57 protein-coding genes (2 of these 57 running past the window's edge) are annotated in these 55,415 nt (G+C 72.3%); 23 read left to right on the forward strand and 34 right to left on the reverse strand.

What is annotated here, in order from left to right:
* On the forward strand, positions 1-276 hold the 3' end of the coding sequence (locus JSX79_RS00300) for a hypothetical protein (RefSeq protein ID WP_229084597.1). 981 nt of this gene lie to the left of the window's left edge; the window shows 276 of its 1,257 coding nt (coding positions 982-1,257); the start codon falls outside the window, past its left edge; its stop codon occupies positions 274-276.
* A 146-nt stretch (positions 277-422) separates the two neighbouring features.
* On the opposite strand, the gene JSX79_RS00305 is transcribed toward JSX79_RS00300, so the two are convergent.
* On the reverse strand, positions 423-1,868 hold the full coding sequence (locus JSX79_RS00305) for a family 20 glycosylhydrolase (RefSeq protein WP_229084598.1): 1,446 nt from the start codon (positions 1,866-1,868) through the stop codon (positions 423-425).
* Positions 1,869-2,047: 179 nt separating this feature from the next.
* On the opposite strand from JSX79_RS00305, the gene JSX79_RS00310 reads away from it, so the two are divergent.
* The gene (locus JSX79_RS00310) at positions 2,048-2,599 is read left to right on the forward strand and encodes a hypothetical protein (protein ID WP_229084599.1); all 552 of its coding nucleotides are present in this window, start codon (positions 2,048-2,050) and stop codon (positions 2,597-2,599) included.
* Here JSX79_RS00310 and JSX79_RS00315 read toward each other — a convergent pair.
* The 3 genes from JSX79_RS00315 to JSX79_RS00325 form a co-directional block, all read right to left on the reverse strand.
* Positions 2,596-2,817: a hypothetical protein gene (locus JSX79_RS00315; protein WP_229084600.1), complete on the reverse strand. Its 222-nt coding sequence runs from the start codon at positions 2,815-2,817 to the stop codon at positions 2,596-2,598. The genes JSX79_RS00310 and JSX79_RS00315 overlap by 4 nt on opposite strands.
* Positions 2,810-2,977, reverse strand: coding sequence for a hypothetical protein (locus tag JSX79_RS00320; protein WP_229084601.1), 168 nt, complete (start codon positions 2,975-2,977; stop codon positions 2,810-2,812). The genes JSX79_RS00315 and JSX79_RS00320 overlap by 8 nt, the downstream gene beginning before the upstream one ends.
* A 66-nt stretch (positions 2,978-3,043) precedes the next feature.
* On the reverse strand, positions 3,044-4,246 hold the full coding sequence (locus tag JSX79_RS00325; RefSeq protein ID WP_229084602.1) for a LacI family DNA-binding transcriptional regulator: 1,203 nt from the start codon (positions 4,244-4,246) through the stop codon (positions 3,044-3,046).
* Positions 4,247-4,339: 93 nt separating this feature from the next.
* Between JSX79_RS00325 and JSX79_RS00330 the strand changes: the two genes are divergently transcribed.
* From JSX79_RS00330 to JSX79_RS00350, 5 genes are all read left to right on the forward strand, one after another.
* A complete protein-coding gene (locus JSX79_RS00330) occupies positions 4,340-5,665 on the forward strand; it encodes an MFS transporter (RefSeq protein WP_229084603.1) in 1,326 nt (441 codons plus the stop codon).
* Positions 5,666-5,674: 9 nt separating this feature from the next.
* Positions 5,675-6,370: an endonuclease NucS gene (gene nucS / locus JSX79_RS00335; RefSeq protein WP_070417381.1), complete on the forward strand. Its 696-nt coding sequence runs from the start codon at positions 5,675-5,677 to the stop codon at positions 6,368-6,370.
* 91 nt (positions 6,371-6,461) lie between these two features.
* On the forward strand, positions 6,462-7,124 hold the full coding sequence (locus JSX79_RS00340; protein ID WP_070417382.1) for an HAD hydrolase-like protein: 663 nt from the start codon (positions 6,462-6,464) through the stop codon (positions 7,122-7,124).
* Entirely contained in the window at positions 7,121-8,386 is a 1,266-nt protein-coding gene (locus tag JSX79_RS00345) for a CynX/NimT family MFS transporter (RefSeq protein ID WP_229084604.1), read from the forward strand. The genes JSX79_RS00340 and JSX79_RS00345 overlap by 4 nt, the downstream gene beginning before the upstream one ends.
* Positions 8,387-8,593: 207 nt before the next feature.
* Positions 8,594-10,828 carry a glycosyltransferase family 39 protein gene (locus JSX79_RS00350; RefSeq protein ID WP_229084605.1) on the forward strand — a complete coding sequence of 745 codons (2,235 nt, stop codon included), beginning with the start codon at positions 8,594-8,596 and terminating at the stop codon, positions 10,826-10,828.
* On the opposite strand, the gene JSX79_RS00355 is transcribed toward JSX79_RS00350, so the two are convergent.
* Together JSX79_RS00355 and JSX79_RS00360 are read right to left on the reverse strand one after the other, a co-directional pair.
* On the reverse strand, positions 10,779-11,612 hold the full coding sequence (locus tag JSX79_RS00355) for an SDR family oxidoreductase (protein ID WP_229084607.1): 834 nt from the start codon (positions 11,610-11,612) through the stop codon (positions 10,779-10,781). The two genes, JSX79_RS00350 and JSX79_RS00355, sit on opposite strands and share 50 nt — an antisense overlap.
* Positions 11,613-11,649: 37 nt before the next feature.
* The gene (locus JSX79_RS00360) at positions 11,650-12,276 is read right to left on the reverse strand and encodes a nucleoside/nucleotide kinase family protein (protein ID WP_229084928.1); all 627 of its coding nucleotides are present in this window, start codon (positions 12,274-12,276) and stop codon (positions 11,650-11,652) included.
* 69 nt (positions 12,277-12,345) lie between these two features.
* On the opposite strand from JSX79_RS00360, the gene JSX79_RS00365 reads away from it, so the two are divergent.
* From JSX79_RS00365 to JSX79_RS00375, 3 genes are all read left to right on the forward strand, one after another.
* Positions 12,346-12,714 (forward strand): VOC family protein, encoded by a 369-nt coding sequence (locus JSX79_RS00365; RefSeq protein ID WP_071294305.1) that lies wholly within the window; start codon positions 12,346-12,348, stop codon positions 12,712-12,714.
* Positions 12,715-12,802: 88 nt separating this feature from the next.
* Positions 12,803-12,982, forward strand: a complete 180-nt coding sequence (locus JSX79_RS00370) for a hypothetical protein (protein ID WP_070417386.1) — start codon at positions 12,803-12,805, stop codon at positions 12,980-12,982.
* Positions 12,979-13,689, forward strand: coding sequence for a hypothetical protein (locus JSX79_RS00375; protein ID WP_070417387.1), 711 nt, complete (start codon positions 12,979-12,981; stop codon positions 13,687-13,689). The genes JSX79_RS00370 and JSX79_RS00375 overlap by 4 nt, the downstream gene beginning before the upstream one ends.
* A 12-nt stretch (positions 13,690-13,701) precedes the next feature.
* Here JSX79_RS00375 and JSX79_RS00380 read toward each other — a convergent pair whose 3' ends face one another.
* On the reverse strand, positions 13,702-14,142 hold the full coding sequence (locus JSX79_RS00380) for an NUDIX hydrolase (protein WP_070417388.1): 441 nt from the start codon (positions 14,140-14,142) through the stop codon (positions 13,702-13,704).
* Between the two features lie 116 nt (positions 14,143-14,258).
* On the opposite strand from JSX79_RS00380, the gene JSX79_RS00385 reads away from it, so the two are divergent.
* A complete protein-coding gene (locus JSX79_RS00385; RefSeq protein ID WP_229084608.1) occupies positions 14,259-14,879 on the forward strand; it encodes a GNAT family N-acetyltransferase in 621 nt (206 codons plus the stop codon).
* 19 nt (positions 14,880-14,898) lie between these two features.
* On the opposite strand, the gene JSX79_RS00390 is transcribed toward JSX79_RS00385, so the two are convergent.
* The 4 genes from JSX79_RS00390 to JSX79_RS00405 all read right to left on the reverse strand — a co-directional run bounded on the left by JSX79_RS00390 (position 14,899) and on the right by JSX79_RS00405 (position 19,562).
* Positions 14,899-15,489: a TetR/AcrR family transcriptional regulator gene (locus tag JSX79_RS00390; protein ID WP_070417389.1), complete on the reverse strand. Its 591-nt coding sequence runs from the start codon at positions 15,487-15,489 to the stop codon at positions 14,899-14,901.
* A gap of 155 nt (positions 15,490-15,644) precedes the next feature.
* Positions 15,645-16,967, reverse strand: coding sequence for a carboxylesterase family protein (locus JSX79_RS00395; protein WP_229084610.1), 1,323 nt, complete (start codon positions 16,965-16,967; stop codon positions 15,645-15,647).
* Positions 16,968-17,053: 86 nt separating this feature from the next.
* Positions 17,054-18,262 carry an MFS transporter gene (locus JSX79_RS00400; RefSeq protein ID WP_070417391.1) on the reverse strand — a complete coding sequence of 403 codons (1,209 nt, stop codon included), beginning with the start codon at positions 18,260-18,262 and terminating at the stop codon, positions 17,054-17,056.
* A 4-nt stretch (positions 18,263-18,266) separates the two neighbouring features.
* A complete protein-coding gene (locus tag JSX79_RS00405) occupies positions 18,267-19,562 on the reverse strand; it encodes an MFS transporter (RefSeq protein ID WP_071294300.1) in 1,296 nt (431 codons plus the stop codon).
* A 257-nt stretch (positions 19,563-19,819) separates the two neighbouring features.
* Here JSX79_RS00405 and JSX79_RS00410 point away from each other — a divergent pair, with 257 nt between their 5' ends.
* Both JSX79_RS00410 and JSX79_RS00415 read left to right on the forward strand, forming a co-directional pair.
* Positions 19,820-20,620 carry a sugar phosphate isomerase/epimerase gene (locus JSX79_RS00410; RefSeq protein ID WP_229084611.1) on the forward strand — a complete coding sequence of 267 codons (801 nt, stop codon included), beginning with the start codon at positions 19,820-19,822 and terminating at the stop codon, positions 20,618-20,620.
* Positions 20,617-21,720, forward strand: coding sequence for a Gfo/Idh/MocA family protein (locus JSX79_RS00415; protein WP_071302235.1), 1,104 nt, complete (start codon positions 20,617-20,619; stop codon positions 21,718-21,720). The genes JSX79_RS00410 and JSX79_RS00415 overlap by 4 nt, the downstream gene beginning before the upstream one ends.
* Before the next feature lie 90 nt (positions 21,721-21,810).
* Here the strand turns inward: JSX79_RS00415 and JSX79_RS00420 are convergent, their stop codons facing one another.
* Positions 21,811-22,554: a hypothetical protein gene (locus tag JSX79_RS00420; protein WP_229084612.1), complete on the reverse strand. Its 744-nt coding sequence runs from the start codon at positions 22,552-22,554 to the stop codon at positions 21,811-21,813.
* A 64-nt stretch (positions 22,555-22,618) separates the two neighbouring features.
* Here JSX79_RS00420 and JSX79_RS00425 point away from each other — a divergent pair, with 64 nt between their 5' ends.
* Together JSX79_RS00425 and JSX79_RS00430 are read left to right on the forward strand one after the other, a co-directional pair.
* Entirely contained in the window at positions 22,619-23,173 is a 555-nt protein-coding gene (locus JSX79_RS00425; protein ID WP_229084613.1) for a TetR/AcrR family transcriptional regulator, read from the forward strand.
* A gap of 67 nt (positions 23,174-23,240) precedes the next feature.
* Positions 23,241-23,714, forward strand: a complete 474-nt coding sequence (locus JSX79_RS00430; RefSeq protein WP_229084614.1) for a hypothetical protein — start codon at positions 23,241-23,243, stop codon at positions 23,712-23,714.
* 29 nt (positions 23,715-23,743) lie between these two features.
* Here the strand turns inward: JSX79_RS00430 and JSX79_RS00435 are convergent, their stop codons facing one another.
* The 4 genes from JSX79_RS00435 to JSX79_RS00450 form a co-directional block, all read right to left on the reverse strand.
* On the reverse strand, positions 23,744-24,055 hold the full coding sequence (locus JSX79_RS00435) for a YciI-like protein (RefSeq protein ID WP_070417398.1): 312 nt from the start codon (positions 24,053-24,055) through the stop codon (positions 23,744-23,746).
* A 75-nt stretch (positions 24,056-24,130) separates the two neighbouring features.
* Entirely contained in the window at positions 24,131-24,739 is a 609-nt protein-coding gene (locus tag JSX79_RS00440) for a TetR/AcrR family transcriptional regulator (protein WP_071294276.1), read from the reverse strand.
* Between the two features lie 68 nt (positions 24,740-24,807).
* A complete protein-coding gene (locus tag JSX79_RS00445) occupies positions 24,808-25,365 on the reverse strand; it encodes a MarR family winged helix-turn-helix transcriptional regulator (RefSeq protein WP_070417400.1) in 558 nt (185 codons plus the stop codon).
* Positions 25,366-25,411: 46 nt separating this feature from the next.
* Positions 25,412-25,594: a hypothetical protein gene (locus JSX79_RS00450; protein WP_070417401.1), complete on the reverse strand. Its 183-nt coding sequence runs from the start codon at positions 25,592-25,594 to the stop codon at positions 25,412-25,414.
* Between the two features lie 277 nt (positions 25,595-25,871).
* Between JSX79_RS00450 and JSX79_RS00455 the strand changes: the two genes are divergently transcribed.
* The 5 genes from JSX79_RS00455 to JSX79_RS00475 all read left to right on the forward strand — a co-directional run bounded on the left by JSX79_RS00455 (position 25,872) and on the right by JSX79_RS00475 (position 29,677).
* Positions 25,872-26,303: an Hsp20/alpha crystallin family protein gene (locus JSX79_RS00455; protein WP_071294275.1), complete on the forward strand. Its 432-nt coding sequence runs from the start codon at positions 25,872-25,874 to the stop codon at positions 26,301-26,303.
* 11 nt (positions 26,304-26,314) lie between these two features.
* Positions 26,315-26,635 (forward strand): hypothetical protein, encoded by a 321-nt coding sequence (locus tag JSX79_RS00460; protein WP_229084615.1) that lies wholly within the window; start codon positions 26,315-26,317, stop codon positions 26,633-26,635.
* Positions 26,636-26,709: 74 nt separating this feature from the next.
* Positions 26,710-27,396, forward strand: coding sequence for an SDR family NAD(P)-dependent oxidoreductase (locus JSX79_RS00465; protein ID WP_229084617.1), 687 nt, complete (start codon positions 26,710-26,712; stop codon positions 27,394-27,396).
* A 320-nt stretch (positions 27,397-27,716) separates the two neighbouring features.
* On the forward strand, positions 27,717-29,009 hold the full coding sequence (locus JSX79_RS00470; RefSeq protein WP_229084618.1) for a histidine kinase: 1,293 nt from the start codon (positions 27,717-27,719) through the stop codon (positions 29,007-29,009).
* Positions 29,006-29,677 carry a response regulator transcription factor gene (locus JSX79_RS00475; protein ID WP_070417406.1) on the forward strand — a complete coding sequence of 224 codons (672 nt, stop codon included), beginning with the start codon at positions 29,006-29,008 and terminating at the stop codon, positions 29,675-29,677. The genes JSX79_RS00470 and JSX79_RS00475 overlap by 4 nt, the downstream gene beginning before the upstream one ends.
* A 15-nt stretch (positions 29,678-29,692) precedes the next feature.
* Here the strand turns inward: JSX79_RS00475 and JSX79_RS00480 are convergent, their stop codons facing one another.
* A complete protein-coding gene (locus JSX79_RS00480) occupies positions 29,693-30,424 on the reverse strand; it encodes a TetR/AcrR family transcriptional regulator (protein WP_229084620.1) in 732 nt (243 codons plus the stop codon).
* A gap of 79 nt (positions 30,425-30,503) precedes the next feature.
* Here JSX79_RS00480 and JSX79_RS00485 point away from each other — a divergent pair, with 79 nt between their 5' ends.
* On the forward strand, positions 30,504-31,346 hold the full coding sequence (locus tag JSX79_RS00485) for an NAD(P)H-binding protein (protein ID WP_229084622.1): 843 nt from the start codon (positions 30,504-30,506) through the stop codon (positions 31,344-31,346).
* On the opposite strand, the gene JSX79_RS00490 is transcribed toward JSX79_RS00485, so the two are convergent.
* From JSX79_RS00490 to JSX79_RS00545, 12 genes are all read right to left on the reverse strand, one after another.
* Positions 31,339-32,109: a triose-phosphate isomerase family protein gene (locus JSX79_RS00490; RefSeq protein ID WP_229084624.1), complete on the reverse strand. Its 771-nt coding sequence runs from the start codon at positions 32,107-32,109 to the stop codon at positions 31,339-31,341. The genes JSX79_RS00485 and JSX79_RS00490 overlap by 8 nt on opposite strands.
* Positions 32,106-33,812, reverse strand: a complete 1,707-nt coding sequence (locus JSX79_RS00495) for a dihydroxyacetone kinase family protein (protein ID WP_229084625.1) — start codon at positions 33,810-33,812, stop codon at positions 32,106-32,108. Before JSX79_RS00495 ends, JSX79_RS00490 begins: the two co-directional genes overlap by 4 nt.
* Complete coding sequence (locus tag JSX79_RS00500) at positions 33,809-35,191, reverse strand: MFS transporter (protein WP_229084627.1); 1,383 nt, start codon at positions 35,189-35,191, stop codon at positions 33,809-33,811. The genes JSX79_RS00495 and JSX79_RS00500 overlap by 4 nt, the downstream gene beginning before the upstream one ends.
* Positions 35,192-35,246: 55 nt before the next feature.
* Positions 35,247-36,014, reverse strand: a complete 768-nt coding sequence (locus tag JSX79_RS00505) for an SDR family NAD(P)-dependent oxidoreductase (RefSeq protein WP_229084629.1) — start codon at positions 36,012-36,014, stop codon at positions 35,247-35,249.
* Between the two features lie 11 nt (positions 36,015-36,025).
* The gene (locus tag JSX79_RS00510) at positions 36,026-36,979 is read right to left on the reverse strand and encodes a 3-hydroxyacyl-CoA dehydrogenase family protein (RefSeq protein WP_092385676.1); all 954 of its coding nucleotides are present in this window, start codon (positions 36,977-36,979) and stop codon (positions 36,026-36,028) included.
* A complete protein-coding gene (locus JSX79_RS00515) occupies positions 36,976-37,974 on the reverse strand; it encodes a sugar phosphate isomerase/epimerase (RefSeq protein WP_071294266.1) in 999 nt (332 codons plus the stop codon). The genes JSX79_RS00510 and JSX79_RS00515 overlap by 4 nt, the downstream gene beginning before the upstream one ends.
* A gap of 192 nt (positions 37,975-38,166) precedes the next feature.
* Positions 38,167-38,883 (reverse strand): GntR family transcriptional regulator, encoded by a 717-nt coding sequence (locus tag JSX79_RS00520; RefSeq protein ID WP_229084631.1) that lies wholly within the window; start codon positions 38,881-38,883, stop codon positions 38,167-38,169.
* A gap of 50 nt (positions 38,884-38,933) precedes the next feature.
* On the reverse strand, positions 38,934-39,935 hold the full coding sequence (locus JSX79_RS00525; RefSeq protein WP_229084633.1) for a matrixin family metalloprotease: 1,002 nt from the start codon (positions 39,933-39,935) through the stop codon (positions 38,934-38,936).
* A 126-nt stretch (positions 39,936-40,061) separates the two neighbouring features.
* Positions 40,062-40,976 (reverse strand): GNAT family N-acetyltransferase, encoded by a 915-nt coding sequence (locus tag JSX79_RS00530; RefSeq protein WP_229084635.1) that lies wholly within the window; start codon positions 40,974-40,976, stop codon positions 40,062-40,064.
* 102 nt (positions 40,977-41,078) lie between these two features.
* The gene (locus JSX79_RS00535; RefSeq protein ID WP_229084636.1) at positions 41,079-43,010 is read right to left on the reverse strand and encodes a prolyl oligopeptidase family serine peptidase; all 1,932 of its coding nucleotides are present in this window, start codon (positions 43,008-43,010) and stop codon (positions 41,079-41,081) included.
* Positions 43,007-44,791 carry an N-acetylglutaminylglutamine amidotransferase gene (locus tag JSX79_RS00540; RefSeq protein WP_229084637.1) on the reverse strand — a complete coding sequence of 595 codons (1,785 nt, stop codon included), beginning with the start codon at positions 44,789-44,791 and terminating at the stop codon, positions 43,007-43,009. Before JSX79_RS00540 ends, JSX79_RS00535 begins: the two co-directional genes overlap by 4 nt.
* Entirely contained in the window at positions 44,791-47,340 is a 2,550-nt protein-coding gene (locus tag JSX79_RS00545) for a carboxylate--amine ligase/circularly permuted type 2 ATP-grasp protein (protein ID WP_229084638.1), read from the reverse strand. The genes JSX79_RS00540 and JSX79_RS00545 overlap by 1 nt, the downstream gene beginning before the upstream one ends.
* Positions 47,341-47,467: 127 nt before the next feature.
* On the opposite strand from JSX79_RS00545, the gene JSX79_RS00550 reads away from it, so the two are divergent.
* Complete coding sequence (locus tag JSX79_RS00550; RefSeq protein ID WP_229084639.1) at positions 47,468-48,817, forward strand: alpha/beta hydrolase; 1,350 nt, start codon at positions 47,468-47,470, stop codon at positions 48,815-48,817.
* Positions 48,814-50,403 (forward strand): GMC family oxidoreductase, encoded by a 1,590-nt coding sequence (locus JSX79_RS00555; RefSeq protein ID WP_229084640.1) that lies wholly within the window; start codon positions 48,814-48,816, stop codon positions 50,401-50,403. Before JSX79_RS00550 ends, JSX79_RS00555 begins: the two co-directional genes overlap by 4 nt.
* Before the next feature lie 69 nt (positions 50,404-50,472).
* Here JSX79_RS00555 and JSX79_RS00560 read toward each other — a convergent pair whose 3' ends face one another.
* From JSX79_RS00560 to JSX79_RS00580, 5 genes are all read right to left on the reverse strand, one after another.
* A complete protein-coding gene (locus tag JSX79_RS00560) occupies positions 50,473-50,841 on the reverse strand; it encodes a hypothetical protein (RefSeq protein ID WP_229084642.1) in 369 nt (122 codons plus the stop codon).
* A 429-nt stretch (positions 50,842-51,270) separates the two neighbouring features.
* Positions 51,271-52,146: an ABC transporter permease gene (locus JSX79_RS00565; protein WP_229084644.1), complete on the reverse strand. Its 876-nt coding sequence runs from the start codon at positions 52,144-52,146 to the stop codon at positions 51,271-51,273.
* On the reverse strand, positions 52,143-53,075 hold the full coding sequence (locus JSX79_RS00570; RefSeq protein WP_217637333.1) for an ABC transporter permease: 933 nt from the start codon (positions 53,073-53,075) through the stop codon (positions 52,143-52,145). The genes JSX79_RS00565 and JSX79_RS00570 overlap by 4 nt, the downstream gene beginning before the upstream one ends.
* Positions 53,072-54,283, reverse strand: a complete 1,212-nt coding sequence (locus tag JSX79_RS00575; protein ID WP_229084650.1) for a PotD/PotF family extracellular solute-binding protein — start codon at positions 54,281-54,283, stop codon at positions 53,072-53,074. Before JSX79_RS00575 ends, JSX79_RS00570 begins: the two co-directional genes overlap by 4 nt.
* A protein-coding gene (locus JSX79_RS00580; RefSeq protein ID WP_229084651.1) for an ABC transporter ATP-binding protein crosses the window boundary here: on the reverse strand, positions 54,280-55,415 show its 3' portion. The gene runs 52 nt beyond the window's last position; only the last 1,136 of its 1,188 coding nucleotides appear in the window; the start codon falls outside the window, past its right edge — the gene reads right to left on this strand; its stop codon occupies positions 54,280-54,282. Before JSX79_RS00580 ends, JSX79_RS00575 begins: the two co-directional genes overlap by 4 nt.

Below are 55,415 nucleotides of genomic sequence, written 5' to 3' on the forward strand. Positions count from 1 at the left end.
GAAACGAGAGCAGGGCCGGGTGGGACGTCGTACATCGGCCAGGAGCTCGTCTTCCAGGTTGGTTCGGAGATCGTCAGAATGTTCCAGGGCGTCGAAGCCGACGTTGCAGACGGGCTGCGATCGGGCGACCCAAAGGCCGTGATGCAAGCACAACGCAATGGACGCCCGTCATCAGAAGACGTCGCAGACGCGCTCAAGAGCGGTATCGGGCGTGACGCTGCCTCGGCGGTCGCGACCACCTCCGAGGGTGCGGTGCTGCAGCTCAGCGTCGGCTGAGCAGTACGCGGCTGCGGCCGACAGATCGGATCAATGCGAGAAGAGCTGTCTACCCAGACTCCCGTGACAAACGTTCGCCGTCGCTGTTGCCGCCGATGGACGGAACCGATTCCTCACGACCTTGTCCTCATCGCCGGTGCGCGGGCCTACGAGCCGGCGGTCTCGATCATCGCGAGCACGTGTGGGGCGCTCCAGCGCAGGAGCGCGTCGGAGGGCGGTGCTTCGAGGTCCTCGCCCCAGATCGCGACGGCCGCCCCGGACATCGGACCCGCCAGACGTGCGCCCGAGTCCCCGTCCCAGGCCCGGAGCGACCAGTTCTCGCGGAGATCGGCGACGGTGTACTCACTGTCGGCCGCATCGAGGTCCGTCGGCACCTCGTACAGGTAGTACGAGTTGTAGTTCAGCAGGTCGATCCCGGCCGCGTACAGGTCGTTCGCACCCGCCCGTCGCTCGCGGCGCTCGCGGCGTTCCGTCGCGTCCTCAGTGTCGCCGTCGAAGCTCCAGTAGGTGACGTGGATACGCGGATCCAGTCGCCCGATCGCAGCCCGGTCGATCCCGTCGTTCCACGCCCACACCGCACGGTTGCCGACGGCGGCCGCCATCGTGTTCAACCACTGGACGCGTTCGTCGGCGGTGACGTCGTCGCCCCACTCGTCGCCGCCGATGTGGACGGTGCGGCTCGACGGGAAGGTCCGCGTGACCTCCTGCAGGAGTCGTGCGGCCAACGCGGAGCTCCCGGGCGCCGACGTGTCGAGTTCGCTCTCGCCCGAACGGATCCGGTCCACCCACTGCTTGCCGTGTCCGGCCTCGAGGAGGGCGAACGCCGCAGCCATGTGGCCGGGAGTGTCGATCTCGGGAACGATCGCGATGCCTCGCTGCGCGGCGTACCGGGAGATCTCTCGCGCTTGTGCCGCGCTGAGGAACGGCCGACCGGTGATCCGACTCGTGTAGACGCCGTCCCGGAGATCGGCGTTCGCGAGGGTCTGGCCGAGGACCTCGCTCTCGATGCCGACGTTCTGGTCGTCGGTGAGGTGGAGGTGCAGGAAGCGACCACCGTGATCCGCGAGGAGCGCGATGTACTGCTCGATCAGCGCCACCGGGTAGTAGGCACGAGCCACGTCGAGCATCACGCCGGTGTCGGGACGTGCCCGGGTCGCGCGGGCGGTGGTGACGGTCGTGGCCGAGGTGCCGCACTTCGACAGGGAGAACGCTCCCGTGCACGCGAGGACCGCGTACTTCCCGGCCGGCGCACGAGGAGGCGCGGTGTGCGTCGCGTGGATCGTCGCGCTCGCACCGGCAGCGAGTGACTGCACCGAGACGTGTCCGAGCGTGTACCGCTTGCTCCCAGCCGTCAGGGAGAGCCACGCGTCGGCCGCCGGCTTGCGGGCCACCGAGGTGTTCTTGACCGTCAGCGTCGTGCGCACCGTGGTGCGTGTCGACGTGGTGGTGCTGCTCGCGGTGACCTTGGTGACCACCAGCCGCGGAGCTCCGGACGCATCAGCAGTGCCCGCCGACCCGCCGATCGCGTCCGCTCCGATCACGACTGCCGCCGACATCGCGATCACCAGGCCGACGGCGATGCTGCGCTTCACGCGGGAACCCGCGGCTGCCGTCGTCCTCGCATCCGGATCGCGTCTCCCGAGCCCCACGGCACCCCACCCTCGAACCGCTCCGGCGCGGACGGTCCGAGCAGGATCGCACGATCGTACTGGACGCCGTCCCCTGCGACGAGGCAGGCCCCGCACGACGGGTCGCACCCTAGGGTGATCGGGTGTCTTCCCCCGCCGAGGCCCCCGGTCCCACGACCACGACTGAGACCGAGGCGACGGGCACACGCCGGACCCTGCTCGCCGTCCTCCCGTTGACGACGGCGTGGGCGGGAGCGGCAGCCGTCGTGGTCGTGCCGACCGCGAGCGTGGTGGTGGGTGCCGTCGTCGAGCGTTCCCCCGCCGCGTTGCCGTTCATCCTCATCATGACGCCGGCGATGATCGGCGGTGCGGCGGCGGTGTTCGTGTTCGGACTCGCAGCGGGCGCACTCGCCGGCCTACCCGACCGGTGGCTGGGTCGACGCCGTCCGAGCGTCACCGGCGACGTGGCCGCCGTGCTGATCCTGACACTGCTCGTGGCGGGGACGTCGGGTCTCGCCCAACTGCTCGTGCCGTACCTGTTCCCGTGGCCCGTGACGGCTCAGGTGATCGGTGTGGCAGCCGTGACGGCCGTGTCGACGCTGTTCGTCGTCGCGGCCCACCGCAGACGCGAACGTCGGCGGCACGACCTCCGACCGACTGCTGCAGCACCGCCGACGACCGAGGCGCGACGCTAGCGCGCTCGTCCCCGCCGGAGTGCGACCAGTCCGGCGATGCCCAGGACGAGGCCCACGACGCCGCACAGCATCCCTCCGAGGTACACCGCCGCGGCACCGAAGTTCACGCCCCCGCCGATCGGACTGAGGATCACCCAGACCGACCCGGCGGCCGTCGCGATGAAGCCGATCCCGAGGACGACGACCCCAGCCGTCACGAGTCTCCGGCCGTCAGTCACGGTCGGCTTCGCGGTCTGCACGCTTGGCAGCGCGTCGTGCTCGCGCCTCGGCGTCCTGTTGCTCCTGGAGCGGGCTCTTCTGCATCGATCCCCGCGCTGCGAGCACGATCATCACGACGACCAGCACGAGCACGACCGGGACCAGGAAGGTCAAGAACACGCAGCGCCCCCATCGGTCACGAGGCTCTCGGTCGAGCCTCGTGTGCAGCGTAGCCCGCGGGACACCTCAGTGCCGGCTCCCGTCCGCCGGCCCCTCCGCCCGCGGCGGCCCCGTCGTGTCACCGATGCGGAGCTCCGAGCGGAACGCCGCCGGCTGGGGCTCGGCCCCTTCGAGCATCGCCAGGGCAGCACGGGCCGCCGCCTGCCCCTTCTGCACGAACGGCTGCACGAGCGTGGTCAGCTGCCGGATGCGGGTGCGGTGGAACAGGCTGTCGTCCACGGTGATGCCGTCGAACCCGACGACGCTGACGTCCTCGGGCACACGGAGTCCGGCGTCGAGCGCGGCCGAGATCACCCCGACGGCGAGGACGTCGCTCTGCGCGATGACCGCGGTCGGCCGGGGCCCGTCGGGGGCGAAGAGCGCGGTGCCGGCGATCCGGCCTTCCTCGACCGAGCTGCCTGCAGCCTCGATCGCAACCGAGTCGGGGTAGACCCCACGGACCCCGCGCAGGCGTTCGAGGGACGTGAAGGCGATGCCAGCGGCCTCGCGCTCGGCGTCGATCGGCCCGCGGCGGTGCGCACCGTCGAGCGGCAGCGACACGATGGTGACGGCCTCGTGCCCGAGGTCGCGCAGGAATGCTGCCGCGCGGCGGGAGGCCTCGCGGTTGTCGAGCTGGATCGGCACCGCACCCTCGATGTCGTCCGCCTCGATCGCGACGACGGGGATCTGCCGGCGCCGGAGCACGGCGACCGCGGGGTCGATCCGCACGTTGCACCCGACGAGGACGACGGCGTCCATGGGGGCGTCGACGAGGGGGACGGCACCCTGTTCGTCGTCGAGGGGGCTGCGGACGAGCAGCAGCGAGGCACCGGCGGCACCGGCCACCTCGGCGATGCCGTCGAGCGTCAGGACGTTCACCGGGTCGCGGAAGGCATCGCTCAGCCGTTCGTCCATGACGACGCCGATGACGCCGGAGCGACCGCGGCGCAGGGAACGGGCACGCGGGTCCGGGCCGCCGTAGCCGAGCTCGGCGGCGGCGGCCAGCACGCGGGCCTTGGCGTCCTCGGAGACCGGGCCGCTGCCGCTGAACGCGAGCGAGGCCGTCGAGGGCGCGACCCCGGCAGCGCGGGCCACCGCGGTGAGGGTCGGACGTCGGGGGCGGACCGGGACGGGACCGGCCGGGACCGCACCGGCGCGCGGGGCATCGGCGGCGTCCTCGCGGTGGTGCTCCGTCCGCGACGCGCCGGGTCCTGTTGCCGGTTCGTCCATCGCCCGTTAGCGTAGCCGGAAACAGCGGTCGAATCGATTCGATCGAGCCGCGACACGCACGGCAGCACAGCAGCGAAGCACGATGGGACCACCATGACGACGACGTCCGCCCGCACCACACCCTCGACACGGGCCTGGATCACCGCGGTGTTCGTCGTGTTCACCCTGTCCGGCCTCGACATCGCGACCTGGCTCGGCCGGATCCCGAGCGTCCGCGACTCCCTCGGAGCGAGCACCTTCGAGATGGGCCTGCTCGTGCTCGGCATGGCGGTCGGCTCGATCGGCGGCCTGACCTTCGCCGGGCACATCGTCGCGAAGCTCGGGGCTCGCCGGGGCGTCCAGGTGGCCGCAGCGTGCCTGGCCCTCGGGATGGTCTTCGCCGGGCTGGCGGTGAGCCTGGGGTGGGGCTTCGCCGCCATCTGGATCGCGCTCATCGCCTTCGGGTTCGGCAACGGCCTGTGCGACGTGTCGATGAACGTGTCCGGCGCCGCGGCGGAGAAGGCCGGCGGCCGCACGATCATGCCGCTGTTCCACGCCGCGTTCAGCCTCGGCACGCTCGCCGGTGCCGGCCTCGGAGCCCTCGCCGAGGCGCTCGAGGTCCCGGTCGCGTGGCACTTCATCGTCCTCGTCGTCGTCACGAGTGCCGCGATGCTCGTCGCCGTCACGCGCTTCCAGGACGAGCACCGCTTCGAGGAGCACGTCGCCACCGACACCAGCCCGGTGCCGACGCCGGTCAGCCGCTGGCAGGTCTGGGCCCAGCCGTCGACCCTGCTCATCGGCGTGATCGTGCTCGGCATGGCCCTGGCCGAGGGCTCGGCGAACGACTGGCTGCCACTGGCCATGATCGACGGGCACGGCCTCGACAACGCCGCGGGCGCCGCCGTCCTCACGGTGTTCCTCGCCGCCATGACCGTCGGCCGGGTGGCCGGCAGTCCGCTCATCGACCGGTTCGGGCGGGTGCCGATCCTCCGCATCAGCGCCGCCGTCGCGGTCGTCGGCCTCGGCATGCTCATCTTCATCGACAACGTGCCGCTCGCGATCGTCGGCGTCGTGCTCTGGGGTCTCGGGGCGAGCCTCGGCTTCCCGATGGGCATGTCCGCCGCGGCCGACGACCCCCGGACCGCCGCCGCCCGGGTCAGCGCCGTGGCGACGATCGGGTACGTGGCGTTCCTCGCGGGACCGCCGCTCATCGGGTTCCTCGGCGAGCAGGTGGGGCTGCTCGGTGCGCTCCTGGTGGTCTTCGTGTTCATCATCGCGGCGGGACTCGCGTCGGGCGCTGCCCGTGAGCGCGGCGCCGCCGCCCGGCCGACCCGCCGTGGCGGCGACGTGGACGGCGGGGGCGAGCCGCGCCTCCAGGCCCAGCGCGCCGACGCGGCCACGAGCGCCGACAGCACCACGGGCGGTCGCGACGCCGGTTAGGCTCTCCGGGTGCGTCTCGTCATCGCCCGCTGCTCCGTCGACTACGCGGGCCGGCTCTCAGCCCACCTGCCGCTCGCGACCCGTCTGCTCATGCTGAAGGCCGACGGTTCGCTGCTCGTCCACTCCGACGGCGGCAGCTACAAGCCGCTCAACTGGATGAGCCCGCCGTGCTCGATCGAGATCACCGAGCCGGACGAGGAGCAGTCGAGCGCCGGCATCACGCAGGTGTGGACGGTCACGCAGAAGAAGACGCAGGACAAGCTCATCGTCTCCCTGTACGAGGTCGTCTCCGACGAGTCCCACGACCTCGGCGTCGATCCGGGCCTCGTGAAGGACGGCGTCGAGGCGCACCTGCAGCAGCTCCTCGCGGAGCAGATCGAGCTGCTCGGCGACGGCCACACGCTGGTCCGCCGCGAGTACATGACCGCGATCGGCCCGGTGGACATCCTCGCCCGCGACGAGGCCGGGGCGAGTGTCGCCGTCGAGATGAAGCGGAACGCCAACATCGACGCGGTCGAGCAGCTCACCCGGTACCTCGAGCTGATGAACCGCGATCCGCTGCTCCGGCCGGTGCAGGGTGTGCTCGCCGCGCAGACGGTGGCGCCGCAGGCACGCACCCTCGCCGAGGACCGCGGGATCCGCGTCCTCGTGCTCGACTACGACGCGATGCGGGGCATCGAGGGCGGCCACACCCGCCTCTTCTGAGCGGTCGGACTGGAGGCGCGGCTCGCGTCCGCCGGTGACGCCGCGCCCGCCGGGCGGTCGCCACCAGGGCCCCGGCTAGGCTGAGTGGGACATGACCAGCCCGTTCTCCGCCATCCTCTTCGACCTCGACGGCACCATCAGCGATTCCGCGCCGGGCATCCTCGAGAGCCTCACCCACACGTTCCGGAAGGTCGGGGTCCCCGTGCCGGACCACGCGACGCTGCTGTCGTTCGTGGGCCCGCCGATCATGGACACCTTCACGACGGCGATGGGCATGGACGCCGAACAGGCCGAGCACACGCTGTCCGTGTACCGCGAGCACTACTTCTCGCACGGTGCCCTCGACTCGGCGATGTTCCCCGGGATCGACGTCGTCCTGCGCACCCTCCACGACGCCGGGCTGCCGATCTCGACCGCGACGAGCAAGCCCGAGACGCCGGCGACGTACATCCTCGAGCACTACGGCCTCACCGGCGACATCGACATCATCACGGGCGCCAGCGACGACGAGGTCCGCTCGTCGAAGGCCGACGTGGTCGAGGAAGCGCTCCGCCGCCTCGACGCCCGCGGGTTCGACACGAGCCGTCCGGTGCTGATCGGGGACCGCCTGCACGACGTGCAGGGTGCGGCCGTGCACGGTGTCCCGACGATCTTCGCCGAGTGGGGCTACGGCTCCCCCGCCGAGGCCGAGGGCACCATCGCGCAGGCCGCGACCCCGCTCGACCTGCTCCCGATCCTGCTGCCGTCCTCGTGACGACCGGGGCGGGCGGCCGGGCGGCGGCGGGACTCCGCGGTGCCGCCTGGCTGCTGCCGGCCGCCATCGTCCTCATCGCGCTGAACTTCCGCGGGCCGATCGTCGCGACGGCCCCGGTCATCGGCGACGTCCGCGTGGACCTCGGCCTGACCGCGACGGTCGCCGGGCTGCTGACGACGATCCCGGTCCTCTGCTTCGCGCTCGCGACGCCGTTCGCCAGCTGGGTCATCGCGAAGGCCGACCCCGAGCGCGCGGTGTCGCTCTCCCTCGTCATCGTGCTGGTCGGCACCGTCGTCCGCTCGATGCCGTCGTCCGCGGCGCTGCTCGTCGGCACCGCCGTGATCGGCATCGGCATCACGATCGGCAACGTCGTGATCCCCGTCGTGATCCGACGGGACACGTCGCCCGAGCGGGTCGGCCTGGTCACCGGCGTCTACACGTCCGCGCTCAACGTCGGGTCGATGATCACCTCGCTCGGCACCGCGCCGATCGCCGCGAGCTGGGGCTGGCCGGTCGCGATCGCGGTCTGGGCGGTGTTCGCCGTGGTGGCCGGTCTCGCCTGGACCTACGCGGTCGGCGCCCGGGCCGCGTGGCGCCGCCCGACGGCGTCCGAGCCCGTCGTCGAGACGGGGCCGATCGACCAGGTGCTCGGCACGGGTGCGATCCGGACGGTCGACGGCGGTGCGGGGTCCGCGCAGGTGCGCCCCGCTCGTCGGCTCATCACCTGGGGGCTGACCCTCGCGTTCGGCGGCCAGGCGTTCTCGTACTACGCCCTCACCGCGTGGATCCCGACGCTGCTGCACGACGAGATCGGTTTCTCGAAGGCGGCGTCCGGGGCGAGCTCGTCGGTGTTCCAGATCCTCGCGGTCGTCGGGGCGCTCGGTGTCCCCGTGCTCGCGGCGAAGTGGCGTCCCCGCGCGATCATCGCCCTCGTCGCGTTCCTCTGGCTCGCGATGCCGCTCGGGCTGCTGTTCGCCCCGCAGCTCTGGCTGCTCTGGTCCGTCCTCGGCGGCGCGGCACAGGGCGGCGGCATCACGGTGATCTTCATCGTGATCGTCCGGATCGTGTCGAGCGACGCCGACGCCCGGCGGATGTCCGCGTTCGTGCAGGGTGGCGGGTACCTGCTCGGTTCCGCGGGGCCGCTCGTCGCCGGTTCGTTGCACGGGATCACCGGAGACTGGACGGCACCGTTGCTCGTCGTGCTCGTCGCCGTGCTGACGCTCGGGATCGTGGGGACGTTCGCGGCCCGACGGGTGGCCTGAGTCCACCGGGCCGCTGCCGTCGGGGCCGCTGTCCGGCCTGCTGCCGTCCGGCACGCTGCTGCCTGAGACCCCGTTCCGGCTCGACCGGGGATCCGCTGGTGCCGCCCGGTCGCACCCGCACGTCGTCTCAGCGCCGCGCAAGACTTCGGGGCGAGCTGGCGGCACCGTCCCGGTCCACCGTCATCCCGGACGGCCAAGGTCCGGAGGGTGGACACTCGACGACCCGCACGGTGGCGGGACCAGCCGCTCGCGGCACGCTGCGCCCTGCTCCTGATCGCGGCGGGCATGACCGTGCTGCTCGGGTGGAACCTGGCCCGTGGCGGTGACTCCGGGTTCTACGAGGCGTCCGCCCGGTCGATGTCCGAGTCGTGGCCGGCGCTCTTCTCCGGCGCGTTCGACCCCTCGGCGACGGTGACCCTCGACAAGCTCAGCGGGTTCGCCGTTCCCCAGGCGCTGAGCATCCGGCTGTTCGGCGACTCCACCGCCGCACTCGCGCTCCCCCAGGTCGTCGAGGGTCTGGTCACGCTGTGGGCCTGCTCGCTCGTCGGACTCCGGTGGGCCGGGGTCGGGACGGGGCTCGTCGCCGCGGGTGCAGCGGCGTCGACGCCGATCTTCGTGTCGATGTTCGCCCACCCGATGGAGGACGGCATGGTCACGGCGGCCCTGGCGGTCGCCCTGCTCTGCTGGCAACGGGCGGCGATCACGGGCCGGTGGTGGCCGCTCGTCGCCGCCGGGCTCGCGGTCGGCGTCGGGTTCCAGGCGAAGATGCTGCAGTCGTGGTTCGTGCTGCCCGCACTGGTGCTCGGGACGCTCGTCGCCACGGCCGGCCGGGACGGCACCCGGCTCGGCACCGGCGCCCGCATCGGTCGCGCGGTGGTCCTCGGTGCGGTGTCGGTCGCGGCGTCGCTCGCGTGGGTGGTCGGGCTGGCCCTCACCCCGGCGGGTGCCCGACCCTGGATCGACGGCTCGACCGACGACAGCCCGTTCGCGATGGTGTTCGGCTACAACGGCATCGACCGGTTCCTGCCGGGAGCGGTGCCCGGCTCCGTCAGCACGACCGAGGGTCCCGCCGCCCGACCGGCGCGCCTCGGCGGTCCGGGCGGTGTGACGAAGCTCCTCGAGCCGCACCTGGCGTCCCAGGTGGCCTGGCTCCTGCCCGCAGCCCTGTTCGCCGTCGTGCTCGCGGTCGTGCTGCTCCTCGTCCGCCGGTCCGGCACGCGGGTCGGCAGCGTCTTCGGTCGGGCGTTCGACACCCGGGTCGGTTCGGCCACGCTGCTCGTGATCACCGTCTGGCTCGTGACCGCGGCCACCGTGCTCTCGGTGGCGAAGGTGCCGCACACCGCGTACGTCGCTGCGATCGGTGTGCAGCTCGCCGTCCTCGCGGCCCTGGGGTGGCACGGCGCCGTCGGCCTGGTCCGGGCGCAGTCGGCGTGGCTCCGGGTGGTGCCGGTGCTCCTGGCGACCGCGCAGCTCGCGTGGTGGGCGTTCCTGGCCCGAGGTGCCGCGATGCCGGCGGTGCTCGCGACGCCGGCCCTCGTCGTCGGGGTCGCGGCCGTGCTCGCGACGGTGGTCGCGTTCCTGTGGCGACCACGCTGGGAGGGGACGCGCGGGCCGGGCCGGCACCGCGCCTCCCGGGCCGCGATCGCCCTGGCAGCCGGACTCGCACTCGTCGCCGGCCCCGCGGCCTTCTCGCTGCAGGCGCTCGACGCCGCACGCGACGGGAGCGGGAGCGACGCCTCGGTCGGTTCGTGGGTCCCGCGCTGGCGGGTTCCGGACGGTCGGGCCGAGGCCTTCCGGGTCTCCCGGCCGGACTGGTGGGGCGGGTCCTCGGCGCCGTACCCGGTCGTGTTCCGGCACCTCGTCCGGACGGCGCGGCGCCTCGACGGGTACCGCGCCGGCGTGCCGCTCTTCCTGACCGACACGTGGCGCATCTCGTCGCCGGTGATCGACGCGACGGGGCTGCCGGTGCTGACCGACGGCGGGTTCTCGGGGACGGTGCCGGTGTTCACGGCGCGGCAGGTGCGGCAGCGGATCGCCGGCGGACTCCGGGTGCTCGTGGTGCAGGCCGGGGCGCCACGGACCGATCCGGTGCTGCGGGCGGCGCTGGCGGGAGGATGTCGGGCGGTCGCCGACGTCGACCCGGGGGCGCGGGTGCCGGCGCACCCGTGGGCGGTGACGGGCATCGGGTGGACGGTGTGGCGGTGCGGGCTGCCGGGCCGGTCCGTGGACCGCCTGGGCGGGCCGGCGGCGCCGCGGTCGCGGGCGGGGACGCGCTCGGCGGAGTCGCGGGCGGGGTCGAACCACGAATCCGACATCGAACCGCGCCGATCACGTGGTTCGGTGTCGGAATCGTGGTTCGACACCCGACCCGCCGCCGCCGGCGCGGGCACCGTCAGCCGGCGAGCAGCACCTCGCGCAACGACATCGGCCGGCGCCCCGTGACCCGCTCGACGTCGCCCGACACCCGCGCGAGCGCCCCCTCGGCGATCGCCGTGTAAGTGCTCACCCACGCGTCCGCCTGCCACGGCTCCGGGTTCCACCGCGCGCGCGAGGCGTACGCCTCCTCGAGCGTCTCCGGGTGGTACGTGACCTCGCGCCCACGCACCTCGGACACGGTGGCAGCCGCCTCGTGCAGGGTGATCGCCGCGGGCCCCGTCAGTTCGTACGTCCGATCGAGGTGCGCCGCCGGGTTCCGCAGGACCTCGGTCGCGACCCGGGCGACGTCGGCTCGCGCGACCGCTGCCATGGCCCCGTCGCCCGCCGGCCCCCGGATGACGCCGTCCTCGCCGATGAGGTCCTCGACGAAGTCCAGGTAGAAGGAGTCCCGGAGGAACGTGTACGCCATCGAGGTCGCCCGGATCGCCTCTTCCGTTGCCCAGTGGTCGCGACCGAGCGTGAAGGTCGCGTCCGCCGCCGCGCCCACGAACGACGTGTAGACCACGTGCCGCACGCCGGCCGTCGCGGCAGCGGAGACGAACGAGCGGTGTTGGGCGAGACGGTCCACCGCCTCGGCGCCGGAGACCATGAGCAGCAGGTCGATGCCCTCGAGCGCCGCGCGGCTCGCCTCGGCATCGCCGAACGACGCGACCGCCACCTCGGCTCCGGGGAGATCCGGCGCCCGGGAGGCGTCCCGCACGATCATCCGGAACGGCACACCGCCGTCCGCCAGGGCGCGCGCCACGGCGCCGCCGATCTTGCCGGTCGCGCCGGTGAGTGCGATGGTCATGGTCGCTCCTGTCGTGGTCGTCGCTGGGGTCTCGTGGTCACGTCCGCACGGTCCTGGAGGCGCGGATCACCGTGGGTGCGACCCGCACCGCGTTCACGCCATCGACCTCGACCGCCCAGGTGCGGGCCGCCTCGTGGTCGCGGCCGTGCCGCATGTGCCGACCCACCAGACGATCGACGCGCACGGTGTCGTCCACGGCGCAGAACCACGTCTCGGTGAAGAGGTCGGCGAGCGCTGCCCAGGGAGCGCTGTCGTCGAGCAGGTAGTTCCCCTCGGACACCACGAGCCGGGTGCGCTGCGGGACGGCGATGCTGCCCGCGACGGGTTCGTCGACGCGCCGGTCGAAGTCAGGTGCCCACACCACGGCCTCGTCGCCTGCGACCAGCCGACGGACGAGCGCGACGTAGCCGTCCCCGTCGAAGGTGTCGATCGCGCCCTTGCGGTCGTGGCGGCCGAGGGCGTCCAGCGCCGTGTTCGCCAGGTGGAACCCGTCCATCGGGACCTGCACGGCGGTGCCGGCACCGAGCGCTGCGTCCACCCCCGCGACGAGCCGGCGTGCCAGCGTCGACTTGCCGGCACCGGGAGCACCCGCGATGCCGAGCACGGTGCGCTGCCCGTCCGTGGCGAGCCGGATCGCGCGGTCGACCGCGTCGTCGACGGACATCTCGGGCGGGAGCACGGCTTCATCCTGGCAGAGCGCGCCGACACCGGCCCCGGGTGGTTCACTTGCCGCATGGTCGATGCGACGAAGGCGTTCAGCGGGTTCTCGGTGCGTGACGTGCCCGAGGCGAAGGCGTTCTACGAGGACGTCCTGGGGGTCGAGGTCACCGAGGACCACGGCATGCTCTTCCTGCAGCTCGGCGACGGGCACGGTGTGCTCGTCTACCCCAAGGGTCCCGCGCACGAGCCGGCGTCCTTCACGGTGCTGAACTTCCCGGTGCCGTCGGTCGACGATGCGGTGGACGAGCTCGCGGCGAAGGGTGTGCCCTTCCTGCACTACGAGGGGATGACCGACGAGAAGGGCGTGAACCGCAAGGGCGGCCCACTCATCGCGTGGTTCACCGACCCCTCGGGCAACGTGCTGAGCGTCCTCGAGCAGTAGCGGGAGTCGCGCGACATTCTGTATGCAGAAAGCTCGCGCCCTCGTGCGTGGCCGTCCTACGCTCGCTCTCCCGACGAAGGAGAGAGCCGTGGAGATCCGGATCGTCAATCGCGACGAACTGCGTGCTGAGCGCGCGGAGTTGTACCGCAAGTGGAACCTGGACGAACGCGAGTTCGCCCCCGTCGAGGCGTGGCGCGACCTCGACGAAGACGAGTACTGCGCTCGTGAGGCCCTCGCTGACATCTCGTTCGTGTTGGGCGACCGATGATCGCCGAGTTCGTCGACGCTGCGACGCTGCAGATCGATCGCGCTCAGGTACTGCTCGACGCGGTCCTGCCGGACCACGGCGCCGAGCTGAGCGTCATCCACGAGGTACCGAGCAACTCGATCATGCTCGGAACCGGCGATGAACGCGGTGCTGCCGCGATGCTCCACGCGGGGGGCGAGCACGTCGCCCGGCTCCGGATCTTCTTCAGGTACCGCTGGCACCCGCATCATGCCGTGCTGGCAGTGGAGGAGAGCCGGTTCACGCTCTTCCTCACGACCGACCGGCAGCCGCTCGTCCGCTTCGAGTTCCAGGACGCCCTGACCAACACGCCCCCGTCGCACTGGCACCTCCATGCCGAGCGCGGGTCCTTCAGCGCTCTCCTGTCGCGCACCGGCGACCGCGGGGCCGGGCGTCGTGATCCGGCACGGCTCTCGTCGCTGCACTTCCCGCTCGGCGACCCCCACTTCCGGCCGAGCCTCGCGGACGTCGTCGAGTTCGTGGTGACGGAGTGCGGCGTCGACGCTCGTCCGGGCTGGGAGCGAGCCGTGCACGAGTACCGGAAGCACTGGCGGCGAGACGAAGCCGCCGCTACCGCCCGGCAGTTCTCGGCCGAGACGGCAGCTGCCCTCCGGGCGCTCGGGTGGCAGGTGCGCCCACCCGTGCCGAACCACGTGCCGGCGCCGTTCGTGAGTCTGCTCGCGAGCTGACGAACGGGCGGGTCAGCGGGGCAGGACGCCGGCCCAGCCGAGGGCGATCGGCACGACGAGCCCGTGTCGACGGTGCGGCAGGTCCGCGATCGGGATCCAAGCGGCCTCGTCGGTCGACCCGTCCTCCTCGGAACGCAGCGCCCCACCGGTGATCGACGCCCGGAAGACCACCTGCACGGCCTTCATCGCCCGGCCGTTCGCGTGGATGCGACGCTCGGCCGGCACGATGTGGTGCCGCACACCGAGCAGTTCCCCGACGGACGCCTCGTACCCGGTCTCCTCCCGGATCTCGCGGACGACGGCCTGCTCGACGCTCTCGTCGAACTCGACCCCGCCGCCGGGGAGCGTCCACGTCCCCGCCTCGGGAATCCGGAGCTTGGCGAGGAGCACCCGGTCACCGTCGGTGATCACGCCGTAGGCGGCGAGCCGCGTGTCGTAGTCCGTGTACTCCATCAGCCGACCATGCCAGGTGCGTGCGCCGACGTCGGCGAGCCGCGCCGCGCCTCCAGGACCGACGCGTCGGGACCGGACTACCGTGCCCCGTACCGACGCTCTCCCGGACGGTGACGATGACGACCTCGACCCCGACGCCCCTCGGCGCGATCACCTGCCTGCCCGCGAACGAGGCGGCGTGGACGGACCTCGAACTGGTCTTCGGCGAGCGCGGCGATCCGGCGCACTGCTGGTGTCGGTGGTTCAAGGCCTCGGCAGCGGAGTTCCGGGCGATGCCGAACGACGAACGCCGCGAGCGCTTCCACCGGGAGACCGGCTGTGACGACCCCGCGGCACGCACGTCGACCGGTGTGGTCGCCTACCGTGACGGCGAGCCGGTGGGGTGGGTGGCGGTCGAACCCCGGCCCGGGCTGGTGCGGCTGCGCGGCGCGAAGGTGCCGTGGAGCGGGCGTGACGAGGACCCCGACGACCCGGCGGTCTGGGTGGTCTCGTGCTTCGTCGTCCGGCGGGGCTTCCGTCGGCAGGGCGTCAGCCACGCGCTGCTCGGCGGGGCGGTGGACCACGCGCGTCGATCGGGTGCGACGGCGGTCGAGGGGTACCCGACGGAACCGGCTCCGGGTGCGACGGACGGCGGCGGCGCGATGTTCGTCGGGCCGCGTTCGGTGTTCGAGTCGGCGGGCTTCACCGAGGTGTCGCACCCGACGCCGCGTCGCTGGGTCTACCGGAAGGACTGCTGACGACCAGGCCCGTGTCCGCTCAGACGGTCGCGGCGGCAGACGCCCAGCCGACCCGCATCCGTGCGACCGCGCGGTCGAACCCGGCGAGGGGATCGGCGTCGTCGCGGAGGAGCGACTGCAGCTGCAGCCCTTCGTAGAGGGCGACGAGCTGCTCGGCGGCGTGCCGGGGCGAGGTGCCGCGCGGCTCCCGTCCGGCGACGACGTCCCGCACGAGGGCGAGCGTCACGTCCTCGAACGAGCGGGTGTACTGCCCGCGGAACCAGCCGGCCGCGGGGTGGTCGGGGCTCGAGGCGGCGCTGAGCAACGCGACCCGGAGTCGGACCAGTGCGGGGTCGTCACGGCCGACCTCGAGTCGCGCGCGGAGGTACGCGACCGCGCCCGAGCGCTCGGCCACGACCCACAGCGCACGACGGCTGCCGTTGTTCCACCGGTCCATGACGGCGACGACGAGGAGCTCCCACAGCGGGTAGACGCGTCGGACCTCGGCTTCGGGGACCTCGGCGTGGGCGGCGACCTCGGCGGGACCGACGGTGTGGAAGTCCGACGCGCGGTACGCCTCGATGGCGCCCGTGACGATGCGGGCGCGCAGGTCGGCGTCGGACTCGGGCATGCCGTCGATTCTCCGGGGGACCCGGCGGCCCCGCGAGTCGCCAGTTCAGGGGTGGTACCAGGCGCACCGCGCCGGCCCCGCCGGAGAGGCAGGTACCAGGCGCCCCGTCAGCCCCGCCCCGCGGACCGCCGCCACGCCAGCACGAGGCCGCCCCGTCAGCCCCGGTCGAACGTCAGCGTCTCGTCGTCCGCCGCGGTGACCCGGCCGGTCCGCGCGAACTCCGCCCAGATCGCCCGGAAGGCCCGCCCGCGCCGCTCGACCTCGGGCCAGTCCCGCTGCGGCACGAAGCGCGAGCCGGCCCAGGCCTCGCGACCGCCGAGCAGCAGCGGGAGGTCGCTCATGTGCACGGCCCCGGTCGGCTGCACGGTCACGCCGCGGTGCAGCCGGTACGAGGTCGCCCGACCACCGGCGGCCCGGTGCCGCGCCGCGAACCGACGGACGTCCCGCCCGTAGATGACCTCGGACAGCGGGCGCACGAGCAGCCAGCGCAGCAGCGGTCGCACGGCTCGCACCCGGGCGAGTGATCGCAGCCCGGGGATCAGCGGCACGTACATCGCGGTCTCGTCCGCACCGGAGCCGATCAGGACGTCGACGTCCGGAGCCGCGTCGCGCCAGGCCTGCCCGGTGTCACGCTCGGCGGGGAGCGGCGCGAACCCGTACTGGGTGCCGTAGGGCATGCCTCCGGGCAACCCGAAGGGTGCGGCGGCCCGGCTGCCGAGGGCCTGGCGATCGAGCACCTCGTCGAGCGGGGTGTCCGGGAGCACGGCCCCGACGGCCCGGACCATCGCCCGGTTCATCCGCGCCCGACCCCGCGACAGCCCGAGCGGTGCACTCTGGACGATCACCCGCCGGAAGAGGCCGGCTGCTCCGTCGCTGATCATGAGGTGGGCCGCGGCGTCGCCCCCGGCGGACTGACCAGCCACGGTGACGAGGTCCGGGTCACCACCGAAGGCCGCGATGTTCGCCTGCACCCACCGCAGCGCCTCGACGAGGTCGAGCAGCCCGAGGTTCGCCGGGACGGTCTCCCCGTCGCCGAGGAACCCGAGCACACCGAGCCGGAACGTCACCGAGACGAACACGACCCGCTGCTCCGTGACGAGGTCGCGCGCGTCGTAGATCGGCAGGTCACCACCGCCGATGACGTAGGAGCCGCCGTGGATCCAGACGATGACGGGCAGCCGCTCGCCCGGGCGGGCGTCGGCGGGCACCGTGATCGACAGCCGCTGGCAGTGCTCGTCGACGACGAGGCCCGCCACCGGGTGGAGCAGCTGGTCGACGAAGGTCGCCTGCGACTGCGGCGCCACGGGCGACGGGGTGGTCGCCGGGAACGGCTCGGCGAACGCGGGGACCGGCTCCGGGACCGCGAAGCGCTCGGCGCGGGCGTAGGGGATGCCGAGGGCTCGGACGACACTCCCGTCCGCGACGCCGGTGATGCGTCCGGCAGGTGGGTCCCAGGTCAGCGAGGCGGCGTCGAGCATCCGTCCACGCTAGCCAGCGTGACCAGTGGACGGCCTGGAGGGACGGTGCGGGCCAGCACCGCGCCTCCCGTCCCGCAGTCCCTCCGTCACTCGCGGCGCACGACGGGCCGCAACGAGCCGGACGCGGCGAACGCCGCGACGAACAGCACCGCCACCAGCCAGAGCGCGCTCAGCGCGCCGACGTGCTCCGCGATCGCACCGATGACGGGCGGCCCCGCGAAGTTCGCGAAGTACCCGATCGAGGCGACCACGCTGACACGGGCCGCCGGGTTCGGGCCGCTCTGCGCCGCCGCCGACATCCCGAGCGGGAAGCCCATGGAGACGCCGACCGCCCAGAGCACGACGCCCACGAGCGTGAGCCACCAGCTCCCGCCGACGATGAAGAGCACGGCGCCGACGATGCCGAGCGCGGTCGTCCACCGCACGGTCCGCACTCGACCGAGCCGGTCCACGACGGGGCCGGCGAAGACGCGGGTGGCCGCCTCGGAGACGGCGAACACCGTGAAGAACAGCGCACCGACGGCCGCGGTCTGCCCGTGCCCGTCGGTGGTGGCGAGGGCGAGCCAGTTGTTCGCCGAGCCCTCACCGAGTTCGACGCCGAGCATGACCACCCCGATGAGGAGCAGTCGGACGTCCGCCCACCCTCGGGCCCACTGCCGGAGTCGCTGCCGGGGTGTGAGCGTCGTGTCGTGTTCCTCGGCACGGGTGCCGTCCGGGATGCCCCGCATCGCGAGCACACCGACCACGAGGATGACGACGGCCTCACCGAGGAGCTGCGCCGACGGGGTGATACCCAGCCACGCGCAGAGGGCGGCGATCCCGGCGCCGAGGGCCGCGCCTCCCGACCAGGCCGCGTGCATCAGCGGGAGCAGCGTGCGCCCCGCGAGCGCCTCGATCGCGGTGCCCTCGACGTTCGCCATCACGTCCAGCGAGCCGATGCCCGCGCCGGCGACCACGAACCCGACCGCTGCCAGCGGGACGGAGTGGAGCGCGGCTGCCGTCCCGATGACGGCGATCGCGACCGGGACCAGCACGACCACCGCGGTGAGCGCCCGGCGCCCGCCGAGTCGGCGCAGCAGCGGGGCCGCGCTGAGCAGGCCGCCGATGGACCCGATCGTGACGCCGCCGAGCATGAGTCCGATGGTCCCGACGTCCACACCGAGCTCGAGCCGGAGCTCGGGCAGCCGCGGACCCCACGCTGCGAGGCTCACCCCACCGATCGCGAATGCGATGACGATGGCGTTCCGCCACCCGGCGAGCTGTCTGCGGTCCTCGTCGACCCCGAGCTGGTGCATCCGGCTATCGAACCCGCTTGATGGGGATCACCACAAGGGCGCCGAGGAGTGCGACGACACCCGCGGCCCAGCACATGAGGACGTAGTTGTCGGCGTGCGAGCTGCCGATCGACAGGAAGAAGAGCGAGATCGCCGGCGCGAGTGACTGGGGCAGCGCGTTCGCGATGTTGATGACGCCGAGGTCCTTACCGGGACGGTCGGCGTTCGGGAGCACGTCGACGACGAGTGCGGTGTCGATCGCGGAGTAGATCCCGTAGGCGAAGCCCATGATGACCTCGGCGACGTAGAAGCCGTTCACGGTCTCGGCGTGCGCGAGGACGACGAGGCCCACCGCGAAGAGGGCCGTCGAGCCGCCGACGAAGACCTTGCGGCGACCCAGCTTGTCGGACGCCCACCCCGAGAGCGCCGCGCTGACCAGGAGCGCGATCGTGTAGAGCAGCACGCCGAACGCGACGGCCTCGGTGGCCTGCTTCGCGTCCTCGATGCCGATGTGCTCCTGCATGTAGAGCAACCGGTACGTCGTGAACATGAACGTCGCGAGGATGATCAGGAAGCGCGACCACCACGCGAACGCGAAGTCCGGGTTCTTGATCGGGTTCGTCCAGAACGACGAGATGAGGTTGAGGAACGTGAACTTCTTGAGCGTGTACGTCGGCAGCTCGTCCCGGGCGACGACCGCGTAGACGGCGACCAGGATGATCGCCAGGATGCCGGGCGCGATGAACAGCACGGGCAGGTTCGCGACGAAGAACACCGACAGGTAGGTGCCGGCGAGCACGGCGAGGTTCTGCGCGAGCGCGATGATGCTCGACGACCGACCGCGCTGGAGCTGCGGGACGTTGTCGGCGAAGCTCGCCAGCAGGGTGGCGAGGGTCGCGTTTGCGGCGAGCTGGGCGAGCAGCCACGCGAGCGTCAGGTTGAGCACGTCGGGTGCGTAGGCGATCCAGGCGAGTGCGATCGCGAAGACGACGACACCGCTCATGAGCCACGGACGACGCCGGCCCCAGCGGGTGCGGGTGCGGTCGGACAGCGCGCCGGCCAGGGGGTTCATGATGAGCGCGCCGAACGCACCGATCGGCAGGACGGAGCCGATGACGTTCGCGGCGTCGTCCCCGACCAGGGCCTGCGCCTTGAGCTGCATGCTCACGTAGACCGGTGCCATGAGCGCGACGAAGAGGCCGAACTGTCCGAGGAACAGCGCGATCTGGTAGCCGATGCCCACCCGCATCGTGCTGACCGGCTGCGTGATGCCCTCTTCGGGGTTCAGCAGTGCCGGGCTGCCGGGTTCGGGTGTGCTCATGACGCCTCCTTGAGTCGATGCTTCGCCGTCCAAAACCATCTTGCGCACGGTTTTGACTGGCTGAGCATACATCGACAGGTGTCGTTCATGTACCTGCGTGCGTCACGGAGCGCAGCAAAAACTACACACCGGGTGGTTTTTGGGGTAGCGTCGTCATCGATCTCGCCGTGGAGCATCGCTCCTCGACGGACTGCGACACCCGGTGCTGCGACACCCGGTGCCGCGACACCCAGTCAGGACCGAAGGAGCCTCACGCAATGCCCACCACCTCTGTGCAGCTGTACTCGCTGCGCGACGCCATCGCGGAAGACCTCGACAAGGCGATCGCCCGTGTCGCCGAGATCGGGTACGAGAACGTCGAGCCCTACGCGTTCGTCGAGCGTGCCGCGGACCTCGAGCGCGCCTTCGCCGCCACCGGCCTGAAGGCCCCGTCCGGCCACGTCGCCGTGATCGACGCCGAGGACACCGCCCCGATCTGGGACGCGGCCGAGCGCCTCGGCATCCAGACCGTCATCGACCCGTTCATCCCCACCGACCGCTGGCAGACCGCCGACGACGTCGCGAAGATCGCCGAGCGCGTCAACGTCCTCACCGCCGAGGCAGCCTCGCGCGGCCTCAAGTTCGGCTACCACAACCACCAGTGGGAGTTCACGAACAAGGTCGACGGCCGCACGGTCTACGACCACTTCGTCTCGCAGATCAGCCCGGAGACGGTGCTCGAGCTCGACACCTTCTGGGCGACCGTCGGTGGCGCCGACGCCCCCGCCGTCCTGCGCTCGCTCGGCGACCGCGTCGTCGCGATCCACGTCAAGGACGGCAAGGTCGACGGCGACATCCTCACCGCGCTGCCCTCGTCCGAGAGCGCGCTCGTCGTTCCGGAGGCGCTGCAGCGTGCCTTCGAGAACCAGACCCCCGCCGGTCAGGGCGACGTCGACGTCCCGGCCATCCTCGCCGCAGCGCCGCAGGCCATCCGCGTCGTCGAGTTCGACGCGTACTCCGGCGACGTCTTCGAGGGCATCACCGAGTCCCTCGCCTGGCTGAAGGACAACGACAAGTGACCCGTGTCGGGATCGGCATCATCGGTGCCGGCAACATCTCCACGCAGTACCTGGAGAACCTGACCAAGTTCGCCGACGTCGAGGTCCGGTTCGTCGCCGACGTGCTGCTCGACCGCGCAGCGGCCCAGGCAGCGGAGTACGGGGTCGGCGCGTCCGGCTCGGTCGAGGAGCTCCTCGCCCGCGACGACATCAGCATCGTGATCAACCTGACGATCCCGGCGGCCCACGCCGAGGTCGACCAGCAGATCATCGACGCCGGCAAGCACGTGTGGAGCGAGAAGCCGATCGCGACCGACCACGAGTCGGCCGCCGCGGTGCTCGCCTCCGCTGCGTCGAAGGGACTCCGGGTCGCGACCGCTCCGGACACCGTGCTCGGCGCGGGCATCCAGACGGCGCTCCGTGCCATCGCCCGCGGCGACATCGGCGAGCCGCTGACCGCGACGACGCTGTTCCACGTGCCCGGACCCGAGGCGTGGCACCCGAACCCGGACTTCCTGTTCGCCGAGGGCGCCGGTCCCCTGTTCGACATGGGCCCGTACTACGTGACGACCCTCGTGCACGCGTTCGGCACCGCCAGCCGCGTGCAGGCCGTGTCCTCGAAGTCGCTCGACCGTCGCACGATCGCGTCCGGCCCCCGCGCCGGCGAGACGTTCCCGGTCGAGGTCCCCACGCACCACGCCGCGCTGATCGAGTTCGCCGGCGGGCAGTCCGCCCAGTCGACGTTCTCGTTCCAGCACGCGCTGCCGCGCATGGGCTTCGTCGAGATCAACGGCACGCTCGGCACGATCTCGCTGCCCGACCCGAACACGTTCGAGGGCTCGTCGCAGCTCTGGCGCTACGGCCAGGAGGAGCCCGAGACCCTCGAGGCGATCGGCTCCACCTGGGGTCGTGGCACCGGGGTCGTCGAGCTCGCCCGCGCCATCGCCGAGGACCGTCCCGAGCGTGCCTCGGGTGCGGTCGCGCTGCACGTCCTCGACGTGCTGCTCGGCATCCGCGACGCGGCGGCGTCGGGGTCCGCGGTCGACATCACGTCGACGGTGGACCGTGTCCCGCCGCTGCCGGAGGACTTCGATCCGTCGGCTGCGGTGCTCACCGCGTAGGTCCCCGCTCTACAGGACGGTCGGCTCCGACAGGAGCCGGCCGTCCTGCATGCTGGGGCCAGGAGGCGCGGCGCGGCTCCGGTGCGTCGGCTACGGCCGTGCGGTCGCGAGCCACTCGTGGAAGGTCGGACCGACCACCTCGACGTCTCCCGCGGGCAGGAGCGCTCCGTCCCGGAACGCCCGGCCCGTCCGGCCCGGAATCGGCATCGGGACGGGCACCACGCCCGGATGCGGTAGCGCCGTCGTCATCGCCCACAGGGACGTCGTCTCGGGCCCGGCGACCTCCACGACCGGCGCGGACCGCCGGCCCGTCGCGACCTCGGCGACCACCGTCGCCACCGCTTCGAGCGACACCGGAGCGATGGTCATCCGCGGCACGAGCGCGATCGGCCCGACGCGCAACCGCTCGAGGTTCTGCGCGGCGAACTCGAACCACTGGGCCGAACGGACGATCGTGGCGCCCCGGCCCGCCGCTCCCGCTGCCCGCTCCTGTGCGGTCTTGCCGGCGAAGTACCCGTAGCCCTGCACCTCGGACCTGGTGCAGTTGAGGATGGACAGCAGCACGTGTCGCGCCCCGGACCGTTGGGCCGCCGCGCCGACCACCGCCGTCGAGCGCGTGAAGAAGTCCGTCGCACGCCGCCGACTCGTCGTGAACCGCCCGGTCGCCTCGACGATGACCTCCGGCCGGACCGACGCCAGCCGATCGACCGCGTCGTCCGCGAGCACGTCGAACCCCGATGACCGGGACAACCTCGTGACCGAGCAGCCGTGTGCCGCCAGCGCTGCCTCGATCGCGACTCCGGAGATCCCGCCTCCGACCACTGCAACCCGCATCGTGCCCCCTTCGACTCTACATCCGTAGAGAACACTACGATGGTAGAGGCGAGAGGGGAAGAGCATGGGGCGACGCGAGGACCTGGCGGACGCGGGAGTACGGCTCACTGCTCGCGGTGGGGTCCGAGCCCTGACGCACCGAGCAGTCGACACCGAGGCCGGCGTGCCCGCCGGATCGACGTCGTACTACGCGTCGACGCGGCGCGAACTGACCGCGCTCGTCGTCGCGCGCATCACGGAGCAGCTGTCGACGGAGCTGGGCGCGTTGCGTCTCCCCGAGCCACCCGACGACGCGACGGTCGTCGAGGTCGCCGCCACGTTCCTCCAGGGCCTCGCAGAGCGGGCGGAGGCGCAAGCCGCTCGCCTGGCCCTCCTCCTGGAGCTCCGGGACGACGAAGCGCTCCGAGCACCCCTGACCGGCGCCGACCCGGTGCGCGCCGCGCTGCTGGCCACGGCGGAGGACCTCCTCGTCCGCATCGGCGTCGACCACCCCCGGCGATCCGCGGTCGACCTCGTCGGACTCGTCGATGCACTGCTGCTCTACCGCGTCGCGGGGGTCGCGCCCGTGGACGACCGAGCGGTGCTCGGCGCGTACGTCGCAGGGCTGCCGCGCAGCTGAACGCGCCCTCACCCACGCCCAGCGACCCCGGGTGATCGGCGGGTCCACCCCCTGCCAGGATGAGCGCGTGGGGAGACGTCGGCTCGTGCTCGGAGGGGTGGTCGCCGCCGTGCTCGTGGCGGCCGGCACGGTGACCGTGGTGTCGGTGACGCACGCGCAGACCGTGGCCGCGCGGCTCCCGCCCGCGAGCGCGTCCTCCGAACAGGTCCTCCGCGTCTACCTCCGCTCCGCGAAGGCCCACGACTGCGGTGTCACCGAGGCCCTCACCGACGACAGCGGCGGCTCGGACACGGCCTGGTGCGGCGGACGGTCCCCGTCCTCGTGGTTCGACGACCACCCCGACCTGCTCGGCTACCGGCACATCGGGGCGGTCTCGCGACTGAGCGCGAAGGAGACGGGCCGGGCGCCGGAGGAGTGCATCCCGGTCGACGTCACCGAGACGAACATGACGGGCGCCGAACCCGGCGCGCTCCCCGGGTGGCAGTTCTGCTTCCGCCACACGCCGGCCGGCTGGCGCCTGACCGACGAGGGCTACGGCTGACCCGATGCCGTCGCCGGTTCACGAGAGCCTCAGTCGGGGCGGACCGGTCCCGCCGCGAGATCGCCCACCACGGTCGTCCACGGTCGCGCGGTCCACGACGTCACGAGTCCCCCGGTCACGTACGGGTCCGTCGCCGCGAACGCCCGCGCACGCCCGAGCGCGTCGTCGCCGACGAAGACGATCAGCGCGGTGAACGGCCCGGTCCCCTCGCCGACCGCACCGCCGAGGAGCAGCTCGCCGCGCTCCGCCGCAGCCCAGGCCGCCCGGAGGTGCTGCTGGCGGAACGCGTCTCGGCGCTCGAGGTAGTCGTCGACGTAGGTGTACTCGAGTACGGCGTGCATGGTCCCGCTCCGATCCGGTCGTGCGCGGGACCCACGGCCCCGCTGACACGAGTGTGGCAGGAGCGGCGGGTCCGGTCAGCCCGCCGGCGGCACGATCTGTTCGAGCAACCGCAGCACCCGCTCGCCGTCGACCGCGTCGGGGTCGAGCAGCCACTGCACCTGCAGTCCGTCCGACGCCGCGATGCTCAGGGACGCCAGGTCGACGGGGTCCAGGTCGGCCCGGATCCGCCCGGACGCCTGGTCCGCCTCGATCAACTCCGCCAGGTCCGCCCGCAGCCGGGTGAACCGTTCCCGCATGAACTCCCGCGTGGCGGGGTGCCCCTCCTGCACGGCATCGGCCGCCAGGGTCGTGTACAGCTGCACCAGCCCCGGGACCGCGCGATTCCGCGAGGCGCTCTCCCGCATGTCCCCGATCGCGGACTTCATCCGGTCCGGTGCCCCCTGCTCGCGGACCTCGTGCTCGCGGTAGACCGCGAGCAGCAGTTCGTCGCGGCTCGGGAAGTAGTGCCGCAGTGCCGCGTGGGTGATGCCGAGGGCGTCGGCGACGGATCGCAGCGACGACGCGTCGACACCCTGCTCGGCGACCATGCGGATCGTCTCGTCGAGGATCTGCGTCCGTCGTTCGGCACCCTTGCGGTAACCGCGTCGCGGCAGGGCCGCGTCGTCGTCGGCAGGGTGCGTCATGCGCCCAACTTACCGCTGGAAGGTTTTTTCCGGGAGGCGCGGCTCGGCGCCGTCACGGACCGCGCGCTTCAGGAGTCGTACGGCTCCGCGTCGCCGTCCGGGTCGACCGTGTACTCGTCGACGGGAGCGGGCGCGCCACCGACGAGGGCCTCGGTGATCTGGACGAGGCAGCGTGCGAGGACGTCGTTCTCCTCGGAGGACAGGTGGTCCATCACCTCGACCACGGCTTCGTGGAAGCGTGCGTAGGACGCGTCGATCTTCTTCGCCGCCTGCACCGTGGGCTCGAGCACCTGTGCCCGACGGTCGGTGGGGTGCGGCGCGCGGACGAGGTCGCCCTTCTCGACGAGCCCGTCGACGATCTTCGTCACCGACGCGTTCGACACGTTGAGCATGACGGCGAGGTCCTTCGGGCCCATGGCCCGGCCGTCCCGGTGCGCCTGGAGCATGTACCGGACGGCGAGGAACTCGTTCTTGGTGAGACCGCTCTCCGACCGAGCCTGTTCGAGCTGCTGCTCCTCGGCGTGCTGCAGGCGGAGGAGCGCGTCCACGGCGCCCTTCGCGGCACGCGACCGGGGTTCCCGGGCGTAGAGGTGCATGTGCTCACGGCGGACGACGGTCAACGGCATCTGGTCGGGTGTGCTCTCTGCCTGGTGCGGATCGGGGGTGCGGGGCCTAGGCCGCCGGGACCGAGAAGAAGTCGGCGTAGGACGGTTCGGAGCGACCGGACAGGAGCGACGGGTCCTGGATGCGGCGCTCGACGTAGGCGTCGATGATCGCGGGGTCGGTCAGACCGACGCGCGTGTGGGTGCCGCCGAGCCGTGCCTGTCGCGGCATCCCGGTGTACGTGCTGTGCATTGCGATACCGCCCCTCGTCGTCGTTGCTGTCCCCAACGGACGCCCGAAGTCTTTCACAACGTGAACGATCAGCAAAACGAACGATTCGTGTTCTGTACGGTTCACGCACTGAACAGTCAGCCCAGCCGAACTACATCGCTGTCATTCCCTGTCGCCGCGGATCCCCGGCTCCGAGCGGATTCCGAGCGTTCTTTTGGCACTCGCCAGGCTTGAGTGCTAAAACATGTCGCAGTTGAGTCGAGGGGACTCAACACCAGACACGAAGGAGTTGACACCGATGACGATGAACTTCGATCCGTTCCGCGAGCTGGACCGTCTCGCCGGCTCCCTCCTCGGCACCGCGGGCCCCCGCTCGATGCCGATGGACCTCTACCGCACGGGTGACCACTACGTCCTCGACGTCGACCTGCCCGGCATCGACCCGGGTTCCGTCGACATCGACGTGGACGGCTCGGTCCTGACCATCCGCGCCGAGCGCACCCTCGGCGCTCCCGAGGGCTCGCAGTGGCTCACCCGAGAGCGCCAGCCGGGCACGTACGTCCGTCAGCTGACGCTCGGCGACGGCCTCGACGCCGAGCGCATCACGGCCGGCTACGACAACGGCGTCCTGAGCGTCACGATCCCCGTGAAGGAGTCGGCGAAGCCCCGCAAGATCGCCGTCACCACGGGCGGTGGCCGCGAGCAGCTCGCCGTCGGCAGCGGGGAGTAGGAGCGGCAGCCGTGTTCGACCTCGTCAACGCCCTGGCCGCGATCGCCGCCGTGACGGTCGCGCTCGCGCTGTCCAGTCTCGACCGACGGACCGCGGTCCTGCTCGGGGCGACGGGCGGCCTCGCGGGGAACTTCCTGACGTGGCTGGCCGTCCCGTCGCTCTGGGACCGGTGGGCCGTGGTGCCGTGGGTCGCCGCCGTCGCCGGCACCGTCCTGCTCATCGCGGGCTGGAGCGCCGTCCGGGCGTACTCGGGCCTGTTCGAGCCGCCGCGTGCGGACGAGACCGACACCGGCGCCCTCCTGACGGTCGGCGGGAGCGGGCGCCGCAGCTGATCGAACCGACGACGCCTCGGGCTCGGTGCACGACGTGTGCCGAGCCCGAGGCGTTCCGGGCGTAGCGTGACGGCGTGGACCTCGAACTCAAGAACCGTGTCGCGCTCGTCGTCGGAGGGAAGGGGTACATCGGCGCCGCCGTCGCCGATCGACTCCGGGCCGAGGGGGCGACCGTCGTCGTGGCCTCCCGGAGCGCCGGCGACTCCCCCGACAGCGTCGCGATCGACACCGCCGCCCAGGCCTCCGTCGATGCCGGAGTCGCACGGGTGCTCGAGCAGCACGGCCGCATCGACGCCCTCGTCGTCACCGCGGCCCCGAGCGCCGGCACCCTCGACCCGGCGAAGAAGTCCGACCCCGAGCAGGTCCTCACCGCGATCGACGGCAAGGCACTCGGATTCCTCCGCGTGGCCAACGCGGTGCTGCCCACCCAGCGTGAGGCCGGGTTCGGACGCGTCGTCGTGATCAGCGGACAGAACGCCTACCTGTCGGGCAACATCACCGCGTCGCTCCGCAACACCGCGGTGAGCGTCATCGCGAAGAACCTCGCCGACGAGGCCGCCGGCTCCGGCGTCACGGTGAACGTCGTCAATCCGGGGCTGGTGACGGACACCCCCAGCACCGAGGTCCGCCCCGGTGGCCCCGGCGACTCCAGCCCGCAGCAGATCGCGGACCTCGTCGCGTTCCTCGCGTCGCCGCTGTCGGTGGTGTCCGGTGAGTCGATCTCGATCGCCCACCGCGTGCTGGGCCAGATCACCATCTGACCGACGGGCGGGTCCGGCAGATCCGTGCGAATCGCGGGCCTGGAGGCGCGGTGCGGGCCCGACCCGCGCCTCCTGGCCGCCACCCGGTCGCGTCGCGACGGACCAGACGCCTTCATCCGTGCGGATGAACGCGTTCACCCGTGCGCCCGATGCCCGGCGCGCGCCGCTCGGCGAGGCTCGGAGCATGGAGTCCTCGACGAAGCACACGATCGCCACCCTGCTGGTCTGCGCCGCGATCGTCACGGTCACGGCCACCGCCCTCATCGCGATGTCGCCGGTCCCGTGACCGGCGGACGACGCCCCCGTGCGATGATCGTGCCGTGACGGAACGGCGCACGTTCATCCGGCCGCTCGCCACCCGCTCGATCATCATCGACGTGGCATGGGCGGTCTTCGCGGCGTTCGTCTTCCTGCTCCCGATCGACCTCGAGCTCGAACACGCGAGCTTCTTCGCGGTCCTCGCCGCGGCCGGGGCGATCGCGCTCCGACGGGTCTCACCGTCCGCGGCGATGCTCATGATCGTCGTCCTCGGCATCGTCCAGGTCGGCGGCGGCGAGCGGCCGTCGCTCGTCGACATCGCCATCTTCGTGGTCATCGGCACGGCGGCGGTCGTCGGCACGCGCGGAGAGGTCATCGTGTCCGGCCTGCTGGCGTTCGTTGCCGGCATCAGCGCGACGCTCTACCTCGCACTCACCGGCTTCCGGTTCCTCGTCCTCATCAACGGCCCGCGCGACCAGGCGTTCCTGGCGATGGCCGCACCGGTGACGGCGCTCCTCGGGGTCTGGGCGGGCGGGGTCGCCGTCCGGGCCTTCCGTTCGCGGGACCGCGAGTCCGAACGCCGGGCGGACGCCGAGGCCGCTGCGTCCCGAGCCGAGGCCGTCGCCACCGAGGCCGAGGCCACCGCCACCCGGGCCATCGACGTCGCCGAGTCCGAGCGGATCCGAGCGGACATCGCCCGCGACGTGCACGACGTGGTCGGCCACTCCCTCGCCGTGATCATCGCGCAGGCCGACTCGGTGCCGTTCCTCGCCGACGAGGCCCGCATCCGCGAGGTGAGCGCCACGATCGCGAGCACCGCCCGGAGCTCCCTCGTCGAGGTCCGGCAGGTGCTCGGGCACATCGACGGCTCCGGCGCCTCGACCGACCCGGGGTCGCTGGAGGAGATCGTGCAGGGCATCCGCGAGGCCGGGGTCGACGTCGACCAGGCCGTCCGCGGGGTCCCGGTGGTGCTCGGTCCGGAGAGCGGGACCGCCGCCCGCCGGGTGCTGCAGGAGATGCTCACGAACGCGCTCCGACACGGTGCCCCCGGGATGCCGGTGACGGTGCGGGAGACGTGGCGGTCGGCCGACCTGGTGCTCGAGGTCGAGAACCTCGTCCCGACCGCCGGGACGGCCGCGCCCGGCGCCGGCACCGTCGGGACCGGCCCGGTCGCCGTCGGGACCGGCCCCGTCGCCGTCCCGCCGGTGAGCACCCGCGGGTCCGGCCGTGGCCTCGCCGGCATGCAGTCCCGGCTCACCGCACTCGGCGGGTCCTTCGACGCCGCCGTCCTCGACGACGTGTTCGCCGCACGTGCCCGCATCCCGTTCGACGTCCTTGGGGGGACCAACCGATGACCGATCCGATCCGCATCCTGCTCACCGACGACCAGGCACTGTTCCGAGCCGGCCTCCGCGTCGTGCTCGACGCCCAGGACGACATGGTCGTCGTCGGCGAGGCGTCCGACGGTGCCGAGGCCCTGGCGCGCATCCCCGAGCTGCGACCGGACGTGATGCTCCTCGACATGCGGATGTCGGGCATGGACGGGGTCGAGACCGTCCGGCAGCTGTTCTCCGGCGCGGTCGAGGGGCCGCTCCCCCGCGTGGTCGTGCTGACGACGTTCGGCCTCGACCCCGCTGCCGCCACCGCGATCCGCCTCGGCGCGAGCGGGTTCCTGCTGAAGGACACCACGCCGCCGTTCCTGTTCGCGGCCGTCCGGGCGGTGCACGAGGGGAGCTCGGTGATCGCGCCGAACGATCTCTCGCAGCTGTTCGGTGCCGACGTCGAGCGCGCGCCGGCTCCGCAGCCCGAGGCGTTCCAGTCACTGACGGACCGGGAGCGCATCGTGTTCGGCTGGGCCTCGCGCGGGTTGTCGAACGCGGAGATCGCGGCGAAGGAGTTCGTCACGGAGTCCACGGTGAAGACGCAGATCTCGAGCATCCTCGGGAAGCTCGCGCTGCGGGACCGGGTGCAGCTCGTGGTGTACGCGCACGACCACGGGCTGGCGGGCGCACGCGACGCTTGACGCGCCGGCGTCGACCTAGCGCTGGCCGGCCACCCGGTCGAGCCACTCGGCGAGCACTGCGCGCTCGGCGACCGAGAGCACGTCGAGGTCCGACGCGACCGCCCGCAGCGTGATCGCGGCAGTCGTCACGGCGTCCGCAGCCGGCGACGCCGATGGCTCCGGCGGGTCCGCCACGAGGATCCTCCCCGACACCGCCGCGAACGCCTCGTCCGCCAGGCTCGGATCGCGTTCGTCCGCCGGTGTCGACAGGATCGCCAGCACCGCCCCCGTCCCAGCCGCGTGCACGAGGTCCACCGCCAGGCGTTCCGGGACGGCGAGCCGTCCGGCTTCGGCGACGCGCCGGATGCGCTCGGCGAGCAGTGCGGTCCCGGCCCGTGCCGCCGCCGAGCGCCGTCCTCGCTCGGGGTCGCTGAGCAGCACGAAGAGGTCGGGGTTCGCGAGACCGAAGCCGATCGTCATCGACCACCCGTGCCGGAGGTCATCGACGGGATCGGTGCGCTCGTCCCGTGCAGCCCGGACCGCCTCGGCCTTGACCGCGGCGAAGGTGGACATCGCGTGTTCCGCGACGGCCTCGAGCAGGCCGTCCTTGTCGCCGAACAGTCGGTAGATCGTCGGGGCCTGCACCCCGGCACCCTCGGCGACGGCGCGCGTGGTCACCGCCGCGGCCCCCCGCTCACGGAGCATCGCACCGGCGACCTCGACGATCCGTGCCCGCGTCTCGTCTCGCTGCGTTGCCTGCTCGATCACGGAACAACGATAACAAAGCAGCGATAGCAGTGTGTTACCTTCGATCACACCAATCGGTTACCAACGGTACGGAGCAACCATGATCGTCATCACCGGCGCCACCGGCGCACTCAACGGCGCCACCGCGGACCACCTCCTCGAGCACCTCGACCCGTCGGGGCTCGCCGTCGTGACCCGCGACCCGAGCCGGGCGCAGCGCTTCACCGATCGCGGGGTCGCGGTCCGCCAGGGCGACTACGCCGAGCCCGACTCGCTCCCCGCGGCCTTCTCGGGTGCGGACCAGCTGCTGCTCGTCTCCTCGAACGACGCGGGCGCCGATGCCGTCGCGCTGCACCGCGCGGCCATCGACGCCGCCGTGCACGCCGGGGTGGGACGGATCCTGTACACGAGCCACCAGGGCGCAGCCCACGGCTCGCCGTTCGCACCGGCCGACGGCCACGCCGCGACCGAGGACCTGCTCCGCGCCTCCGGGTTGCCGTGGACGAGCCTGCGCAACGGCTTCTACGCGCACAGCACGGCCTGGTTGATGGGACCGTGGCAGTCGACGGGCGCGGTCTCGGTCCCCGTCGACGGCCCGGTGTCGTGGACCGCTCGCGAGGACGCCGCCGAAGCAGCCGCCCGCATCCTGCTCGCCGACGAGCCGTACGACGGCCCCGTCACGCTCACCGCGCCGACGGCACCGACGTTCGGCGAGCTCGCGGAGTTCGCGTCCGAGCGCTCCGGCCGCACGATCGGGTTCGAGGTACTGGGCGAGGACGAGTGGCTGGCCCGGTCGACCGCCGCCGGCCAGGACCCGCACATGGCCGGCTTCCTGCTCGGCATGTACCAGGCAGCGGGACAGGGCCGCTTCGCCGGGACCGACCCGCTGCTCGGCCAGCTGCTCGGGCGTGCACCGCGACCCGTCCAGGACCAGATCAGCTGACGTCGAGCGCCGCCACCTCGTCGAGGATCGCGGCGATCGCCGCCGGGTCGTGCGCGAACCGCCCCAGGAACAGGCCGCCGATCCGCCCCTGCCCGCGGGTGAGCAGCCCCGGCCCGGCACTGCCGCCGTAGATCACGACCGACCCGGCGAGTTCCGGCCGCGTGGCCAGGTGCTCCTCGATCCCCGCGAGCACCCCCACGACGTGCTCGTCGGGCGCCGGTGCCGGGGCGCCGATGGCCCACACCGGCTCGTACGCCACGACGAGCGGCCCCGCCAGTCCGTCCGCGACCGCCGTCGAGACGGCCCGGTCGAGCTGCGCGGTCACCTCGGCGACGGTCTCCGCTCGGGAGGCGCGGGTCGGCTCCCCGACGCAGACCAGCGGCCGCAGGTGGTTGCGGTACGCGGCGTGCACCTTCCCCGCGACCTCGTCGTCCGTCTCGTGGAACAGGGAGCGCCGTTCGGCGTGGCCGATCTCGACGAGGTCGACGCCGATCTCGCGCAGCTCCGCACCCGTGACCTCGCCGGTGTACGCCCCCGCGTCGGCCCACGACAGGTCCTGGGCGCCGAGCAGCACGGGAGCACCGGCGTCGGTCAGGATGCGGCGGACGGGGACGAGCGCCGGGAACGTCGGCACCACGAAGAGCGACGCGGCACCGGAGGTCACCGCGGGGTGTCGCCGGGCGACGTCCGCGACCTCGGCCGCCCACGACAGCGTCCGGACGTGCGAGAAGTACGTCTTGAGCGACACCCCGATGGTGATCACGGCGCGACGGCCTCCACGATCAGCGCGAAGGACACCGCTCCCGGGTCGACCGTCCCGACGGCGTGCTCGGCGTGGGTCCTCGCCCGGCCCTTCCTCGGCAGCAGCTCGGCGGTGCCCTGCGCAGCGTCCTGCGCGGCGGACACCGCCGCACGCCAGGCATCGGGGAGCGCGTCACCGTCGTCGACGCTCGCGCGGAGGGCCTCGCGGAACGGGACGAGCGCGTCCACCATCGTCTTGTCCCCGGGCACCGCGCCGAAGGCGAGGACCGCCTCGGTCGCCGCACCGACGGCCTCGACGACGTCCGCACCCGTCGGACGCGAGTCGTCCCCGAGGACGCGACCCAGTGCCTCCAGGGCCGCACCCCAGATCGCGCCGGACGTGCCACCGGCCTTGTCGGACCAGGCGTCGCCGGCGATCCGCAGCACGCTGCCCGCGCCGGCTCCACGATCGACGGCGTCCGACGCGGCCTCGGCGGCGGCGTGCGATCCCCGCTGCATGCCGATGCCGTGGTCCCCGTCACCGGCCACCGCGTCGATGCGGCCGAGTTCGTCGGCGTGCTCGTCGATGACCGAGCGGACCGCGGCGAAGCCGGCGGCGACCTGGACGGCGACGGCCCGGGAGTCCTCGCTGGCCGGGCCGACTTCGTCGGGTGCCGCGTCGGCCGCCACCACGGAGGGTGCGACGCGCTCCGCGGGGACGGCACCGCCCTTGCGGTACGCGGGGGTGTCGGCCGGGGCGGCCCAGAGCTCTTCGAGCTCCGCGTCCAGCCAGAACAGCGTCAGTGAGACGCCGGCCATGTCGAAGCTCGTGACGAGCTCCCCGACCTCGGGCTCGACGATGACGACGCCCGCGTCGACGAGCCGGCGCTGCACCGAGCGGTAGACGACGAAGAGCTCCTCGTACTTCACGCTCCCGAGCCCGTTGAGGATCGGGACGACGCGGGAGCCGGCGGCGGTGATCCCGGCCGGCAGCTCGTCGAGCAACCGGTCGACGAGCAGCGCGGCGAGTCCGTCGGCGGTCGGGACGTCGGTCTGGTCGATGCCGCGTTCGCCGTGGATGCCCATGCCGATCGCCATGCGACCCTCGGGGACGGTGAACAGGGGTTCCTCGGCGCCGGGGAGCGAGCAGCCGGAGAACGCGACGCCGAACGATCGGGTGCGGTCGTTCGCCCGCTCCGCGATCGCCGTGACGGTGTCGAGGTCGTCGCCACGTTCCGCGGCCGCTCCGGCGACCTTGAACACGCAGAGGTCCCCCGCGATCCCGCGCCGTTCGTGCGCGCGGTCGGCGGGCGCGCTCACCACGTCGTCCGTGACCCGCACCGTGCGGACGCTGATCCCGGAGGCCTCGAGCGACCGTGCGGCCGCGTCGAAGTTGAGGACGTCGCCGGCGTAGTTGCCGTAGCTCAGCAGCACCCCGCCGCCGTGCTCGGAGGCCGTCGCGACCGCCGTGACCTGCTGGGCGCTCGGGCTGGCGAACAGGTTGCCCATCGCCGCACCGGCCGCGAGCCCGTGCCCGACGAGCCCGCCGAACGCCGGGTAGTGCCCGGACCCGCCGCCGATCACGAGCGCGACCGTGCCGTCCGGCGACGTGGTCGACCGGGCGACCCCGCCGTGGACCTTCCGGACCCACCGCTCGTTCGCGGCGACGAACCCGTCGGTCGACTCGTCGGCGAAGTCCGCCGGGTCGTTGAAGAGCCGGGTCATCGCTCGTTCCCCTGAGTGCGCACGTGCGTGGTGTCGAGCAGCTCGTCCGCCTTCGCACCACGGAAGTACTTCGTGCAGAAGATCATCACCGCGGCCACGAACGCCAGGACCCCGAGCGACACGATGCCGAACGCTCCGCTGTCCGTCGGCACCACGTCGTTGATCGCCGTGCGCATGATCGGTGCGACGAACCCGCCGAGGTTGCCGAGCGAGTTGATGAGCCCGATGCCCGCGGCCGCTGCGGCCCCGGTCAGGAAGGCCGTCGGGTACGCCCACGTGATCGGTCCCACCGCGAGGAAGCTCGCGACCGCCAGCGTGATGAACAGGATGCCGAGGATCGGCTGCCCGTTCGCGCCGGCCCAGGCGGACCCGAGGATCGACAGGCCGGTGGTGATGTAGAACCAGGTGCCCCAGCGTCGACGACGCCCGACGGTGTCCGCCCGCGAGCCGACGAGGTAGCAGGCGACGAGCCCGACGAGCCACGGGATCGCCGCGACCAGCCCGACCTGCCAGCCGACGTCCTGGCCGAGCAGCGACGAGACCTGCTGCGGCAGGTAGAACGTCGTGCCGTACACGGCGACCTGCAGGCAGAAGTAGATGATCGTGAAGTACCAGACGCGACCGCTGGCCAACGCCTTCCAGATGCCCGTCGGGCCGTCCTCGCTGCGGGCGGTGTCCTCGCGGGCCATCGCTGCCGTGAGCGAGTCCTTCTCCCCCGGCTCGAGCCACTTCGCCTGCTGCGGACTGTTCGTCAGGAACACCAGTGCCGCGATGCCGGCCAGGACCGCGAGCAGTCCCTCACCCGCGAACATCACCTGCCAGCCGTGGAACGGGGTGGCCTGGTCGCCGAAGCTGATCAGTCCGCCGGACAGCGGTGCGCCGATCATCTGCGAGAACGGCTGCGCCAGGTAGAAGATCGCGAACATCCGCACGCGGACCTTGTTCGGGAACCACTCGGACAGGTACATGATCACGCCGGGGAAGAGTCCGGCCTCGGTCACGCCGAGGATGAACCGCAGGATGATGAACATCGTGTCGTTCGTCGTGAACGAGAACAGCGCGGCGACGATGCCCCACGTGATCGCGATGCGGGCGAGCCAGAAGCGTGCACCCAGGCGCTTGAGCAGCAGGTTGGACGGGATCTCGAAGATCGCGTAGCCGATGAAGAAGATGCCGGCACCGAGCGCGAAGGCGGCGTCGGAGATGCCGCGGTCGACGCTCAGGGCCTCCTCTGCGAACCCGACGTTGGTGCGGTCGAGGAACGCGACGAAGTACAGGATGACGAGCATCGGCATGAGGTGCTTCGTCGCCTTGCCGATCGCCGACTTCAGGGCCGGGTCGTGCGTGGACCCGAGCGCGGGGGCAGGGGGAAGTGACACGGGTTCGCTCCTTTGCGAGCACGGTGCGGTGGTTGTGGAGGGGACGGTGGACCCGTCAGTGCATGTACAGGCCGCCGTCGACGTTCAGCGTCTGGCCCGTGACGAACCCGGCGTCCTCGCTGATGAGGTAGGCGATCGCGGCGGCGATGTCCCTCGGGGTGCCGATCCGCGGCAGCACGCCGTCGGCGGCCATCACGGTCTTGCGCTCCTCGGTCAGGGTGCCGCCCATGATGTCGGTGTCGATCGGACCGGGCGCGATCGCGTTGACGGTGACGCCCTGCGGCCCGAGCTCGCGGGCGAGGCCGCGGGTCAGACCGATCACGCCGGCCTTCGCGACCGTGTACGGGGTCTTGCTGAAGGTGCCGCCGCCGCGCTGGGCGGAGACCGACGACAGGTTCACGATGCGGCCGTAGCCGTTCCGCACCATCGACTCCGCCGCCCGCAGGCTCGCGAAGTGCACGCCGTCGAGGTTGATCGACAGCACGCGGTGCCACTCCCCCTCCGGGAGGTCGAGGTACGCGTGCGCCGAGGACACCCCGGCGAGGTTGACCAGGGCGACGATCGGGTGGAGCTCGGCCTCGATCGTGTCGAAGGCGGCCCGGACGGCGGTCTCGTCGGCGACGTTCGCGCCCACCCCGACGGCCCGGACGCCGTGCTGCTCGCGGATCTCGGTGGCGACCGCCGCGCTGGCGTCCTGGTCGAGGTCGATGATGCCGATGTCCCACCCGGCCTCGGCGAGGTGGTGGGCGGTGGCGCGGCCGATCCCCCGGGGCGATGCGGCTCCGGTCAGGACGGCGGTGCGGTGCTGCTGTTCGTTGTCCATGGTGTTCCGCCTCAGTGGATCGGGGCCGGGCCGAGCTCGTCGAGGAGCTTCTGCATCGCGACGTAGGCCTTGTTGCGGTAGGCGACGAGTTCCGGCGTGCGGTCGGCGGGCACCTCGAGGTACCCGGCACCCGACTTCGTGCCGAGCTCGCCCGCGTCGACGTGCTGCTGCAGCGACGGCGGGGTCGCGAAGCGCTCGGGCCAGCGGGTCTGCAGCGACTCGAAGCAGAACGCGTACACGTCGAGTCCGGCCATGTCGGCGATCGCGAACGGGCCGAAGAACGGCAGGCGGAAGCCGAACGTGGTCCGCACGATGGTGTCGATGTCGTCGGGGGTCGCGATGCCCTCGTCGGCGATCTTCGTGGCTTCCTCGAACAGTGCGTACTGCAGGCGGTTCAGCACGAACCCGGTCGAGTCCTTCACCCGCGCGGACTGCTTGCCCGTGGCCGCGACGACGGTCTCGCCGACCGTGATCGCGTGCTCGTTCGTCGTCGGGTGCGGGATGAGCTCGACGCCGGGGATGAACGGCGCCGGGTTCGAGAAGTGCACGCCGAGGAACCGCTCCGGACCCACGACGGCCTCGGCCAGCGACTCGATGAGGATCGTCGACGTGTTCGAGCCGATGACGGCGTCCGGGCGGGCGGCCTCGCTGATGCGCCGGAGCGTCGCGTGCTTGATCTCGAGCTTCTCGGGGACGGCCTCCTCGATGAAGTCGGCCGAGGCGACCGCTTCCTCGATCGAGGCGGCGGCGCTGAGGTGGGCGTCCACCCGCGACACGGCATCAGCGGGGAACAGCCCGTCCGCGACGAACTGCTCCGTCTCGGTGATGAGCCGGGCGCGGTTGGACGCGGCGATCTCCGCCGAGACGTCGGCGATCCGGACGGTGTGACCGGCGAGGGCGAGGACCTGGGCGATCCCGCCGCCCATGTAGCCGGATCCGACGACGGCGATGTCGAGGGTGCTCATCGGGTGACTCCTTGCTTCGTCGCCCCGACCACCGAGGTGGCGAGGACGGAACGGATGTACTGCTGGTTGGTGGCGCAGACGCCGAGGCTGTCCCCGCCGTACTGCTCGGTCATGACGATCCCGCGGAAGCCGTCGGCGACCGCGTCGCGCAGGACCTGGCGGTAGTTGATGAGTCCGGCCTCCATGGTGCTCGGCGCGCTCGTCGCCCAGCTGCCGTCGCCGGCCTCGTCCCGCGTGTAGTTCTTCACGTGGAGGTAGTTCGTGTACGGCAGGGTCTTCGCGAACAGCTCCTTCCAGTCCTCGACCGGACGGTGCAGGCGGATGAGGTTCGCGACGTCGGCGTTCAGCCCGACGTTGTCGAGGCCGATCTCCTCGACGAGTCGGACGGCGCTGTCCGCGGTGCCGAGGTAGGTGTCCTCGTACAGCTCCAGCGCCATCGGGAGTCCGACGCTCGCGGCGTGCTCGCCGAGCTCACGCAGACGGGACACGGCAGCGGCACGGACCTCCGCGTCGTCCGGGTCCTTCGGGCCCTGCGCGGTCCAGAACCAGAGCGCCTTCCGCTGGGCCTCGTTGAACGGCTGGTGGAGCCCCGTCGAGAACACCTGCATGCCCCACTCGGCCGCCGCATCGATCGTGCGGTGGGCGTAGGCGAGGTTGTCCTCCTCGTGCCCGGGCTGGACGACGCTCTTGCGCTGCAGGTGCACCGACGGGATGCCGACGCCGTGAGCCTTCGCGATCGCGAACAGCTCGTCGCGGCGGGACCGTTCGAGGTCGGCGGGCCGGATGTGGCTGTCGGCGAGTTCGGCGAGCGAGAACCCGACGGCCTCGATCTGGGCGAACACGTCGTCCCACACGGCCGGGTCAGCGTCGTGGAAGGCGACGCCGTCCCGCGTCACCTGCGGGAACCCGTGCAGACACGTCGCGATCGGCCAGGTGTCGGCCGTCCAGCTGCTGGAGTCCCAGTCTTGGTCGACCCAGTCCTGCGGTGTGCTCACGGGATGCTCCTTCGCATGTCGGGGTTCGTCATCGAACCTCTTTCCTATAGGAAAGATACTCTGTCGTCGGAGAATCGCAACCGATCGGACCAAACCCCTCGTCCGGGGGGCTCCGAAGGAGGGCGGGCACGGAGGATCAGGACGCCCGTCCCGTTGACCCGAACCTCGGGACGGGCGTCCGCCCGGGCCGGATCAGGCGGTGTGCGACGCGTCCGCTCGCGACCGCAGCCGCACGGCGTCGATGTGGTGCCGCATCGCCGCGACCGCCGATGCCGGGTCCTCGGCCAGTGCGTCGAGGACTGCGCGGTGCTCCTGCACGGCACGGTCGGTGTCGTCGCCACCACCCTCGACGATCTGCCGCATCCGGTGGACGCGGGTCGTGATGATCTCGGACATCTCCTCGAGGAACGGGTTCCGCGTCGCGTCGAAGACGACCTGGTGGAACTGCCAGTCGGTACGGAAGAACCGCGCCATCAGCTCCTCGGACGCCGCACCCGCACCGATCGCGGCGATCTCCTCGGCCACGGCCGCCTGCTCGGCGAGCGCCGTCGCCAACCGTGACCGCAGGGCGGGGACGTCGCCGCGCGCAGCCAGCTCGACGGCCCCCGACTCCACGATGAGCCGGGCGTCGAAGAGGGCCTCGAGCTGGTCGCCGGCGAGCGGCGGGGACACCCGGTACCCCTTGTTGGCCTCACGCGTGACGAGCCCGGTGCGTTCGAGCTGCACGAGCGCCTCGCGCACCGGGGTCGGCGAGACGCCGAGGGAGCGGGCCAGTCCGTCGATCGACAGGCGCATGCCCGGTTCGACGTCGTGCCCCATCAGGACCTCGAGCACCCGGTCGTAGACGCGGTCGCGCAGCCCGAGCTGGGTGATGCGCTCGGTCCCGAAGCCCGGCATCGTGGTCGACATGCATCGATCCTAGAGAATCCAGGATCACGGGCGCCTCGCCCCGGTCCGGATCAGTAGAGCGCGTCGATGCCGATCAGGTCGCCGAGGCCGAGGGTCCGCTGGCCGGTCTCGCACGTCGTCGACGCGGGCTTCATCACGAGGCCGCTCGTCGCCGCGGTGTGCCCGAGGCCGTACGCGTGCCCCCATTCGTGCGTGGCGACCCCGCGCAGGTCGAAGCGCTTCCCCGAGCAGGTCGACGCGGCGGACCAGTCGACCGACGTCGAGTACCGCTGGTCGGCCTCGACCGCGACGCCCGAGCGCGACCAGACGCAGGTCACCGCGAGGGTCCCGGCGCGCAGCGATCCCCACCCGACCATGTTCGAGCCGTCGGACGCGCCGCAGCCACCGGTGGCGGTGACGCCCATCGCGCGCTTCCGGCTGCCGAGGGGCGTGTCGTCCGCCGTCGACTTCACCGTCCGGCCGCACGCCGACGTGGTCCCGGTCCAGGCGTCGGCACCGGCGCCGATGGCTGCTGCGCCGGACACCTTCTGGTTGTTCGGGTTGTAACTCCACTCGACGGTGTCTGCCCAGCGGAACCCGAGCTTCGTGTACGCCGTCGCGGAGCAGCTGGACGACTTGCCCGTGGCCGCCGTCGACGATGCCGCTCCGCCCGTGGCCCGGAGTCCGGAACCGCCCGGGAGCGTCCGGTGCGCGAGGGCGGCACGCTCCTGGCGGATGGCTGCCGGCGCCCCGGACCACTGGTCGTGCACGAGGACCGCGACGCCTGAGCGGCCGGTGTTCGTCACCGACACGTCCCCGTCGTCGGCACTGCCCGCGGCGCCGACCGGCATCGCGGAGACCGTCGTCCCGACCGGCGGCACCCGGAACTGCCGACCGTCCGGCAGCACCACCGTGCCGGACGACACGGCACACCCCGACGACAGCGCGGCGACGGTGATCCGGTCCCCGCGGCAGGACGGTGCGGCATCGGCGTGCGGGACGCCGACCGACGTGGTGACGACCGCGGCGAGCGCGATCCCGAGCACGACCGCCCCTGCGGTCACGGTGGACATCCGCACGTTGTCGACCCTCCTGGTCCCCTGTACCGGCAGCCCCCTGCCGGGCGCAGTCAGTGTGCGGACCCCCGGACGGCGCGGTCAACCCCCCGAACTGGCCGTGCACACGCGCCGAGACTGTGCTCAGGGCACCCGCACGAACCGCGGCGCACCCCGCTCCCGCAACCGGAACCCGAGGTGCTGGTACAGCCCGATCGCCCCGGTGTTGCCGGCGGCGGCGTGCATGAGCGGCGTCTCGCCCCGCGCGCGGATGCCGTGCGCGACGTCGAGCACGAGGCGTCGTCCGAGCCCCTGCCCGCGGAAGTCGGCGTCCGTGCACACCGCGCTGATCTCGGTCCACCCCGGCGGGTGCAGGCGCTCCCCGGCCATCGCGATGAGGCGGCCCTCGCGCCGGACGCCGACGTACCGGCCGAGCTCGATCGTGCGGGGCAGGAACGGCCCGGGCTTCGTGCGGGCGATGAGCTCGAGGATCTCGGGGACGTCGTCCGGGGTGAGCTCGACGGCCCCGGGGTCCGGAGCGCCCTCGATGTCCTCGCCGGTGAGCTGCACGCCCCCGGAACCCTCGACGGCGTGCCAGCCCTCGGGGAGGACGGCGGACGCACCGACGCCGAACACCGCACCGGGTCCGAGCAGCGCGCGCACGTCGTCCCAGTCCGCGGCCGTCGGTCGCTCCGGGATCCCGGTCCAGACCGACACGTCGGGCAGGTACCGCGCGATGTCGCCGCGACGCTCGGCGAACCGGGCGTGCTCGCCGTTCAGGGACGCGAGCGCGGGGTTGTCGAGCAGCCGGGTCGGGGTGCCGTCGTCGGCGATCGTGAGGTCGAGCGTCCGCACCGCCGCGCCGCGGGGGTCGCCGCCGCGGAAGCCGAGGTCCTCGAGGCGGCGCCGGTCCCCGTCCTCCCAGCCGGCCGTGTCCGCGACGACGGCGGCGGCGTAGGTGTTGCGGGCGTGGTCGACGACGGCCTCGACGTCCGTCGCGGTGGTCAGGACGACCGCTCCGGGTCGGGTCAGGTCGGTCGTCGGGGCATCGGTCGTCATGGGTCCATCCTGCGACGCCGCGGACACCGACCGCACATCGTTGCACCGCGTGACACAGCACCCGGGGGCCGGCGGCCAGCGGCCGGCGGCCAGCGGCAGGCGCTACGCCAGCCGCGCCGCCACGAACGCCACCATCCGCCGCACGAGCTCCGCGCGCGACGTGGCCCGGCGGTACTCGTGCCCCTCGCCCGCGAGCTCGAGGTACTCCACGTCGTGCGACCTCGCCGTGAGCGCCTCGACCACCTGGTGCGCCTCACCGATCGGCACGTTCGTGTCGAGCTCGCCGTGCACGACGAGCAGCGGCGCGGTGACGTCGTCGATCGCCCGCATCGGCGACAGCGAGTCGAGCAGCGCGGCGTCGTCCACGGGGTGCCCGTACTTCGTCGCGGCCGCCGAGGCGATCCACGGCTCGGTGTCCCGGTAGAAGGTCGCGAAGTCGCTCATCCCGCACACGGCGACCCCGGCCGCGAAGACGTCCGGCGTGAACGCCAGGGACGCGAGGGTGGCGTACCCGCCGTACGAGCGGCCCTCGACGGCGACGCGGGAGCGGTCCGCGTACCCGTTCGACACGAGGAACCGCGCGCAGTCCACGACGTCGGCGAGCGCGTTCCAGCGCAGCCCGAGGTCGTCGGCGTGCACGAAGTCGCGCCCGTACCCGCTGGACCCGCGGATGTTCGGCGCGAACACGGTGATGCCGGCGGCGGCGAGCGCCTGGTGCTGCGGGGAGAAGGTGGGTCGCTCCTGCGACTCCGGTCCGCCGTGCAGGTGGACGAGCGCTGCGCGCGGCTCGGGAGGCACGGCACCGACGTCGGGACCACCACCGGTCGACGACGTGGCCGGCTCCACCGCCCGGTACAGCCAGCCGGTGATCTCCAGTCCGTCGCGCGCCGCGAAGCGCTCGAGCGTCGGCTCGACCAGGGGCACCTCGGGCAGCCCGGGGACGCCGGTGACCCGGCTCCACGTCAGCGCGTTCGTGTCGAGGCGCCAGAGCTCCCGCGGCCGCAGGGGTCCCTCGACGGCGAGGAGCACGCTGCGCCCGTCGCGGCTGAGGACCGGGTCGGTGACGACGTACCCGGGCAGGTCCGGCACGGGCGTCCGCGAGGCGTCGTGCGTGTTGATGAGGTCGAGTTCGCTCCGGCCGTCGACGTTCCAGACGAGCAGCAGGGTCCGGCCGGCGTCGTCGGCGTCGAGGTACTCCAGTTCGGCGTCGTCGCGCTCGGTGATCCGCCGGGGTGCGCCGCGCCATCCGTGCGGGCCGACCGGCTGGGCGACGAGCCCGCGGCGGGGCAGCCCGGCCTCGGTGGCGACGTAGGCGACGAGCGGACTGGTCTCGCTGGCGGGTGCCGGTCGGAGGAAGGCGATCTCCGCCGAGCCGTCCGGCGAGTCGGCGAGCAGCGCGTGGCTCTCGTCGGTGAGCCGGTCGACGACCACGACGAACTCGTGGCCGCGTTGCCCGTCCCGGAGCACGACGAGGCGCTCCTCGACGCTGAGGTCGAGGATGTGGATGAGCTCCCCCACCGCGAGGTCGTCGCGGTCGCCGGAGACGGGGTCGACGAGGTACGAGCGGGCGGGCTGGTCGGCCTCGGTGGACGGCAGGGTGATCACGACCCGGTGGCCGCTGCGGCTCCACGGGCCGAGTTCGGCGTGCTGGTACCGCGACCCGGCGATCTGCGCGGCGTCGGTGCCGTCGGGTCGGACCACCCAGACCTGCTGCTTCACGCCGCCGTCGGTCGCGATGGCCACGGCGAGCCACTCCCCGTCGGAGGACCACGTCACCCGGATCACGGGGTCGTCGGACAGCCGGATCCGCACGGGCTCGGGTGCTTCGTCGCCGACGACGACGTCCTGCACGAAGACCTCGGGGGTGCCGTGCCGGTCGCTCACGAACGCGACGCGGCGGGCGTTCCGCGTCATGGTGGGCCCCCACGATCCCCAGGCCGCGACGAGGCGCTCGCCCAGGTCGGCCGCCTGCCGGGCGCGTGCCGACGGCTCGAGGTGGGTCGCGCCTCCTGGCCGCACGGCGGGCCCGCTCACCGCACCCCCTGCTGCTGCAGCCACATCTCGATCAGGCCGAGCTGCCAGAGCGCGTTCGCGCCGATCTCGGTCCGCGTGCTGTTCGGGTCCTGGAGCATCCGCTCGACCGTACCCGGATCGAAGAGCCCGCGCTCCCGCGCCTCCGGGGCGTGCAGCGCCTGCCGGACGCGCTCGAGGTACGGACCCTCGAGCTGCCGGATCGCCGGCACCGGGAAGTACCCCTTCGTCCGGTCGATGACGGCGTCGGGGACGATGCCGCGGGCCGCGCGCTTCATGACGCCCTTGCCGCCGTCCGCGAGCTTGAGCTCGGGTGGGATCGCGCCGGCGAACTCGACGAACTCGTGGTCGAGGAACGGCACGCGCGCCTCGAGTCCCCACGCCATCGTCATGTTGTCGACGCGCTTCACCGGGTCGTCGACGAGCATCGTCATCGTGTCGCTGCGGAGCGCGGCGTCGACGCTGGTCTCGGCGCCCGGCACGGCGAACGCGGCGTCCACGAACGCCGAGGGCGTGTCGTCGTCGCTCCGCCAGCGCTCCCCGAGCAGGGGTTGGAGTGCCGGCCACCGGCGGTCCATGAACACCGAGCGGTAGACCTCCGCGGCCTGGTCCCGCGGGACGGAGGCGAGCGGCGGGTACCAGCTGTAGCCGCCGAGCACCTCGTCCGCACCCTGCCCGGACTGCACGACCTTGACGTGCTGCGACACCTCTTCCGAGAGCAGGTAGAAGGCGACGCAGTCGTGGCTGACCATCGGCTCGCTCATCGCGCCGATCGCGCCGTCGATGCCGTCGAGCAGGCGCGACGAGGGGATGCGGATGCGGTGGTGGTCGGTGCCGAAGTGGCGCGCGACCTCGTCGGAGTACTCGAACTCGTCGCCGGACTCGCCACCGGCCGACTCGAAGCCGATGCTGAACGTGGCGAGGTCCTGCTGCCCGGCCTCGGCGAGCAGTGCCACGACGAGCGAGGAGTCGATCCCGCCGGAGAGCAGCACGCCGACCGGGACGTCGGCGACCATGCGGCGCTCGACCGCGGTGCGGAGCTTCGAGGTGAAGGCCTCCTGCCAGTCCGAGTCGGTCCAGTCGGCCTTGTCGGGGTCGCGCTCGAAGCGGGGCTCCCAGTACGTCTCGTCACGGGAGGTCCCGTCGCGCTCGATGACCCGGACGGTCGCGGGCGGCAGCTTGCCGACGCCGGACAGGATCGTGCGGGGCGCCGGGACGATCGAGTGGAAGGTCATGTACGACGCGAAGGCGACCGGGTCGATGCTCGTGTCGACGCCACCACCGGCCAGGACGGCGGGCAGTGAGCTCGCGAACCGCACCCCGCCGGGGACCTCGGCGACGTAGAGCGGCTTGATGCCGAGCCGATCGCGGGCGAGGACGAGCCGGCCGCTGGCGTGCTCCCAGATGGCGATCGCGAACATCCCGACCAGGTGGTCGACGAACCGGGTGCCCCACTCGGCGTACGCGGCGAGGATGACCTCGGTGTCCGAGGTCGAGAAGAACTCGTGGCCCCGGCCGCGCAGCTCGTCGCGGAGCTGCCGGTAGTTGTAGACCATGCCGTTGTAGGCGATGGTCAGTCCGGCACGGGGGTGCACCATCGGCTGCGCGCCCGCGGTGGACAGGTCGACGATCGACAGCCGTCGGTGCCCGAGCGCGACCGGTCCGCGCGCCCACAGCCCGTCGCCGTCGGGGCCGCGGTGCACGAGGCAGCCCGTCATCCGCGCCACGGCCGCGACGTCCGGCGCCGTCCCGTCGAACCGGAGTTCTCCCGCGAGTCCGCACATCAGCTGTCCCCTGCCGTTCCGGTGATCCAGGTGTCCTTGGCGCCGCCGCCGCGCGAGGAGTTCACGACCATGCTCCCCTCCGGCGCGACCCGCGTGAGCGCGACGTCGGCGAGGTGGGTGTCGTCCGGCCCCGTGCCCGTGACGTAGACGAAGGCACGCAGGTCGACGTGCCGGGGGTCGAGACCGGCCGGGCCGATGGTCGGGTGCGACGACAGCTGCACGACCTCCTGCCCGACCCAGCGGTCGGGGTCCGCGGCGATCGCGCGGCGCCGCTCGGCGACCTCGGGAGCGCTCGCGCTCGGACCGATCAGGACGTCCCGACCGCCCTCGCCGTCGACGGGCTTCGTCACGAGCTCGCCGACGCGGTCGAGCACGGAGAGCCGTTCGCCCTCGATGCTGGTCCGGTACGTCGGGACCGAGTCGAGCAGCGGCTTCTCGTCGAGGTAGTACCAGATGAGGTCCGGCACGGTGACGTACATCGCCTTGTCGTCGACGAGCGCGTTGCCGGGCGCATTGGCCAGGTGCACACCGCCGACCTCGGCGACGTCGAGGATGCGCGCACCGAGGTCCGGTGCGTGCTCCGCCGCGAGCGCGCTGACGTCGCGGTCGATGCGCAGGTACAGCCCGTGCAGCACGTCACCCGTCCGTGCCTCGACGACGTGTCCGTCGCGGACGTCCAGGTCCGAGCCGGCCAGGAGGCGCAACCCGGCCCCGTCGGCCAGCCTGCGGTGCTCGAACCACGCGCCGGCGGCGGGGCCGTCGCTGATCAGCGCGATCACCGGGTCCGGTTCGCCGGTCACGGCGGTCGCGTTCGCGCGGAGCGTGTCGCGGAGGCGGTCGACCACACCGTGCGGGTCGAGCAGGTGCTCCGGCCGCGGGGCGTCCGGCACCACCTCGTCCATCAGCTCGCGGAGCGCGATGCCGTACGCGACGCCGGAGGGCGACCGGACGTTGTCCTCGAGCACGCGCCACCCGCCGAACTCGTTCCGGACCAGGTCGAACCCCATCACGGGCGCACGCACGGCGTCCTGCGGCAGCCGGGCGGCCGCCGGGTCCCACCCGTTGGCCCCGACGAACTGGCGCTCGTCCATCGCGCCGTCCGCCACGATCCGCCGGGGCCCGTAGGCGTCCCGGAGGAACAGCTCGATCGCGCGGGCGCGCTGCCCGAGGCCGGCGGCGAGCTGGCTCCACTCGTAGGCGCTGACGGTCCGCGGGACGAGGTCGCAGCCGAACGCCTGGACGCCGCCGTCGACCACGAAGCCGACCTCGTGCTCGCGGGTCCAGGTGTCGCGGGCGGCGCAGCGTTCGATGGTGGTCTCGGCGTCCCACCCGCGGAAGAACACCGCGAGGTCGCGGAACGCGGGGCGGGGCCGGGCTCCCGGACCGACGGCCTCGTCACCGGCGCGAACGCGGTACGACGGCAGCGTCACGGTCGGGTGCTCGGTGCGGCCGGAGGGCGTCCCGGCGGTGTCCTCGACGACCGAGGCCACGACGTCGTCGAGCTCGCCGCGCTCGGCGTACGCGGTGCGCTGCCGGTCCGTGGAGTTCCCGCGGGCGAGGGTGTCCTCGACGAGCTCCGCCACCGTGCCCCAGTCGCCGAGCTCCTCGAGCTCCGGACGGAGCCGTGAGACGAGCTGGCGGACGGCGGTCTCGGCGGGCAGCCGCTCCGGGTGCTGCCCGAGCCCGAGCAGTTCGCCGGTCAGGCCACCGCGGGCGGCCTGCCACATCGCCGCCCGGTGCAGGGGCTCGCTGCGCGGTCGCCACTCGGCTCCGGACTCGACCGCCTTCTCCGCCTTGCGGACGGCGGCGCGGAACAACCCGGCGATGAGCACGGCGTCGTCCACGATCGGCGTCGCGTCGCACACCCGGAGCTCGAGCGTCGGGGCGTGCGAGGACGGCCGCACGTCGAAGTACGCCATCTTCTTGTCGGCGATCACCCCGGACGCGATGAGGTCGTCGAGCATCGCGTCGTACTCGGCGGCATCCTTGACACGCCCGAAGCTGCCCGCCGAGGGCCAGCGCTGCCAGATGATGCTGCGGAACGACGAGTAGCCGGTGTCCTGCCCGTTCCAGAACGGACTCGACGCACTGAGCGCCAGCAGCACCGGCAGCACCGGGGCCACCCGCTGGGCGATCTGCACCGCCAGGTCGCGGTCGCTCACACCGACGTGCACCTGCAGGCCGCAGATGAGCTGTTCGTCGACGAGCATCCGGTACTGCTCCTGCATGCGGCCGTACCGCCCACCGGAGGTCAGCTCGAAGTCGGCGTACTCCGACCGCGGCGCGGTGCCGGCAGCGGCGATCGTGACCCCGGCGGGGGCGATCGCGGCGCTCAGTTCGCTGCGCAGGTCGACGATCACCCGTCTCAGGTCGTCGAGGGTCCGCACCACGGGGGTGTTCGTCTCGATGGTCGTGCGCTGGAGTTCAGCGCCGAACCGGTCGGCGGGCAGTTTGGGCAGAAGGCGCGGGGCCTTCGCGGAAAGTCGTCCGGAATCGAGGTCGATGAGGTGCAGTTCTTCCTCGGCGCCGAGCGTCAGCTCTGCACTCATGGGCCGAACCTATCGCCGCACCTTGTGGAAGGCCCCGCCCGACGGCAGATCGTCGCATGCTCGAAACAATGCCGCACGGGGTACACCCCGCTGGGAGCGCCGGCGCCGCGGCACGTAGGAACGAAGGATGCCCACCACCGTGTTCTGCCTGCACGCCCTCGGATCGAGTTCCGAGGAGTTCGTCGGGCTGCGGTCCCGCCTCGCCGGGACGCTCGACCTGGTCGGGATCGACCTGCCCGGGTTCGGCACCAGCACGGCCGCGACCGGCACCACCGTCGAGGAGATGGTCGTGCTCGTCGAACGTGCGATCGGCCGGAGCGGTGCCACCGACTGGGCGCTGATCGGGCACTCGATGGGCGGGAAGGTGGCGTCCGTCGTCGCCTCGCGCACCGTCGACGGCAGCAACGGCCTGTTCGGCCTGCGCGCCGTGGTGCTGCTCGCCGCGTCGCCGCTCTCCCCCGAGCCGATGGACGACGAGCGCCGGCAGACCATGCTCGACTGGGCGTCGGACGGCGAGATCGGCCCCGACGAGGCGGATGCGTTCGTCGACGCCAACACCGCGTCCCGCCTCGACCCGGAGCCGCACGCGATCGCGGTGCACGACGTCGAGCGCGCCGTCCCGCAGGCCTGGACCGACTGGCTCGTCCGCGGCAGCCGCGAGGACTGGTCGACCGTCTTCCCGCCGAACCCTGTCCCCGCCCTGGTGCTGGCCGGCGCCGAGGACGGCGACCTCGGCCCCGAGGCCCAGCGGACGCTGAACCTGCCGCACTGGACCGCGGGCGAGTTCGACGCGGTGCCGGACGCCGCGCACCTGCTGCCGTGGGAGCAGCCCGACGCCGTCGCCGACCGCATCCGCGACTTCTGGCACCGCCAGGTCGACCACGGTCCGCTCGTCCCCGCCGAGACCGCCCGCGTCATCGCCTCACCCCGCGTGAGCGCACGGACCCGCGGCATCCTCGCCGTCCGAGCGCTCCCCGACGCCCCGGACCGCGACCCGCGTGCCCTCACCCGCGAGCAGCTCGACACGTTGCGCGCCGTGGCCCGCGTCGTCGTCCCGCAGCCGGGCGACCGCCACCTCGACCTTGCACTCCGCGTCGACGACCAGCTGGCCGACGAACTCGGCGACGGTTGGCGACCGGACGGCCTTCCCGCCGACGTCGAGGCCTACCGAGCCGGACTCGACGCACTCGAGGCCGACGCCGCGCAGGGCGACGAGCACCTCGCCGGGGTGCTCGACGCGGTCACCGCGGGCGAGTACACACCGACGACGGGTCCGCTCGACGGTTCGCAGCTGCGAGCGTGGCTCGAGGACGCCAGCGTCGACCTCGCCAAGCAGTGGATGGCGCACCCGGCGACGATGGCCGCGGTGGACTACGACGGCTTCGCCAACGGCGGCGACGGGCTGCGCAAACAGGGCTTCCTGCTCCTCGGAGTCGGCGAGCGCGAAGCATGGGAACCGACGGGAGCCGGACGATGAGACTCGACCACCAGCGCCACCACAGCGAGGACGAGGTCGTCGACGTCGTCGTCGTCGGGACCGGCGCGGGCGGCGCACCGCTGCTCGCGACCCTCGCCCGCCGAGGCCTCAGCGTCGTCGCGCTCGAGGCCGGCCCGAACACCGACCCGGAGCAGTACACCCCCGACGAGGTCGAGGCGCCCGGGGACATCAACTGGATGGACGAGCGGATCAGCGGCGGCAGCGCCCCGACCGCCTTCGGCCCGAACAACAGCGGCACCGGCGTCGGCGGCTCGACCCTGCACTGGGGCGCGTTCACACCGCGGCCGAACCAGCACGACATCCGGCTCCGCACCGACTCCGGGCAGGGCGAGGACTGGCCGATCGACCACGCCGAGCTCACCCGCTGGATCGAGCAGGCCGAGCACGACGTCGGCGTCGCCGGACCCGCGCACTACCCGTGGGACCCGGAGCGCCGCTACCGCATGGGCCCGCCGCCGCGGAACGCCTCGTCGGACATGATGATCCGGGGTGCCGCCGCCGTGGGCATCACCGCCACGGACGCCCCCGTCGGCCTCACCACCGAGGACCGGCACCAGGAGCACCACGGGCTCCGCCAGGCCTGCGTGTCCTGCGGTTCCTGCCACCAGGGCTGCCGGAACGGGGCGAAGGTGTCGATGGACACCACCTACCTGCCCGCCGCCGTCGCGTTCGGTGCGGAGATCCGCGCCGAGGCGTTCGTGCACGGCATCGAGCTCGACGCCCGGGGCCGGGTCGAGGCCGTCGTCTACCGCCAGGACGGCCGCGACCACCGGCAGCGCTGCCGCACGCTCGTCCTCGCCGCGGGTGGCATCGAGACCCCGCGCCTGTTGCTGCACACCGGGATCGCGAACAGCAGCGGCCAGGTCGGCCGGAACTTCACCGCGCACGGGGCCACCCAGGTCTGGGCGACGTTCGACGAGTCGATGCGGTCCTACCGCGGGTACCCGTCGTCGATCATCACCGAGGACTTCGTCCGCCCGACCGACGCGGACTTCGCGGGCGGCTACCTGATCCAGAGCCTCGGTGTGCAGCCGCTGACGCTCGCCACCTCGCTCGTGCGGGGCGGCGGGCTCCGCGGCGCCGCGCTCGTCCGGGCGCTGCAGGACTACCCGCGCATGGCCGGCGTGGGCATCAACGCCGAGTGCCTGCCGTACGACGACAACCGGCTCGTGCTCGCGGACGAGGTCGACGCGAACGGGGTGCCGAAGGCCCGCGTCACGTTCTCTCCCGGGTCGAACGAGGAAGCGATCACCCGCCACGCGGTCCGCACGATGACCGCGATCGTCGAGGCAGCGGGCGGCGCGGACGTCCGGGTCCTCGACCGCACGGCGCACACCGTCGGCACGGCGCGGATGGGTACCGACGCGGGGAACTCGGTCGTGGACGCCGCCGGCCGGTCGTGGGACGTGCCGAACCTGTGGGTCGTGGACAACTCGGTGTTCCCGAGCTCCCTCATCGCGAACCCGGCGCTGACGATCATGGCGCTGTCGCTCCGCACCGCCGACCGGCTGCTCCGCGACGACGCCTCGTCCGACCGCGAGCAGGCCGCGACCGCCGTCGCCTGACGCCGGTCACGCGTGACGGGAGGCGCGGTGCAGGCTGGCACCGCGCCTCCCGTCTACCGTCGGTGACGGTCAGTCGTCGACGGGTGACCGATCCCGGGTCGGCACGACGACGGGATCCGACCGCCGCGCACGCATGCGCGCACGGCGGTCGACGTCGAGGTCGTCCTCCGGTGGGTCGTTCGCGTCCGATCCCACGAGCCAGGTGAGCCCGCGCAACCCGCGCCGGTCGTCCGAGACGAGTGCGATCGACCAGAGCGCGCCCTCGTGCTCGGCGGCGCGGCGCTGGGCCCAGTCGACGGCCTGCAGGACGTCGGCCTCGAGCAGGTCGGTCGTCTCCGTCGCGAACACGTCGCCGTCGGGGCGCTGGACGTACACGCGGAAGCGCGGGCGCGGGTCCTCCCACGTGCTGTCGCGCTCGTCGACCTCGATGACGTCCATCCCCCGAGCCTCCTGGCTGATACTGGAATACCACGTAGGATCGGTGCGGGGGTGCCGCACAGCCGGACTGCACCCCTGGGGCAAGCGTGAAGCCCACCACCGCGCCAACGGTGATGGGCTTCTGGGTGCTCTCCGAGTGGAAAGCCGGGACGGGCACAAGCCGTTCCCGAGTCTGAACGCTCGGGATCAGTGTAGCGGGACCGGGGTCCCACTGCACGCCCGTCCCGGCCCGCTCCTCGTGTCCGCCGGCGCCGACACCCGGAGGTGGGATCGATGTCGCACGACGACGGATCCAAGCCCAGGCGTCAGGTTCCCTGGCTGGGGATCGCGAGCTTGCTCGTGACCGTGGCCAGGCTCCTGCACGACCTGTGGCGGAAGGGCTGAGACAGGGCGTCCCGCAGCGGTGCAGACCGGTGCGGGACGCTCCACTCAACCGCGGGTGCGCGCCAACCGCCGGTTCAGCGCCCCGTTCAGCAGCGCCACGAGCAGCCCCACCGCGAACACGAGCGTGCCGAAGCACAGCACCTGCGGCGGCATCCCGGCCTTGGCGGCGCCGTACACGAACAGCGGGAACGTGACCGAGGGCCCGGCGACGAACGAGGTGATCACGTAGTCGTCGATCGACATCGCCAGCGCGAGCAACCCCGCGGCCAGCATGCCCGGCGCGAGCAACGGCAGGGTCACGAGCCGGAACGCCTGCAACGGCGTCGCCCCGAGGTCCCCCGCGGCCTCCTCGAGCGCCCGTGACGTCCCCGCGATCCGCGCCCGGAGGACCACGACGACGTAGGCGACGTCGAACGCCACATGCGTGAGCAGGATCGTCAGGAACCCGGTGCCGAGCCCGACCGACAGGAAGAACGACAGCGACGCGGACCCGACGACGATCGACGGCGCCGCGATGTCCGCGAACACGACGGCGTTCACGGCACCGCGCCCGGGGAACCGGTAGCGCTCGAGCGCCAGGGCCAGCGGCAGGCCGATCGCGACCGAGATGATCGCGGCGAGGAACGCGATGACGACCGAGGTGACGAACGCCTGTCCGAGGCCGGAGACGTTCACGAGGTTCGCGTACCAGTAGGTCGTGAACCCGTTCCACGCGAACGACAGCCGGTTCGTCGGGGCGTCGTTGAACGAGTACACGATCATGTAGACGATCGGCACGAGGGTGATCGCGATGGTGACCCAGTACACGATCGCGAGCCACGGCCCGCGGCGGTTCACCCCGTGCCGGCCGGGTGGGCGCGCGGCCGTCCCGGTGGCGGGTGCGGCGGGAGCGGTGGCGCGGGGCGGTGCGACGGCGGTCATACGAGGTCCTCGAGGTCGTCGGTGCCGGAGACGCGGGCGTAGATGAACAGGATGATGCCGAGCACGACCATGAGCACGGTCGAGAGCGCCGCGGCGACGTTGTACTGCTGGTTGCCGGAGTAGGCGTCCTGGATCGCCTGCCCGATCGTGTACGTGTTCGTGCCGCCCAGGAGCGCCGAGTTCACCGGGTCGCCCACGCTGTCGATGAAGACGAGCAGGACACCGGCGAAGATGCCCGAGCGGGACAGCGGCAGCGTGGTGTGCCAGAACGCCCGGACCTTGCCGGCGTAGAGGTCGTTCGCCGCCTCGCCGAGTCGGGGGTCGATGCGTTCGAGCGCGGCGTAGATCGGCAGCACCATGAACGCCAGGTCGTTGTAGGCGTCGCCGAAGATCACCGCGCCACCGGTCCCGAGGATGTGGAAGTCCTTGCCGGCCAGGCCGATCGCCTGCAGCGCCGTGACGACCGGCCCCTGCGAGGCGAGCACGAACGCCCACATGTCGGTGCGGATGACGAACGACACGAGGAAGCTCACGAACACGAGCATGAGGAGCGGGTTCTTCCACCGTGGCGACACCCGGAACGCGATGAAGTACGCCACCGGGTACCCGACGATGATCGTGACGACGGTCGCGGCCGCGCCGTACCAGAGCGACCGGCCGAGGAACGTCAGGTACGGCACCTGCGGGTCGATGAACAGCGAGCCGTAGATCCCCCAGTTCCACGTGAACGTGTAGCCGTCGTCCGGGTTGCCCGACATGAGCGAGACGATGAGTCCCGACACGAGCGGGATGACGAAGAACACGGCCAGGTACGCGGTGCCGACGACGGCGAGCAGGAACGGCACCCGCAGGCGACGACCGTGCCGCACGGGCGCGGGTCCCGGTCCGGCCCCGAGACCGGCGGTCCCGGCCGTCCCGACGGCGCTCACGACTGCACCACCGCGTTGAAGATGCCGTTCCACTCGGAGTACTCGTCGTAGTTCTCGAACACCCGGAACTCGTGCGACTTCTCGAGCACCTCGGACGAGGGGAACACCAGCGGGCTGTCCGCCACGGTGGGGTCGTCCAGCTCGTCCCGGACGTAGTCCTCGGCGGCGGGCACCGGGCAGACGTAGTTGACGTAGTCCTCGACGATGCCGGCGATCTTCGGCGTGTAGTAGAAGTCCATCCACTCCAGGGCCGACACCGGGTTCGCCGCCTGCCGGGGGATCATGAGGTTGTCGTGCCACATCATCTGGCCTTCCTCCGGCGTGACGAACTTCAAGTGCTCGAACCCGGACTGCTGCGCCTGGAACACGTCGCCGGACCACGCCTGGGTGATCCAGGTGTCACCGTTCTCGAGCTTGTTGATGTAGCTCTGGTCGTAGAACCCGGTGACGCTCGGGCGGAGCTTCCGCAGCCAGTCCTGGGCCGTCCGCCAGTCCGCGGGGGTCGAGGTCTCCGGGGCGATGCCGTTCGCGAGCAGCCCGAGGGACCCGAGCTCGGTGTTGTCGCTCATCAGCCCGACGCGGCCCCGGAACGCCGGATCGAGCAGGTCCTGGAACGACGTGATCTCGCGGTCGATGTACTTCGGGTTGTAGGCGATCCCGGTGAACCCGGTCTGCCACACGACCGAGTGCTTGTTCCCGGGGTCGTAGGTCGGGTCCTTCACGGAGTCGCCCGCGTTCGCCGCGAAGTTCGGCAGCCGCGAGTGGTCGAGCTCGCACACGAACCCGTTCTTGATCATCTGCGTCAGCTCGAAGCCGTTCGTCATCACGACGAGGTCGTAGCCGGTCGCCCCCTGCGCGCGGAGGATCGGTGACACCGTCGCGTAGAACGTCGCGTTGTCCTGGATCACGGCCTGGTAGTCGACCGAGATCCCGGTGGCCCGCTCGAACAGCTGGATCGACTCGGACTTGCCGTGGTCGGAGTCGATGTAGAGCGGCCAGTTCGCGAAGTTGAGCTGCTTCGTCGCCTGCTGGTCCTTCCAGAACCGCTCCCAGTCCACCGGGTGCTCGGCGAGCGACGCCGCCGACCCCTTGATGCTGCAGCCGGCGAGCAGGGCGGCGACCGCGGCGGCCCCGCCGCCCGCGAGGAATCCGCGACGGCTGACGCGTGCGGACGTCAGTCCGCGCACCAGGTCCGGCCGCGGACTCACGCGACGACCCCCGCGGTGGCGGGTGCGGACTGGAGGCGCGGGTCGGCTCCGGCGGTGACGGTCGCGTCGGACGCGGGGTGCGCCTCCAGGCCGAAACCGTGGTCGACGCCCCACGTGAGCCACACCTCGGTACCGGTGGCGATGCGCGGTCCGCCCTTGGAGTTCTGCGCGAAGACGGAGACGCGGCCCGCGCCCGGCACGTCCACGAGGTACTGGGTGCTGACGCCGGAGAAGGACACGTCGACCACACGGCCGGGGCCGAGGATGTTGCGACCGGCCTCGGGTGCCGGCTCGGCGGTGCGGATCTTGAGCTTCTCGGGACGGACGCCGACCACCACGTGTCCGGTCGTCGCGACGGCCCGGTCGGTCGGGACGGCGATCGTGCCGGCCGCGGTGGCGACGACGAGGAGTCCGCCGTCGGTGCCGCGGACCTCGCCCTCGAGCAGGTTCGACTGCCCGAGGAAGTTCGCGACGAACGCCGTGCGGGGCAGCTCGTACAGGTCCTGCGGGCTGCCCATCTGCTCGATGCGGCCGCCGTTCATGACGGCGACCGTGTCGGCCATCGTCATCGCCTCCTCCTGGTCGTGCGTGACGTGCAGGAAGGTGAGACCGACCTCGGCCTGGATCGTCTTCAGCTCGAGCTGCATCTGGTGCCGCAGCTTGAGGTCGAGGGCGCCGAGGGGCTCGTCGAGCAGGAGCAAGGCCGGGCGGTTCACGATCGCGCGGGCGAGGGCGACGCGCTGCTGCATGCCGCCGGACAGCTGCGCCGGACGCTTCGACGCCGAACCCTCGAGCTCGACGAGCCGCAACGCCTCGGTCGCCTTCGTCATCGGGTCCGGGATGCGCCGGCGCTTCAACCCGAACGCCACGTTCTCGAGCACGCTCATGTGCGGGAACAGCGCGTAGTTCTGGAACACCGTGTTGACCGGCCGCTGGTACGGCTTCGTGTCGGTGACGTCCCGGCCGCCGATCGTGATCGCGCCGCTCGTGGGCTCCTCGAGGCCGGCGACGAGCCGGAGCGTCGTCGTCTTGCCGCAGCCGGACGGCCCGAGCAGCGCGAAGAACGAGCCGGCCGGGACGGTGAGGTCGAGGGCGTCGACCGCGGTGTGGCCGGGGAAGGACTTGGTGATCC

The sequence above is a fragment of the Curtobacterium sp. GD1 genome (assembly GCF_020882855.1).
Lineage (GTDB): Bacteria > Actinomycetota > Actinomycetes > Actinomycetales > Microbacteriaceae > Curtobacterium.

Excerpts from the sequence above, each read along its gene's own strand:
- JSX79_RS00485 (WP_229084622.1), top strand. The coding sequence starts at position 30,504 with ATGATCGTCATCACCGGCGCCACCGGCGCACTCAACGGCGCCACCGCG.
- JSX79_RS00525 (WP_229084633.1), bottom strand. The coding sequence starts at position 39,935 with ATGTCCACCGTGACCGCAGGGGCGGTCGTGCTCGGGATCGCGCTCGCC.
- JSX79_RS00455 (WP_071294275.1), top strand. The coding sequence starts at position 25,872 with ATGACGATGAACTTCGATCCGTTCCGCGAGCTGGACCGTCTCGCCGGC.
- JSX79_RS00550 (WP_229084639.1), top strand. The coding sequence starts at position 47,468 with ATGCCCACCACCGTGTTCTGCCTGCACGCCCTCGGATCGAGTTCCGAG.
- JSX79_RS00410 (WP_229084611.1), top strand. The coding sequence starts at position 19,820 with ATGCCCACCACCTCTGTGCAGCTGTACTCGCTGCGCGACGCCATCGCG.
- JSX79_RS00495 (WP_229084625.1), bottom strand. The coding sequence starts at position 33,812 with ATGACCCGGCTCTTCAACGACCCGGCGGACTTCGCCGACGAGTCGACC.
- JSX79_RS00445 (WP_070417400.1), bottom strand. The coding sequence starts at position 25,365 with ATGCCGTTGACCGTCGTCCGCCGTGAGCACATGCACCTCTACGCCCGG.
- JSX79_RS00340 (WP_070417382.1), top strand. The coding sequence starts at position 6,462 with ATGACCAGCCCGTTCTCCGCCATCCTCTTCGACCTCGACGGCACCATC.
- JSX79_RS00390 (WP_070417389.1), bottom strand. The coding sequence starts at position 15,489 with ATGCCCGAGTCCGACGCCGACCTGCGCGCCCGCATCGTCACGGGCGCC.
- JSX79_RS00405 (WP_071294300.1), bottom strand. The coding sequence starts at position 19,562 with ATGAGCACACCCGAACCCGGCAGCCCGGCACTGCTGAACCCCGAAGAG.
- JSX79_RS00400 (WP_070417391.1), bottom strand. The coding sequence starts at position 18,262 with ATGCACCAGCTCGGGGTCGACGAGGACCGCAGACAGCTCGCCGGGTGG.
- JSX79_RS00565 (WP_229084644.1), bottom strand. The coding sequence starts at position 52,146 with ATGACCGCCGTCGCACCGCCCCGCGCCACCGCTCCCGCCGCACCCGCC.
- JSX79_RS00375 (WP_070417387.1), top strand. The coding sequence starts at position 12,979 with ATGATCGCCGAGTTCGTCGACGCTGCGACGCTGCAGATCGATCGCGCT.
- JSX79_RS00380 (WP_070417388.1), bottom strand. The coding sequence starts at position 14,142 with ATGGAGTACACGGACTACGACACGCGGCTCGCCGCCTACGGCGTGATC.
- JSX79_RS00545 (WP_229084638.1), bottom strand. The coding sequence starts at position 47,340 with ATGAGTGCAGAGCTGACGCTCGGCGCCGAGGAAGAACTGCACCTCATC.
- JSX79_RS00325 (WP_229084602.1), bottom strand. The coding sequence starts at position 4,246 with ATGGACGAACCGGCAACAGGACCCGGCGCGTCGCGGACGGAGCACCAC.
- JSX79_RS00365 (WP_071294305.1), top strand. The coding sequence starts at position 12,346 with ATGGTCGATGCGACGAAGGCGTTCAGCGGGTTCTCGGTGCGTGACGTG.
- JSX79_RS00475 (WP_070417406.1), top strand. The coding sequence starts at position 29,006 with ATGACCGATCCGATCCGCATCCTGCTCACCGACGACCAGGCACTGTTC.
- JSX79_RS00505 (WP_229084629.1), bottom strand. The coding sequence starts at position 36,014 with ATGGACAACGAACAGCAGCACCGCACCGCCGTCCTGACCGGAGCCGCA.
- JSX79_RS00450 (WP_070417401.1), bottom strand. The coding sequence starts at position 25,594 with ATGCACAGCACGTACACCGGGATGCCGCGACAGGCACGGCTCGGCGGC.
- JSX79_RS00530 (WP_229084635.1), bottom strand. The coding sequence starts at position 40,976 with ATGACGACCGATGCCCCGACGACCGACCTGACCCGACCCGGAGCGGTC.
- JSX79_RS00420 (WP_229084612.1), bottom strand. The coding sequence starts at position 22,554 with ATGCGGGTTGCAGTGGTCGGAGGCGGGATCTCCGGAGTCGCGATCGAG.
- JSX79_RS00560 (WP_229084642.1), bottom strand. The coding sequence starts at position 50,841 with ATGGACGTCATCGAGGTCGACGAGCGCGACAGCACGTGGGAGGACCCG.
- JSX79_RS00440 (WP_071294276.1), bottom strand. The coding sequence starts at position 24,739 with ATGACGCACCCTGCCGACGACGACGCGGCCCTGCCGCGACGCGGTTAC.
- JSX79_RS00395 (WP_229084610.1), bottom strand. The coding sequence starts at position 16,967 with ATGCTCGACGCCGCCTCGCTGACCTGGGACCCACCTGCCGGACGCATC.
- JSX79_RS00555 (WP_229084640.1), top strand. The coding sequence starts at position 48,814 with ATGAGACTCGACCACCAGCGCCACCACAGCGAGGACGAGGTCGTCGAC.
- JSX79_RS00435 (WP_070417398.1), bottom strand. The coding sequence starts at position 24,055 with ATGCACGCCGTACTCGAGTACACCTACGTCGACGACTACCTCGAGCGC.
- JSX79_RS00520 (WP_229084631.1), bottom strand. The coding sequence starts at position 38,883 with ATGTCGACCACGATGCCGGGCTTCGGGACCGAGCGCATCACCCAGCTC.
- JSX79_RS00355 (WP_229084607.1), bottom strand. The coding sequence starts at position 11,612 with ATGACCATCGCACTCACCGGCGCGACCGGCAAGATCGGCGGCGCCGTG.
- JSX79_RS00360 (WP_229084928.1), bottom strand. The coding sequence starts at position 12,276 with ATGTCCGTCGACGACGCGGTCGACCGCGCGATCCGGCTCGCCACGGAC.
- JSX79_RS00510 (WP_092385676.1), bottom strand. The coding sequence starts at position 36,979 with ATGAGCACCCTCGACATCGCCGTCGTCGGATCCGGCTACATGGGCGGC.
- JSX79_RS00330 (WP_229084603.1), top strand. The coding sequence starts at position 4,340 with ATGACGACGACGTCCGCCCGCACCACACCCTCGACACGGGCCTGGATC.
- JSX79_RS00540 (WP_229084637.1), bottom strand. The coding sequence starts at position 44,791 with ATGTGCGGACTCGCGGGAGAACTCCGGTTCGACGGGACGGCGCCGGAC.
- JSX79_RS00385 (WP_229084608.1), top strand. The coding sequence starts at position 14,259 with ATGACGACCTCGACCCCGACGCCCCTCGGCGCGATCACCTGCCTGCCC.
- JSX79_RS00425 (WP_229084613.1), top strand. The coding sequence starts at position 22,619 with ATGGGGCGACGCGAGGACCTGGCGGACGCGGGAGTACGGCTCACTGCT.